The organism is Bradyrhizobium sp. Ai1a-2 (assembly GCF_000426245.1).
In the GTDB taxonomy this organism is placed as follows: Bacteria; Pseudomonadota; Alphaproteobacteria; order Rhizobiales; family Xanthobacteraceae; genus Bradyrhizobium.
Genome location: NZ_AUEZ01000051.1, coordinates 1 through 56,621 on the forward strand (window position 1 = coordinate 1; position 56,621 = coordinate 56,621).

52 protein-coding genes, 2 tRNA genes and 2 pseudogenes (1 of these 56 running past the window's edge) are annotated in these 56,621 nt (G+C 63.8%); 22 read left to right on the top strand and 34 right to left on the bottom strand.

Going from position 1 to position 56,621, the window contains the following annotated elements:
• Positions 1-280: 280 nt before the first annotated feature.
• The 5 genes from K288_RS0127675 to K288_RS0127695 form a co-directional block, all read right to left on the bottom strand.
• The gene (locus K288_RS0127675) at positions 281-1,900 is read right to left on the bottom strand and encodes an iron ABC transporter permease (RefSeq protein ID WP_027582483.1); all 1,620 of its coding nucleotides are present in this window, start codon (positions 1,898-1,900) and stop codon (positions 281-283) included.
• A gap of 280 nt (positions 1,901-2,180) precedes the next feature.
• Positions 2,181-3,209: a Fe(3+) ABC transporter substrate-binding protein gene (locus K288_RS0127680; RefSeq protein WP_027582484.1), complete on the bottom strand. Its 1,029-nt coding sequence runs from the start codon at positions 3,207-3,209 to the stop codon at positions 2,181-2,183.
• 169 nt (positions 3,210-3,378) lie between these two features.
• A complete protein-coding gene (locus tag K288_RS0127685; RefSeq protein ID WP_027582485.1) occupies positions 3,379-4,746 on the bottom strand; it encodes an MFS transporter in 1,368 nt (455 codons plus the stop codon).
• A gap of 298 nt (positions 4,747-5,044) precedes the next feature.
• The gene (locus tag K288_RS0127690; protein WP_027582486.1) at positions 5,045-6,574 is read right to left on the bottom strand and encodes an aldehyde dehydrogenase; all 1,530 of its coding nucleotides are present in this window, start codon (positions 6,572-6,574) and stop codon (positions 5,045-5,047) included.
• A 2-nt stretch (positions 6,575-6,576) separates the two neighbouring features.
• A complete protein-coding gene (locus tag K288_RS0127695) occupies positions 6,577-7,224 on the bottom strand; it encodes a GntR family transcriptional regulator (protein WP_027582487.1) in 648 nt (215 codons plus the stop codon).
• A 160-nt stretch (positions 7,225-7,384) separates the two neighbouring features.
• On the opposite strand from K288_RS0127695, the gene K288_RS0127700 reads away from it, so the two are divergent.
• The gene (locus tag K288_RS0127700) at positions 7,385-8,179 is read left to right on the top strand and encodes an alpha/beta fold hydrolase (RefSeq protein WP_027582488.1); all 795 of its coding nucleotides are present in this window, start codon (positions 7,385-7,387) and stop codon (positions 8,177-8,179) included.
• Between the two features lie 92 nt (positions 8,180-8,271).
• A complete protein-coding gene (locus tag K288_RS0127705) occupies positions 8,272-8,757 on the top strand; it encodes a cyclic nucleotide-binding domain-containing protein (RefSeq protein WP_027582489.1) in 486 nt (161 codons plus the stop codon).
• On the opposite strand, the gene K288_RS0127710 is transcribed toward K288_RS0127705, so the two are convergent.
• Positions 8,696-9,520 carry a metallophosphoesterase family protein gene (locus K288_RS0127710; protein WP_027582490.1) on the bottom strand — a complete coding sequence of 275 codons (825 nt, stop codon included), beginning with the start codon at positions 9,518-9,520 and terminating at the stop codon, positions 8,696-8,698. The two genes, K288_RS0127705 and K288_RS0127710, sit on opposite strands and share 62 nt — an antisense overlap.
• A gap of 227 nt (positions 9,521-9,747) precedes the next feature.
• Complete coding sequence (locus K288_RS0127715; protein ID WP_027582491.1) at positions 9,748-13,110, bottom strand: PAS domain S-box protein; 3,363 nt, start codon at positions 13,108-13,110, stop codon at positions 9,748-9,750.
• Between the two features lie 336 nt (positions 13,111-13,446).
• Between K288_RS0127715 and K288_RS0127720 the strand changes: the two genes are divergently transcribed.
• The 3 genes from K288_RS0127720 to K288_RS0127730 all read left to right on the top strand — a co-directional run bounded on the left by K288_RS0127720 (position 13,447) and on the right by K288_RS0127730 (position 14,839).
• Positions 13,447-13,830: a phasin family protein gene (locus K288_RS0127720; protein ID WP_027582492.1), complete on the top strand. Its 384-nt coding sequence runs from the start codon at positions 13,447-13,449 to the stop codon at positions 13,828-13,830.
• A gap of 245 nt (positions 13,831-14,075) precedes the next feature.
• A complete protein-coding gene (locus tag K288_RS0127725; RefSeq protein ID WP_027582493.1) occupies positions 14,076-14,510 on the top strand; it encodes a phasin in 435 nt (144 codons plus the stop codon).
• A gap of 252 nt (positions 14,511-14,762) precedes the next feature.
• A tRNA-His gene (locus tag K288_RS0127730) sits at positions 14,763-14,839 on the top strand.
• A gap of 110 nt (positions 14,840-14,949) precedes the next feature.
• Here K288_RS0127730 and K288_RS50900 read toward each other — a convergent pair.
• Positions 14,950-15,354 carry a hypothetical protein gene (locus tag K288_RS50900; protein WP_084799754.1) on the bottom strand — a complete coding sequence of 135 codons (405 nt, stop codon included), beginning with the start codon at positions 15,352-15,354 and terminating at the stop codon, positions 14,950-14,952.
• A 453-nt stretch (positions 15,355-15,807) separates the two neighbouring features.
• Between K288_RS50900 and K288_RS0127740 the strand changes: the two genes are divergently transcribed.
• A complete protein-coding gene (locus tag K288_RS0127740; protein ID WP_027582495.1) occupies positions 15,808-16,080 on the top strand; it encodes a hypothetical protein in 273 nt (90 codons plus the stop codon).
• A gap of 97 nt (positions 16,081-16,177) precedes the next feature.
• Here the strand turns inward: K288_RS0127740 and K288_RS0127745 are convergent, their stop codons facing one another.
• Complete coding sequence (locus tag K288_RS0127745; RefSeq protein WP_244443276.1) at positions 16,178-16,582, bottom strand: MarR family transcriptional regulator; 405 nt, start codon at positions 16,580-16,582, stop codon at positions 16,178-16,180.
• Positions 16,583-16,913: 331 nt separating this feature from the next.
• On the opposite strand from K288_RS0127745, the gene K288_RS46755 reads away from it, so the two are divergent.
• From K288_RS46755 to K288_RS0127765, 4 genes are all read left to right on the top strand, one after another.
• Positions 16,914-17,798 carry an isocitrate lyase/PEP mutase family protein gene (locus K288_RS46755; protein WP_043160873.1) on the top strand — a complete coding sequence of 295 codons (885 nt, stop codon included), beginning with the start codon at positions 16,914-16,916 and terminating at the stop codon, positions 17,796-17,798.
• Positions 17,799-18,317: 519 nt separating this feature from the next.
• Entirely contained in the window at positions 18,318-18,608 is a 291-nt protein-coding gene (locus tag K288_RS0127755; protein ID WP_051334772.1) for a hypothetical protein, read from the top strand.
• A gap of 239 nt (positions 18,609-18,847) precedes the next feature.
• Positions 18,848-19,159 carry a hypothetical protein gene (locus K288_RS0127760; protein ID WP_027582498.1) on the top strand — a complete coding sequence of 104 codons (312 nt, stop codon included), beginning with the start codon at positions 18,848-18,850 and terminating at the stop codon, positions 19,157-19,159.
• Positions 19,160-19,339: 180 nt separating this feature from the next.
• A complete protein-coding gene (locus K288_RS0127765; protein WP_027582499.1) occupies positions 19,340-20,020 on the top strand; it encodes a ParA family protein in 681 nt (226 codons plus the stop codon).
• A gap of 302 nt (positions 20,021-20,322) precedes the next feature.
• Here the strand turns inward: K288_RS0127765 and K288_RS55530 are convergent, their stop codons facing one another.
• Together K288_RS55530 and K288_RS0127775 are read right to left on the bottom strand one after the other, a co-directional pair.
• Entirely contained in the window at positions 20,323-20,457 is a 135-nt protein-coding gene (locus K288_RS55530; protein WP_256378849.1) for a hypothetical protein, read from the bottom strand.
• Positions 20,458-20,754: 297 nt separating this feature from the next.
• Positions 20,755-21,030 carry a metal-sensitive transcriptional regulator gene (locus tag K288_RS0127775; protein WP_027582500.1) on the bottom strand — a complete coding sequence of 92 codons (276 nt, stop codon included), beginning with the start codon at positions 21,028-21,030 and terminating at the stop codon, positions 20,755-20,757.
• 63 nt (positions 21,031-21,093) lie between these two features.
• Between K288_RS0127775 and K288_RS0127780 the strand changes: the two genes are divergently transcribed.
• Positions 21,094-23,481, top strand: coding sequence for a heavy metal translocating P-type ATPase (locus K288_RS0127780; RefSeq protein ID WP_027582501.1), 2,388 nt, complete (start codon positions 21,094-21,096; stop codon positions 23,479-23,481).
• A 181-nt stretch (positions 23,482-23,662) separates the two neighbouring features.
• On the opposite strand, the gene K288_RS0127785 is transcribed toward K288_RS0127780, so the two are convergent.
• The 3 genes from K288_RS0127785 to trxB form a co-directional block, all read right to left on the bottom strand.
• Positions 23,663-24,580, bottom strand: coding sequence for a 4-hydroxy-tetrahydrodipicolinate synthase (locus tag K288_RS0127785; protein ID WP_027582502.1), 918 nt, complete (start codon positions 24,578-24,580; stop codon positions 23,663-23,665).
• A 466-nt stretch (positions 24,581-25,046) separates the two neighbouring features.
• Positions 25,047-25,970: a LysR family transcriptional regulator gene (locus tag K288_RS0127790; RefSeq protein ID WP_027582503.1), complete on the bottom strand. Its 924-nt coding sequence runs from the start codon at positions 25,968-25,970 to the stop codon at positions 25,047-25,049.
• 2 nt (positions 25,971-25,972) lie between these two features.
• A complete protein-coding gene (trxB, locus tag K288_RS0127795) occupies positions 25,973-26,938 on the bottom strand; it encodes a thioredoxin-disulfide reductase (RefSeq protein ID WP_027582504.1) in 966 nt (321 codons plus the stop codon).
• A 269-nt stretch (positions 26,939-27,207) separates the two neighbouring features.
• On the opposite strand from trxB, the gene K288_RS0127800 reads away from it, so the two are divergent.
• Complete coding sequence (locus tag K288_RS0127800) at positions 27,208-27,684, top strand: Lrp/AsnC family transcriptional regulator (protein ID WP_027582505.1); 477 nt, start codon at positions 27,208-27,210, stop codon at positions 27,682-27,684.
• A 148-nt stretch (positions 27,685-27,832) separates the two neighbouring features.
• Here the strand turns inward: K288_RS0127800 and K288_RS0127805 are convergent, their stop codons facing one another.
• The 5 genes from K288_RS0127805 to K288_RS0127820 form a co-directional block, all read right to left on the bottom strand.
• On the bottom strand, positions 27,833-28,234 hold the full coding sequence (locus tag K288_RS0127805) for a DoxX family protein (protein ID WP_027582506.1): 402 nt from the start codon (positions 28,232-28,234) through the stop codon (positions 27,833-27,835).
• Positions 28,235-28,636: 402 nt separating this feature from the next.
• On the bottom strand, positions 28,637-29,110 hold the full coding sequence (gene greA / locus K288_RS0127810; protein WP_152535706.1) for a transcription elongation factor GreA: 474 nt from the start codon (positions 29,108-29,110) through the stop codon (positions 28,637-28,639).
• A 233-nt stretch (positions 29,111-29,343) separates the two neighbouring features.
• Entirely contained in the window at positions 29,344-32,673 is a 3,330-nt protein-coding gene (carB, locus tag K288_RS0127815; protein ID WP_027582508.1) for a carbamoyl-phosphate synthase large subunit, read from the bottom strand.
• Between the two features lie 422 nt (positions 32,674-33,095).
• Positions 33,096-33,173: transfer RNA gene (locus K288_RS52695), tRNA-His, on the bottom strand.
• A 54-nt stretch (positions 33,174-33,227) separates the two neighbouring features.
• Entirely contained in the window at positions 33,228-33,932 is a 705-nt protein-coding gene (locus K288_RS0127820) for a class I SAM-dependent methyltransferase (protein WP_027582509.1), read from the bottom strand.
• 125 nt (positions 33,933-34,057) lie between these two features.
• On the opposite strand from K288_RS0127820, the gene K288_RS0127825 reads away from it, so the two are divergent.
• Positions 34,058-34,549 (top strand): DNA starvation/stationary phase protection protein, encoded by a 492-nt coding sequence (locus K288_RS0127825; protein WP_027582510.1) that lies wholly within the window; start codon positions 34,058-34,060, stop codon positions 34,547-34,549.
• 75 nt (positions 34,550-34,624) lie between these two features.
• Here the strand turns inward: K288_RS0127825 and K288_RS0127830 are convergent, their stop codons facing one another.
• From K288_RS0127830 to K288_RS0127845, 4 genes are all read right to left on the bottom strand, one after another.
• On the bottom strand, positions 34,625-35,422 hold the full coding sequence (locus K288_RS0127830; RefSeq protein WP_043160876.1) for a sulfite exporter TauE/SafE family protein: 798 nt from the start codon (positions 35,420-35,422) through the stop codon (positions 34,625-34,627).
• A gap of 91 nt (positions 35,423-35,513) precedes the next feature.
• Positions 35,514-36,407, bottom strand: coding sequence for an MBL fold metallo-hydrolase (locus K288_RS0127835; RefSeq protein ID WP_043160878.1), 894 nt, complete (start codon positions 36,405-36,407; stop codon positions 35,514-35,516).
• Between the two features lie 11 nt (positions 36,408-36,418).
• Entirely contained in the window at positions 36,419-36,871 is a 453-nt protein-coding gene (locus K288_RS0127840) for a DUF6691 family protein (protein WP_027582513.1), read from the bottom strand.
• Between the two features lie 8 nt (positions 36,872-36,879).
• Complete coding sequence (locus tag K288_RS0127845; protein ID WP_027582514.1) at positions 36,880-37,305, bottom strand: YeeE/YedE thiosulfate transporter family protein; 426 nt, start codon at positions 37,303-37,305, stop codon at positions 36,880-36,882.
• Between the two features lie 127 nt (positions 37,306-37,432).
• Here K288_RS0127845 and K288_RS0127850 point away from each other — a divergent pair, with 127 nt between their 5' ends.
• Positions 37,433-37,768 (top strand): metalloregulator ArsR/SmtB family transcription factor, encoded by a 336-nt coding sequence (locus tag K288_RS0127850; protein WP_027582515.1) that lies wholly within the window; start codon positions 37,433-37,435, stop codon positions 37,766-37,768.
• Positions 37,769-37,811: 43 nt separating this feature from the next.
• On the opposite strand, the gene K288_RS0127855 is transcribed toward K288_RS0127850, so the two are convergent.
• From K288_RS0127855 to carA, 3 genes are all read right to left on the bottom strand, one after another.
• Positions 37,812-39,269: a DUF1254 domain-containing protein gene (locus K288_RS0127855; protein WP_027582516.1), complete on the bottom strand. Its 1,458-nt coding sequence runs from the start codon at positions 39,267-39,269 to the stop codon at positions 37,812-37,814.
• Positions 39,270-39,530: 261 nt separating this feature from the next.
• Entirely contained in the window at positions 39,531-40,058 is a 528-nt protein-coding gene (locus tag K288_RS0127860; RefSeq protein ID WP_027582517.1) for a cupin domain-containing protein, read from the bottom strand.
• Positions 40,059-40,174: 116 nt separating this feature from the next.
• Positions 40,175-41,365 carry a glutamine-hydrolyzing carbamoyl-phosphate synthase small subunit gene (gene carA / locus K288_RS0127865; RefSeq protein ID WP_027582518.1) on the bottom strand — a complete coding sequence of 397 codons (1,191 nt, stop codon included), beginning with the start codon at positions 41,363-41,365 and terminating at the stop codon, positions 40,175-40,177.
• Positions 41,366-41,522: 157 nt separating this feature from the next.
• Here carA and K288_RS0127870 point away from each other — a divergent pair, with 157 nt between their 5' ends.
• The 3 genes from K288_RS0127870 (at position 41,523) to K288_RS0127880 (ending at position 44,397) form a co-directional block, all read left to right on the top strand.
• Positions 41,523-42,224 (top strand): alpha/beta fold hydrolase, encoded by a 702-nt coding sequence (locus tag K288_RS0127870; protein WP_027582519.1) that lies wholly within the window; start codon positions 41,523-41,525, stop codon positions 42,222-42,224.
• A 156-nt stretch (positions 42,225-42,380) separates the two neighbouring features.
• Entirely contained in the window at positions 42,381-42,836 is a 456-nt protein-coding gene (locus K288_RS0127875) for a GatB/YqeY domain-containing protein (protein ID WP_027582520.1), read from the top strand.
• Between the two features lie 31 nt (positions 42,837-42,867).
• Positions 42,868-44,397 (top strand): FAD-dependent oxidoreductase, encoded by a 1,530-nt coding sequence (locus K288_RS0127880; protein WP_027582521.1) that lies wholly within the window; start codon positions 42,868-42,870, stop codon positions 44,395-44,397.
• Positions 44,398-44,492: 95 nt separating this feature from the next.
• On the opposite strand, the gene msrB is transcribed toward K288_RS0127880, so the two are convergent.
• The 8 genes and pseudogenes from msrB to napE all read right to left on the bottom strand — a co-directional run bounded on the left by msrB (position 44,493) and on the right by napE (position 51,401).
• On the bottom strand, positions 44,493-44,903 hold the full coding sequence (gene msrB / locus K288_RS0127885) for a peptide-methionine (R)-S-oxide reductase MsrB (RefSeq protein WP_027582522.1): 411 nt from the start codon (positions 44,901-44,903) through the stop codon (positions 44,493-44,495).
• Between the two features lie 118 nt (positions 44,904-45,021).
• A complete protein-coding gene (gene msrA / locus K288_RS0127890) occupies positions 45,022-45,741 on the bottom strand; it encodes a peptide-methionine (S)-S-oxide reductase MsrA (protein ID WP_027582523.1) in 720 nt (239 codons plus the stop codon).
• 241 nt (positions 45,742-45,982) lie between these two features.
• The gene (locus K288_RS0127895; RefSeq protein ID WP_027582524.1) at positions 45,983-47,092 is read right to left on the bottom strand and encodes an ATP-dependent RecD-like DNA helicase; all 1,110 of its coding nucleotides are present in this window, start codon (positions 47,090-47,092) and stop codon (positions 45,983-45,985) included.
• Between the two features lie 113 nt (positions 47,093-47,205).
• Positions 47,206-47,841: a NapC/NirT family cytochrome c gene (locus K288_RS0127900; RefSeq protein WP_027582525.1), complete on the bottom strand. Its 636-nt coding sequence runs from the start codon at positions 47,839-47,841 to the stop codon at positions 47,206-47,208.
• Positions 47,838-48,341, bottom strand: a complete 504-nt coding sequence (locus tag K288_RS0127905) for a nitrate reductase cytochrome c-type subunit (protein WP_152535707.1) — start codon at positions 48,339-48,341, stop codon at positions 47,838-47,840. The genes K288_RS0127900 and K288_RS0127905 overlap by 4 nt, the downstream gene beginning before the upstream one ends.
• A pseudogene (gene napA / locus K288_RS46760) lies at positions 48,305-50,817 on the bottom strand (periplasmic nitrate reductase subunit alpha). Before napA ends, K288_RS0127905 begins: the two are co-directional and overlap by 37 nt.
• A gap of 43 nt (positions 50,818-50,860) precedes the next feature.
• Positions 50,861-51,187, bottom strand: a complete 327-nt coding sequence (locus tag K288_RS0127915; RefSeq protein WP_027582527.1) for a chaperone NapD — start codon at positions 51,185-51,187, stop codon at positions 50,861-50,863.
• A 28-nt stretch (positions 51,188-51,215) separates the two neighbouring features.
• Positions 51,216-51,401 (bottom strand): periplasmic nitrate reductase, NapE protein, encoded by a 186-nt coding sequence (napE, locus tag K288_RS46765; RefSeq protein WP_028165371.1) that lies wholly within the window; start codon positions 51,399-51,401, stop codon positions 51,216-51,218.
• 267 nt (positions 51,402-51,668) lie between these two features.
• Between napE and K288_RS0127920 the strand changes: the two genes are divergently transcribed.
• From K288_RS0127920 to K288_RS0127940, 5 genes and pseudogenes are all read left to right on the top strand, one after another.
• Positions 51,669-52,883, top strand: a complete 1,215-nt coding sequence (locus K288_RS0127920; protein WP_027582528.1) for an LLM class flavin-dependent oxidoreductase — start codon at positions 51,669-51,671, stop codon at positions 52,881-52,883.
• Positions 52,884-53,228: 345 nt separating this feature from the next.
• Entirely contained in the window at positions 53,229-54,179 is a 951-nt protein-coding gene (locus K288_RS0127930) for a sulfonate ABC transporter substrate-binding protein (RefSeq protein ID WP_027582529.1), read from the top strand.
• Positions 54,180-54,223: 44 nt separating this feature from the next.
• Positions 54,224-55,178 (top strand): annotated as a pseudogene (locus K288_RS50905) (sulfonate ABC transporter substrate-binding protein).
• Positions 55,175-56,341 (top strand): FMNH2-dependent alkanesulfonate monooxygenase, encoded by a 1,167-nt coding sequence (gene ssuD, locus K288_RS0127935; protein ID WP_027582530.1) that lies wholly within the window; start codon positions 55,175-55,177, stop codon positions 56,339-56,341. The pseudogene K288_RS50905 and the gene ssuD overlap by 4 nt, the downstream one beginning before the upstream one ends.
• Positions 56,338-56,621 carry the 5' portion of an ABC transporter permease subunit gene (locus tag K288_RS0127940; protein ID WP_027582531.1) on the top strand. It continues 523 nt past the right edge of the window, so 284 of the gene's 807 nt are visible here — the first part of the coding sequence; the start codon lies at positions 56,338-56,340; its stop codon lies beyond the right edge, outside the window. The genes ssuD and K288_RS0127940 overlap by 4 nt, the downstream gene beginning before the upstream one ends.

Sequence of the window (56,621 nt, forward strand, 5' to 3'; positions counted from 1 at the left end):
CGTCCACCGCATCTCACCGCAACGTTCGTGACGATCGCGAGCCGCCCCTCATTCGGGTGAGACGCGCGGAGTCATAGTGCTGATTTGCCCGACGACGGAAGCGGAATGTTTTTTCTGTGAGGGCTGGACAGACTTTCGTCCTGATTTGCCCGACGGGTTGATTTGTCGCACTCACCGCCTCCACATCGTCATTGCGAGCGGAGCGAAGCAATCCATAGCGCCACATGCGGAGACATGGATTGCTTCGTCGCTACGCTCCTCGCAATGACGAGGATGGTTCTTACGCCGGTCCGTTCGGCACGTCGGAGAAGCGCGTCAGCCAGGCCACCGGGCCGATGCTGGCGGCGATGATGAGCAGCGCTGCGAGTGCGCCTTCCTCGAAACTGCCGCGGCTGGCGAATTGGTAGATCGAGGTCGACAGCGTCTCGACGTTCAGAGGGCGCAGCAGAAGCGTTGCGGGAAGCTCCTTCAGGCAATCGACGAAGACGATGATGGCGGCGCCGAACAGTGCGGGCTTCAGGAGCGGCAGGTGAATCCAGCGCAGGATCGTTGCCTGGCCGGCGCCGACGGCACGTGCGCTCTCGTCATAGTCGCGTGGGATCTGCTCGAAGCCGGCCTTGATCAGGCCGGTCGGCACCGCCAGGAAGCGGATCGCGTAGGCCATCACCACGGCCGAGCCCGAGCCCATCAGGATCAATCCCGGCAGCGATCGTCCAGTCCACGTCGCGAGCGCATTCAGCCCGTTGTCGACGGCAAGCACCGGCGCGAGCAGGCCGAGCGCGATCACGAGGCCGGGCAGTGCGTAGCCCGCCTGCGAGATGTTCATCGCGATATGCTGCAACGGACTTGGCCGCCAGCGATGGGCGATGATGGTGGAGAACCCGAGCAGCAGCGCCAGCAGCGTGGCCAGGCTTGCGAACGCGACCGAGTGGAACGCGTGGCGCCAGAGCGACGCATCGAAATTGGCGAGCAGCCCGCGTTTGACGCTTTGATGCACGAGATAGAGCAGCGGCACGATAAAGCCGATCAGCACCGGCAGCAGGCACGCCGCGAACACCGACCACGCTTTTGCACCCACCAGCGGCGTGCGCGGCGTCAGCCGCGGGCTCTCGGCGGCGAGTTCGGCATTGGTGTTGCGGCGGCCGTAGCGCTCCATGATGACCAGGCCGGCGACGATGGCGAGCATCAGGCAGGCGAGCTGCGAAGCACCGGCGAGGCTGCCGCGATTGAGCCAGGTCGTGAAGATCGAGACGGTCAGCGTGCGGATGCCGAGATATTCGCTGGCACCGATATCGTTCAAGGTCTCCAGCGACACCAGCGCCACGCCGACCGCGAGCGCCGGCCGCGCCATCGGCAGCGAGACGCGCCAGAACACGGTCCATTTGCCGGCGCCGAGCGTCTTTGCGGCCTCGGCAAATTCGGCGGTTTGAAACTGGAACATCGCCCGCGCCGACAGATAGACGTAGGGGTAGAGCACCAGTCCGATCACGACAATCGCGCCGGGCAGGGAGCGGAGATTGGGCAGCAAGCCCACGGCGTCACGGAGCGGCAGCCAGATCGCGAGCGTGCGATGGACGAGCCCGAGCGGCTCGAACAAATCGGCATAGACGTAAGCCGCGAGATAGGTCGGGACCGCAAGCGGCAGCGGCATCAGCCATAGCAGCGTGCGGCGGCCACGGAAATCATAGCGCGAGATCAGCCACGCGGTGCCGGCGCCGAGCAGGAGCGTCAGCGCAGCGACGCCGGCGAGCAGGAGCGCGGTGTCGACGATCGCCGCCGGCAGCACGTAGTTGATCAGGTCGTGCCACACCTCCGGCGCCGGCTGCATGGCCAGCGACAGGATCGAGATGACGGGAGCGGCGACAAGCGCCGCAGTCGCCACTGCGATCGCCGCAGCGATCCGCCCGGCGTAGACGCGTCGCGTCGTGCTTGGTCGGGACGATTGGCCGGACTGACTGTTCACCTTCACCTCTCCCGCTTGCGGGAGAGGTCGGCGCGCAGCGCCGGGTGAGGGCTCTCTCCACACGAAGAGTCCCGCGATGGAGAGAGCCCTCGCCCCAACCCTCTCCCGCAAGCGGGAGAGGGAGAATCGGCACCTCACGTTCGCCAACATCGCCGCGGAGCGGCCCTTGGAGTCACCTCTCCCGCTTGCAGTCGGGGGAGGGGGCGAAGCGGAGAGGTCAGTTGTCAAAGCCGACCTTGTCCACCAGCGTTGCCGCCGCCTTGCGGTTCGCCGCGATCTTCGAGATTGGCAGGCTGTCGGCATTCAGCGTGCCGTAGCCGGCGATGGTGGGATTGACGGCGACGCCGGCACGAACCGGATACTCGTAGTTCTGGTCGGCATACATCTGCTGCGCCTGTTCGCCGGCGAGCCATTCGATCAGCTTCACGGCGTTGGCCTTGTTGGGCGCATGCTTGGCGAGTAGCACGCCGGAAAGATTGACGTGGGTGCCGCCGCCCTCGAAGGTCGGCAGCACGACGCGGGTCGCCTCCGCCCACGGCTTCTTATCGGGATCATTGTTCATCATCAGCGCCCAGTAATAGGTGTTGCCGATGCCGATGTCGCATTTGCCCGCGGCGACGTCGCGCGCGGCCTCGCGATCGCCGCCTGACGGCTTCTGGGCGAGATTGGCCTTGACCCCGCGCAGCCATTCCTCGGCCTTGGCCTCGCCGTACTTGGCCGTGTAGGCCGCGAACAGCGCGTTGTTGTAGATGTGCTGGCCGGATCGGATGCAGATCTTGCCTTTCCACTTGGGGTCGGCGAGCTCTTCATAGGTGATCTTGTCCTGCTTGACCCGGTCCTTGGAGGCATAGATCACGCGTGCGCGCATGGAAATGCCGGCCCAATGCCCGTCAGGATCGCGATATTGCGCGGGCACGGTCTTGTCGATCACCTCCGACTTGATCGGCTGGGTGACGCCGGCCTGCACGGCTTCGTCGATGCGGCCGATATCAACCGTGAGCAGCACATCGGCCGGGCTGTTGGCGCCTTCCGCCTTGATGCGCTGCTCAAGTCCCGAACTCGCCGAGACGACATTGACCTTGATGCCGGTGTCCTTGGTGAAGGCATCGAACAGCGGCTGGATCAGCTTGGTCTCACGATAGGTGTAAACATTGACTTCGCCATTGTCGGCCGATGCGGTCGAGATGGCGGGCAAGGTCAGGCACAGCACCGCCGCTGACGCGGCGAGGACGCGAAGATTGATCATGAGGCTGCTCCGGCAGGATGTCACGCGGTACCGGAGTGCCTAGCGCAGGCGACGGCGAGATGTCCGCGACCCGATGTCGCGAACGGCGTGATTTAGAGTGATTCCAGCTTATGCGCAGGCGTGATTCCGGGGCGATGCAATGCATCGCACCCGGAGTGACAGCCTTCTCTCACGTCACCTGCTTCACCAGAGCCGGAGCGGTCTCGTCCTTCTTCAGCTCTTCGAGGCTGCGATGCCGCGGCTCGATGCCAAGTCCCCACACCGTGATGATCTGCACGACCAGGAGCCCGATCATCAGCGCCATCACGCCGGCGACGCCGCGCGCCTCGAACAGCGTCACCACCAGGAAGGGAGTGACGATGGTGGCGCCGCGCCCGAGCGTGTTGACGATCCCGGAGGCACGCAGGCGCACTTCGGTCGGGAACAGTTCGGGGATGTAGATGCCGAACAAGAGCGCCACCAGCACGTAGATCGGAACGGTGAGCGCAAAGCCCACGGCGGGGAGCAGGAAGGGGTCGGAGATCAAGGGATAGATGATCCCGAGCACGACCGAGATCATCGACGCGCCGATGATGGTTGGCTTGCGGCCCCAGCGGTCCGCGGTCAATGCACCGATGGCCGAGCCGACCGGCGCGCCCAGCGCCATCAGCAGCGAATAGCCGAAGGACGTCGCGATCGAAAGTCCCTGCTTGATGAAGAACACCGGCAGCCATGTCACGAAGCCGTAGAGCAGGGTGTTGATGGTGATGAGGCAGACCGCGCCGACGATCATGCGCGACAGCAGCGGCGGGGTGAACAGCGTGCCAAGGTCAGGCGAGGCAGGCACCGTCGCGGCAGCCGCCGGCGCAGGCAGCGGCTGGCCTTGCGCGGCCTCCTTCTCGATTGCCTGCATCAATGCTTCCGCCTCCGCGGTGCGGCCGACGGCTTCCAGCCAGCGCGGCGATTCCGGCAGCGACTTGCGCAGATACCAGACGATGAGTGCGCCGACGCCGCCGAGCACGAACATCGCGCGCCAGCCAAAGATCGGCACGACGACGGAGGCGACCAGCAGAGCCACCGGCAGGCCGGTCACCACGCAGACCGCGGTGAAGCCGAGCCACTTGCCGCGCGTGCGGGCCGGCACGAACTCGGTCATCGTCGAATAGCCGACGACGTTTTCGGCGCCGAGGCCCACGCCCATCACGAAGCGGCAGGCGATCAGGAACATCATGTTCGGCGCGAACGCCGCCGCGAGCGAGGCGATACCGAAAAGCAGCAAATTGAACTGGTAGGTGAAGCGGCGACCGTAGCGGTCACCGAGAAAGCCGGTGCCGAACGATCCGAGCATCATGCCGACGAATGTCGCCGAGATGAATGCGGCGTTTTCCGCCAGGGTCGAAAACCCGGTCTTCAAGGTGACGCCGAGCACCGTGCCGGCGATATAGATATCAAATCCGTCGAAGAACATTCCGATGCCGATCAGCAGCATGATCCGGCGGTGGAATGGGCCGATCGGCAACCGATCGAGACGGCTGCCCGCGTTGACCGAAGTCGACATATACGCTTCCTCCTTACTGTTGTTCTTGATGCGGCCGCCTTCTGTTGGGCGATGGCCGCGAGAAATTGCTAATGCGTGATGATGCGACTCCGCATGCCGAAGCGAACTCCGGTCCACGTCGGCCCGCTTGCGGGGAGAACTCCGCTGTCATCGTCCGCGAAGGCGGACGATCCAGTACACACCGGCGTCTCGGTCGAACCACAACTGCCGGCGTTTACTGGATCCCCCGCCTGCGCGGGGGATGACGACGAAGAATGGCGAGGGAGATCGTCGTCGCTTCTGCTCAAAATCATCATGATCAGTTCAGGCGGCGCTGGTTTGCCGTGTCGCGGTACCAGTCGAACGGCTGGTCGTGGGTGGCGACCATCACGCTCTTGGTGTTGAAATGATCGTCGAAACTCTCGGTGCCGCATTCGCGGCCGATGCCGGAATCGTCGACGCCGCCCCAGGGCGAGGCCGGATCGAGGCGGTGATGGTCGTTGATCCAGACGATGCCGGCCTTCACCGCGGCGGCCACGCGGTGCGCGCGGGCGACGTCGCGGGTGCGGATCGCAGCCGCAAGGCCGAACGGGGAATCATTGGCGAGCCGCAGCGCGTCCGCTTCGTCCTTGAACGGCGTCACCGAGGTGAAGGGACCGAACACCTCCTCCTGGAAGATGCGCATGTCCGACCTGACGTCGGCAAACACGGTCGGCTCGACGAAGTAGCCGTTCTCATGGCCCGGCACCTTGGCCGCGACGCCGCCGGTGACGAGCCGCGCGCCGTCCTCGTGGCCGTAGCGCGAATAAGTCAGCACGCGGTCGCGCTGCCGCGCCGAGATCACCGGGCCGAGCTGGGTCGCCGGATCGAAGGGATCGCCGATGCGGATGGTGCGGGTCTTGGCCTGCAGCTTCGCGACGAACTCGTCATAGATCGAGGCCTGCACCAGATGGCGCGAGGCGCAGACGCAGGTCTGGCCGGCGCCGATGAAGGCTCCGAATGCGGCATAGTTGACGGCGCGGTCGACGTCGAAATCGTCGAACACCATCACCGGCGTCTTGCCGCCGAGCTCCATGGTCTGATGCGCGAACACCTTCGCTGCGGCGCTGCCGGCGATGCGGCCGGCTTCAGTACCGCCGGTCAGCACCAGCTTGTTGATATCGGGATGCTCCGCCAGCATCTTGCCGGCGCTCTGGCCGAGGCCGAGCACGATGTTGAAGACGCCGGGCGGCAGGCCGGCCTCGGTGAAGATCTGCGCCAGCTTCAGCGTCGTCAGCGGCGTGTATTCCGACGGCTTGACCACGGTGACGCATCCGGTCGCCAGCACCACCGACAGCGACTTGCACAGGATCATCAGCGGATGGTTGAACGGCGTGCAATTGGCGACGACGCCGATCGGCGTGCGCAGCGTGTAGTTGAGGTAGGAGCCCTCGACGGGGATCACGGAGTCGCGGCGCGATAGCGCAAGGCCCGCAAAGTAGCGGAAGAAATCCGGCAGGCGCGAGAGCTGCGCGCGGGTCTCGTTGACCGGGCGGCCGTTGTTGAGGGTTTCGAGGCGATAGAGCGAATCGAGATTGGCCTCGAACGCGTCGGCCAGCCGGTTGATCAGCTTCGCCCGCGAACGCGTGTCCATGCCGCCCCACGCCTTGCCCTCGAAGGCGGCGCGCGCGCTCTTCATGGCGCGGTCGATGTCTTCGGCGGTCGAGTTCGGAATGCGGGCGATGACGTCGCCGGTCGCGGGATTGCGGACGTCGAGCATCTCGCCACTGCCGGCCTCGATCTCGCGGCCGTCGACGAAGTTGCCGTGGATTTCGACGTCGATCGACGCCGGCTTGGATGGAATGTTCATGGCTACCTCTCTTCGACGACGATGACGGCGTTACGCTTGAGCGCCGGCAGCACGCGCTTTTCGGTTTGGACGATGTGGGCCTTGATGATGCGGACGGCGGTGCGCGTCTCGCGCCGCTGCATCGCCCCGATCAGCGCGGCGTGCTCGGCGACCAGCCGGGTCGGGTCATGGTCCTTCACATTGGCGACGCTGACGCGGACCAGACGGTCGGCCTGTCCGATCAGGTCGCACAGCGCTGCCGCCATCCGCCGGTTGCCGGAGGCATGGGCCAGCGCGGAATGGAAGGCGCGGTTGTAGGTGATGAAGTCTTCATGGCTGCCGGAGAATTCGCGGAACTGGTCCAGCGCCTTCAGCGTGGCGTCGGATGCGCCTTCGATCGCTTCCGCCACGCAGGCCGGCTCCAGCGCCAGACGGAAGCGCAGCAGGTCGCGCGCGTCCGAGAGCGAGATCGGATTGACCCGGTAGCCCTGGCGCGGCTGCACCGTGACCAGATGCTCGCGCTCGAGCCGCAGCAGCGCCTCCCGGACCGGCTGGCGGCTCACGGCGTAGCGCTCGGCCAGATCCTGCTCACGCATATCATCGCCGGGTGCAAGATGGCATGCTAAAATATCAGAGCGCAGGCGCTCGTAGATATTATCGCGCAGTAGGATGGATTTCGGCTCGTTCATGGTCCTAATCTTGCCATTGTGAAATATCACGTCAAGTCCCAAAGGCTTGAAATATATGAAATCTGATTTATCCATGGGGCTGGTATTGGCGTCCCGCCGGGGCGCCGGAATCGCGAAACGCGGCTTAGGAAAGAGAGCGGGAATGGATCGGCTTCTTGCCAACGGCACCGTCAACGCAGCGCAGGCAGGCGAAGGGCCGCCGCTGGTCCTGCTCCACTCGCTGTTGTCGGATCGCGCGAGCTTCGATGCGATCGTGCCTGAGCTGTCGAAGGCGTTTCGGGTGATCGTGCCGGAATTGCCGGGCTTCGGCCGGTCGCGCGCGGTTGACGGCGGGCTTGCCGCGGTGGCCGACCGCATGGCGGAGGCGCTGCAGGAGGCCGCCGACGGTGTGGCGCCGATCGTGCTCGGCAATGGCTATGGCGGCTTCGTCGCGCTGCAGATGGCGATCCGGCATCCGGCGATCGCAAGCCGGCTGATCCTAGCCGATTGCGGCGCGGCTTTCTCGGAGCCGGGGCGCGAGGCGTTCCGTGCCATGGCCGCCGTCTCCAAAGAGAAAGGGGTGGCGGCCATCACCGATGTCGCGATGCGCCGGCTGTTCGCGCCGGAGTTTCAGGCGCAGCATCCGGAATTGATGCGGGACCGCCGCGAGGCCTTCCTGCGCACAGACCCGGACGTCTTCCGCGCCGCCTGCGAGGCGTTGGCGGGTCTCGATCTGCGTCCGCAGCTTCAAGGCGTGAAGCTGCCGGTGCTGGTGCTGGTCGGCGAGCACGACGAGGCGACGCCGCCGCCGATGTCGCATGAACTGACAGCCGGCCTGCCGGATGCGCGGCTCAAGATCATCCCGGGTTGCGCGCATGTCCCGCAACTGCAGGCGCCAGAGGTCTTCCTCGATACGATCGGCGATTTCCTGCCGGCGGTCAGCTCGACGCCGGCGTGACCTTGCCGACAATTTGGGCAGCGCGCCCAGCTAATGCATTTCCCCTTCGCGCGCTCCGCGCCTAGTCTTTGTTGCGGAGAGGTGACCATCGGATGCGCGCGATCCTGGATTATTGCGGTGGAGGCGTTCGGCGGCAGGCGCCGGCCGGCACGGTTCTGATGCATGAGGGCGGCAAGACCGGGCATCTGTTCGTGCTGATCGAAGGGCGGCTCGAAGTGATCAAGGGCGACAGCGTGGTCGCGATGCTCTCCGAGCCCGGCGCTGTGCTCGGCGAGATGAGCGTGCTGCTCGATCAGCCACACACCGCGACCGTGCGTGCGGCCTCCGACTCGCTGCTCTATGAATTCGATGATGCGGCGGCTTTCCTGCGCGAGCAGCCGGAAGTCGCGCTGCTATTGGCCCGGCTGCTCGCGCAGCGGCTCAACGTCGCCACCACCTATCTCGCCGACCTCATGCACCAATATGCCGACCATGGCACGCATCTGGCGATGGTCGGCGAGATCCTGCAGAGCATGATCAACCTGCCGCCGATGCAGGTCGCGCCAGGATCGGATCGGCAATCAGACCCAAGGATGTGAGCCAGGGCGGCGGGTTCTCGATCCGCGCGGCCGGCTGCAGCGAGCCGTTGAGGTCGATGGTCTGCTCCGCGCCCGGCGCCAGCCAGAATGCAGTGCCTTCGTCGATATCGAGCACGATGTAGGTCGGCGGGCGGCCCGGCATGCGGCCGGTGTTGAACACCCAGGTCGCGCCGAGACGGTCGAACCACGAGCCATCAGGAATGAACGGCGACTGGTGCACATGGCCTGATATCACCATCGATGGCCGATGGCGCTCGATCCATTGCACCAGCTCGACGTCGCCGAAGAAGCGCTTGCCGCCCCAGCTCGTGGACGAATTCGCCGGCGGCGCGTGATGCACCCAGATCCATTTGGCCGGCCGGTTGACGGCGGCGTCGCGAAGCTGCGCGTCGAGCCGCTGTTTCACGAGCGGGCCGTCCCACCACGGGCATACCGTGAACAGCGTGTCGCCGATGGTCAGGCTGTCGCCGTCGCAGGCGATGCCGAACTCCCTGACGTCGCCGACCCAGCGCGCGATCTTCTCGCCGTCCGGATTGCGCTCGTCGAGATCGTGGTTGCCGGAGCAGAGGATGACGCGGGTGCGGCTCGCGAGCAGCGCGAGATATTTCTTCACCACGACGATCTGGGCGCGGAAGTCGACGATCGATGCGATGTCCAGCGCATCGCCGGCGAAGATCACGAGATCGAATTGCGGCGCGGCCGCCAGCAGCCAGTCGAACTGCGGCAATGAATAATGCAGATCGGCGACAACCAGGCAGCGCATGGGACCAATCGACAATAATGATGCTTAGAAATTAGGCGTGAAGAGCACCACTGCATTCAAGTCCGGGAAAAACGAGCAATAATTGTGCCGCAGGACGTTGACCGGACGCGACACATCCCCGCAGCGCCGTAGCCCGGGTGGAGCGAAGCGTAACCCGGGGCATTCGCGAACGCGGGCGCAGGCGTCCCCGGGTTGCGCTTCGCTCCACCCGGGCTACAGGGGTGTGCTTACGCCCTTGCAGCCGCGTGGGGAAAGGCGACTTCGATCAGGGTGCCGGAGCGGCCGCCGGTCTTGATGTGGAATTTGGCGCGGTTGGCCTCGACGAGGGCCTTCGTCAGCGACAGGCTGACCGCGGCGCCTTCGGTGGTCTGGTCGGACGGCGCCGGCGTGCGGAACGGTTCGAGGGCGGCGGCGACCTCGTTGTCGTTGAGGCCCTGTCCGGTATCGCGGACACGCAGCATCACCTCGCCGAAATCGGACAACGCGGTCGAGACGATGACCTGGCCGCCGGCATTGGCGAGATGGATCGAATTGCCGATCAGATTGAGCGTGATCTGGCGCAGCGCGCGTGCATCCGCCAGCACCGGCGGCAGCATATGCGCAAGCGAGGTGCGGATGATGATGCGCTCGCGGTTGGCCTGCGGCTGCATGACTGCGACGCAGCTTTCGACCATTTCATTCAGGTTCTGGTCGGTGAGGGCGAGATCGAGCCTGCCGGTCTCGATCCGCGACAGATCGAGCAGATCGTTGATGATCGCCAGCACGTGCTCGCCGGAGGCGCGGATGTCCTTCATGTATTCGAGATAGCGCTCGTTGCCGAGCGTGCCGAAACGCTCGCCGATCATCACTTCGGCAAAGCCGATGATGGCATTCAGCGGCGTGCGCACTTCGTGGCTGATCCGTGCCAGCATATCGGCCTTCGCGGTCGACGCGCGCTCGGCGAGGCGCTTGGCTTCGCGCAACTCGCTCTCGGTCTTCTTGGCCTGCGACAAATCGCGGAACACCGCAAAGAAGTTCGGCCCGTCGGCGCGGGTTCGGCCCATGGTAATCGACAGCGGCACCAGGCCGCCCTGGCGCACGCGCCCGAGCCCTTCGCGGCCGTGGTCGAGCAGGCTCGCGACGCCTTCGCCCTTGATGCTCTCGAGATAATCGCGCATGGCGCGCTGGCTTTCGGCCGCGAACAGGTCGGCGAGGTTGCGCTGCACGAGCTCGTCGCCGTCATAGCCGAACAGCGCCTCCGCGCTGCGGTTGCAGGAATTGATGTTGCCCTCGGCATCAATCATCACGACGCCCTCGGCCGCAGTGTCGAGGATGGCGCCGAGCTCTTCGGCATCGGCGAGGCCAGCTCCCGGCGGCACAGGCGGCGGTAGCGCGTCCGCGATCGCCGCGGCGATGGCCGCGCCCTCGTCGCGCCGCTCGGAGAAGATCAAAGCGAGCGCGGACTCACCGTCCCAGGAAATCGTGTGGAGGCGGGCCTCCGCGCTCGGATGGTCGACATCGCCATGCGGCGGGGCCGCCGCGATCCTCACCGGCGTGCCGGTGTCGGAGGTGCTGCTCGCGGCCGGGACACCGGCCTCGACGTAGAGCGCATCGAGTCCGCCGGCATCCTCCAGCGCCCGCACGCTCTCATATCCCATCCGCTCCAGGAACGCGCGGTTGGCATAGAGCAGGCGGTCGAGCCGGTAGATCAGGACACCGACCGGCATGAGGTCGAGCAGCACGCGATCGCGCCCGGCTTCTCCGCTCGGCGGCGGCGCGGGCTCGGTCAGCCATTCCGGCGCGGCGGTGACGGGCTCCTCCACGCTCGGCGCCTCCAAGATTGGCGCCTCGAAGGCTGGTTCGGACGCTTCCGCACGCGGTGGTGGAGCTTCGGACACCGGCTCGTCGGTGGCGGATGGCGTCGGGCTTGCGGAGAGCTGGCTTTCGAGCCGTGCCGATAATTGCCGCGCCAGTTCGTTGAAGGCGTTGTTCTCGACCGGCGTCAACGACGGCGGCCTCGGTTCGCCGGGCGGACGGAATGGCAGCACGTTGCCGGGCGCCTCGACCGGCGTTTCCGTTGGCATGTCGTCGGGCGTATCCAAAGTCGTTTCCAAATCGGTCTGTTGTGAAGTCTCGGACGCTTTCGGCTCGGGCACTTCCGCCTCAGTCACAGATGCCGCGGCAGGCTCCATCGACGATGCCGCGCCGGAGACCTCGGGGCGCGGCGCCTCTCGCACCTCCAATCGCTCAGGCTCGGCCGGAATCGTGTCGGCGGACAGTGGCTGGGCCGGCGGTCCACTGAAAAATTCGTAGCGGCGCCACGCCTCCAGCCGCGCCAGCGCGTCGAAATCGCGGCAGATGCCGAAGCCGCGATAGCCGGCGAAATTGTGTGCGCTGTCGAAGATCGGCAGGCCGGACAATTCGACCGGCAACCGGCCGTCGCCATCGACCGGCCAGTTCAGCGTGATGCCGCTCCAGGTATCCTGGCTGGCAAAGGCCTTCATCACCCGGCCTTCGGGATCGAGGCCGAACCTCTCCGCGATGTCGTTCCACAGCCGGCCGAAGCCGGTCGCCGCCTGCACGCCGATCAGCCGGGTGAATTCGTCCGAGCCGAGCGAGAAGCGGCCTTCACGGTCCATCTGCCACATGAAGCGCAGCGGGTAGCGGCGCGTCTTCGGGATCGGTTCGTCATGCCATGACGGCGCTTTCTCGGACGCACCGGCCGGCGCGCGTCCGTCCGGCGTCGTGTAGGACAACGGCGTCGCGAGCAGCGCCGGCGGCTCGTCGGCGACCACCTCGACAAAGGGCGATGGTTCGCCTTCCTCAGGCTCTGGATCCAGCGCGTCGAACAGCGCGAATTCGGCCGGCGCTTCTCCTGACAGCGCGGGCTGCTCGTAGAACGGCTGTCTGGCCGCCGAGGCGGGCGCGGTTTCCGGCGGGGAAGGCTCCGGCTCTGCGGCCGCGGGCACGATCATCGCGATGAGGCCGACATCCGCGCCGCTGCCGACACGCTGCCACACCATGTGGCCGATGCTGACGGAGGTTTCGACCCGGCCGTGCCGGAGCGCGTCCTCGCGCGCGGCATCAAAGCCGGCCTCGATGAGATTGCGGAAGCCGGGCAGCGCCCGCGCAGCGTCGTTGACGCCGACGAACATGCCGTCGCGCGTGAATGCGGCCGTCGGTATCTCGACGCCCCGGACCAGGCGCGCGAGCCGCTCGAGCAGCGGCATCGTTCGATTGATCGCGTTGCTCGCGGCAGCGATCAAGACGGCATGCCGGCCATCGGCGAATTCGAGCCGCGAACAGGCGCAGGTCGCGAGCATTCCGGGCGGCGCGGCAAAGCCGCGCAGCCGCTCCAGCCTTACCGCGCCGTTTTGCGGCAGGCGGCCGGCGAGCCTCGCGATCTGCCGCCGATGCTGGTCGGCCGGCCCGAACATCTTCGTCGAAAGCGAAACGCCGGTCTCGGCGCCAAACGCCTGCGCGCCGACCGGATTGGCCCACAATATCCGCTTGCCGTCGATCGACCACAGCCATGTGGGCAGGGCGCTCGTCGCATGCACGGCCAGCCGCGGATCGCCGAGGCCCTGCAACTGGAATTCCGCACTATTCATCGCGACCACTTGACCGCACGCTTTCGCTTCTCGCTCGCCGATGGCTGGAAGAAATCGGCGGCCAAACGATGACAGCCTTAACAGACCGTTAGTATCGCAAGTGCGACGCGGCAGGTCCACAGCCTCGCCAAAGTCCCACGATCCAACGCCGCGATAACGTTAACTTGGCCGAACGATCAAGCCTGCTTCAGCGTTATACCTTGCAAACCTGCGTCAAAAGTTCACGACGACAAAAAAGCTTACGTCATTCGGGCGAGGTCTTTTGACGGTAGGCTGATGCGATCCGAACGGGAGGAAAGGGCCACAAAGGCCCGACAGAGAAACAAGGAGTGGACCATGAGCAACGATGCGCGGGACCGTTTCGAGATTCCAAAGGACGTGCGATCGATGGCGGAGGCGAGCGTCGAGCAGGCTCGCAAGACACTCGAGAAGTTTCTGACCAGCGCACAGGACGCAGCCGGCTCGCTGGAGGAACACAGCGCCACGGTTCGCGCCGGCGCCAAGGATATTTCAAGCAAGGCGTTCACTTACGCCGAAAACAACGTCAAGGCGTCGCTGGATTATGCGGAGTCCCTCGTGAAGGCCAAGGACGTCAGCGAAGTGATGCGGCTGCACAGCGAATATGTGCAGGGCCAGATGCGCGCGCTGGCGCAGCAGGCGAGCGAAATGGGCCAGATCGTCGGCCGTGCCGCTATGGACGCGATCAAGCCGAAATCGTGAGGTTTTGCGCCGCATTTACCGCCAGTCGGAAACCTAGGCCGAGAAATGCGGCGTCGCACCGATTTAACGTTGCGTTGCACAAAATTGACATGATAAGGAGGTTTACTTGTCCTGCCCAGGGACAGGGCATTCCGTGAACTAGGAACTAGGCAGCGTGATCCAATTTCGACCGTTCTCGGTCCTCACGGGCCGGCGGCGTTCGCGATGGGGTCACCGACTTTACCCCGTTGCGAAGGATGCATGCGATGACCAGTTCGACTGATCCATTTTCTGCTTCGATCGTTCCGTTCGAAGTTCCCGAGCAGATGCGCGCGTTCGCCGAAAAGGGCGTTTCCCAGGCACGCGACAACTACGCGAAGTTCAAGGACGCCGCCGAGGCCCATAACGGCACCATCGAGGCAGTCTTCACCAGCGCCAGCAAGGGCGCGAGCGAATACACCTCGAAGGTGATGGAGTTCGTGAAGGCCAACACCACCTCGGCGCTCGATTTCGCCCAGGAACTGCTCGGAGCCAAGACGCCCTCCGAGGCGCTGGAATTGTGGACCGCACAGACCCGCAAGACCCTTGAGACCTTCAGCGCCCAGGCCAAGGAACTGACCGAACTCAGCCAGCGGGTCGCAAACCAGACCGCCGAGCCGATCAAGGCCAACGCCTCCAAGTATTACAAGCCGGCTGCCTGATCGAGACAAAATCATCGAAAGGCCCGGGCAACCGAGCCCGGGCCTTTTGTTTTGGTGACGTAGCCCGGATGAAGCGAAGCGTAATCCGGGGTCTTTCCAAACGTCACGCCGTTCCCGGATTGCGCTTCGCTTCATCCGGGCTACGGGTATTCGGAAGCGGGAAACCGCCTTGTTCGGCCTTGCCAAAGCGGGGCGTTGCACCTAGTTTCCGGCCCATTCGCGAGGCCCATTTGCGTGGCCTCGCCCTAGGATGCAGTTGTAGCTCAGTTGGTTAGAGCGCCTGTCTGTGGAACAGGAGGTCGGTGGTTCGAGCCCACCCAACTGTACCAGGGACTACTTCCACGACGACATCCCTGACAGCCTCCGGCGTTCGCCAGCGGCCACGCCGCGGCGTTGTCATGAGCAGGAAGTTCGTCGTTGATCCGCTACGTCGCGGTACTTAGCACCAGCGGCATCGGCCCCAGCGTGCGCAGCAGCCGCCGCAACCGCCGCAACCTCCGCAGGCACGCCAACCCCCGCAGCCACGGCATGCGCGGCATCCACGGCAACCGCCGCAACCTCGGCAGCCGCGAACAACAACGGCGGCCAGCTGCATGTCGCTGCCAACGTTTTCCTTATCGAAGAGATAGAAGGTGGCGAGGCTGACGTCGGCCATTTCCTCGTCGCCGAGCACGAGGCGCTGATTGGGCGACATGTCATCGGATCGCGGGATATCAGCGGCGGGTATCGTGGATGCGGATGCGCTCCCCGTCAGCGAAAGACCCAGTCCGGCCGCACTCAGTGCCGTCACGGCGGAGGCTTTGGTTGTGCGCGCCTGCTTTGCAGCTTGCTTCACCCGTGGCATGGTCGCTTCCTTCGAAGTTTTTTGTGAAAGGGTCAACTTGACGTACCAAGTGGCCCGTATGTCTAGAAATGCAGCCAGTGGCACCCGGTTCCTTCTCGCGCAAGGCCTTTTTTGAGTTGAAACTTGCGAGGTGCAGAGGGCGGCAGATATTAGACAGCAACGCTGTCCAAACGAGGTCGCCGGCTAGATGTCGGCATGAGACCGTGACCATTTCCGCCCCGCACAGCGGAAACTTGCAGCACCTCGGCATGCGCCCGCACGTCTTCGTTGAAAAACAAATTGCGGGGTTAAGGGGAAGCGCGAAAAGCCAGGGGCGCAACTGGGCCTGCCGTTCCATGTCGGTAGACGTTGGCGCCAGCGTACCAAGTTGGTTCACACATCATCTGAATCTGAGGTGTGCCTGTGAGTCGCGAGACCTCCTACTTGAACGCCTTGCACTCGGTAACGCCCGACTTGACTGTGGATCTGTATCTCTATCCGGTCGCGGCAGGTGGTCGGACTGGGCCGGTCAGGCTTGGCTGGGGCTGCCAATGCGCCAAGGACAAGAGCGTTGACGAGGGCTGGAATGGCTATCCGCTACTCGAACGCGCCATGATGCCGGGCGAACGCAGACGTCTGGGTTTCGTGTTCTTGTGTCGCGAAGAGGCAGTTCTGGCGCTCGGATCGAATGATCGCTTCTATCTCTGGGAAGAGCGCTGGATCGGCGAGGCGACCCTCGTTCGATAGCCGTGCGCGGCATCGCAACGGATTGATTCGCTCGCAAGATACCGTTTTGGAGCCACGGCCCGACGCAATCTGGATACAGATCGGGTAGCGAAGACGATCACTTTCCGGAATCGGTCCCGCCAAATGAGGCGATGCGATCCAGGAGTTCTCCTGCCTTGAACAGCAAAGCACGTTCTTCCCTGGTCAGGCATCGCTCGATCGCGGCCGCGAGCCACTGCTCGCGACGGGCGACGTTCTTATGAAGCGCTTCCCGGCCGGCTCGGCTCAAGCGGACTCTCACCTTGCGACCGTCCTCGGCGTCGGGCATCCGGATGATCAGTCCTTCCGCGTTGAGCTCGCGAAGCGCGGCCGCCAGGTTCGAGGATCGCATGTTCTCGGATTCGCCGAGCATGGTCGGCGTGGCCGCATTTCCGGCCCGCTCAATGGCCCCAAGCAACTGCAACCGCACCCAGGAGCGGTCGTCAGCGTGTGCTTCGCGGCGCAGCCGGCGCGAGAGATTCATGAACTGGTTGCGGAACGTCGCGGTCTCTCGGTGAGGAACTCGGCTTTTCATATAGCTATAATAGTATAGCTATCTTCGGTATCACAAGCCGCGGTTGGGTCCGCGCCGTGTCTGACGCCGCACTGGAACGATTCCGCGCTGCCCTGCGTAGAGCTATCCCAGCCGCAGATCTCGCGCGAGCCGACGCACGGCATCGTGATGGTGGTGGCTACTTTAATATAGCTATTACAATATAGATATTATCCCGCAGGTGAGATGGCGCGCCTCGCGCTCGAGCTGTCAGCCCAGCTCGTCCCAAGCATCAGCGCGAGCGGCCGCATGGGAGATCAACATGGCTAAGAAAACGATCAGGGAAATGCTGCACGGGCGAGAGTTCATTGCTGCGCCCGGCATCTTCGATCTGGTGTCCGCGAAAATCGCGGCCCAGACAAATGCGAAGGCGCTGTACATGACGGGCTTCGGCACCGTCGCATCCTATCTGGGATATCCGGACGCCGGCCTCGCGACCTATACCGACATGCTCGACCGGGCGACGGCGATCGCTCAGGTCGTTGATAAGCCAGTCATTGCGGATGGCGACACCGGCTATGGCGGCCTGCTGAACGTCCATCATACCGTGCGCGGTTACGAGAAAGCCGGCGTGGCGATGATCCAGATCGAGGATCAGCAGATTCCAAAAAAGTGCGGGCACACTCCCAATCGTCACATCATCTCGACCGAAGAGATGGTGAACAAGATCAAGGTGGCCTGCGATGCGCGTTCCTCGAAGGAATTCCTGATCCTGGCGCGAACGGACGCAAGGACGGCGGTATCGCTGGACGAAGCGATACGGCGCGCGGTCGCATACTCTAAGGCCGGTGCGGACGCGATCTTCATCGAGGCACCGGAATCCGTGGAGGAGATGAAGAAGATCGGTGCCTCCGTCGACGCGCCGCTGGTCTCCAACCAGCTTCACGGCGGCAAAACCCCGATACTTCCTCAAGGCCAGCTCGAGGAGATCGGCTTCAGCGCCGCGATCTACCCCACGGCGGGACTGTTTGCGGCTGCCAAAGCGCTTCAAGACGTCTACGAAGCTCACGCCGAGGGAAGGTTGGTCGAGACGCCGCTATGGGCCTTCCAGGACTTCGTGAAGATGATCGGCTTCCAGAAAATCTGGGATTTCGAAAAGAAATACGCGGATCTGCTGGCAGTGGAGAACGCGTCGGCGCAGGGCTGAGCCATGGCGCGAGGCGGATCGGGTGGCGGAGCGGCGGCGTCCGCCATCATCCGACGCCGCGACGCGAGCGGTGTTGCGCGTCGTCGTGCGCGTCAGAGCGTCCAGTTCGCTTCCAACCTTTGTCGCGTGTTTACCTGCGAAATTGCAAAGCGCATTTCGGCGCCAACACTTGTGATGAATGGTGAACGCAGTCTCGCGTTTTTCACCTTATCATCAATCGACTCACACCGTTTCCGGCGAAATGCTGCAGCCTCTGATGGCGCGGTTATCGCCTTCGTCACAAGTCACGAGATGCTTCGACAAAAAATGGGCGACGCGAAGCATCCTCCGCGAAAATAAGTGAACAATTTCAATGCGCGTCAAAACTGGGGACACTCACCATGGCCATCGTCCTTCCTTGATCCGGCCATCTTGCTGCTGACGCTGTGCCGTGCTTCAGCTGTGATGTTCCCGTCCCCTTGGCTTGCCAAGCCAACAGCCTTCACCGACTATTCCCGCGAACGCGATGCGAGAGGAACAATGACGATTGTCGGCTCCACTTATTTCAGGTTCGGTTTGCTGTTGGCCGCGACGGTATTCGTCGCGATGTGGCCGCGACCCGGCGCCGCTTATACGCCCGAGCAGCAGCAGGCTTGCTCGCCGGATGCGATGCGACTGTGCGGCGCATTTATTCCTGACGTCGACATGATCACTGCCTGCATGGTCCGCAACAAGGCGCAGCTCTCGCCGCCGTGCCGGGTGTTCTTCGGTGCCGACCCGGAAGAGGAACGACGGGCTCGCAGGGAACGGCGACGCGCCAGGCCTGAATAGAGCTTAGGTTCTGATTGTTTCGGCACCGAAGCACTTGATTTTGTTTTGACGCGTTCTCTTCACACGAATGGATGGCCGTTTCGGTCGAAAACGCTCTGGAGCGCCACATCGCCAGCCGCGGAGCAACGCGATTCCGCGGCGCGAGTCGGACGAACGTCGTTTCAAGCCCTGCGCGCGCGACAGACTGACGCCTTGCAGCGCCCTCGCTCGTCAACATCTTCTCGCACGAGGAGAATCCGGTGAGCGAACGTTACAGAATGGAAATAGACCGGCACTTTGCCTGGTTCGAAGGCAAGCTGCCGCCGCGGCCCGCGCGGTTTTTCGCGTGGCTGCGCAGGCCGTCGTCGCGCTACGCGCGGATGCCGCTCGCCATTCTCTTGATGCTCGGCGGTGTCTTCAGCTTCCTGCCGGTGCTCGGGCTCTGGATGCTGCCGCTTGGACTCGTTTTGTTCGCGCAGGACGTGCCAGTGTTACAAAAGCCGACCGCGCGGACTCTCGGGTGGGTTGAGCGCAAGTGGACCGAGCGTCAGCGCGCAAAAAACGCGCCGTGATTCGCTGAAAAAACGCGCGTTCGCTTCTATTGTCGGTTGTGTGCATCGCAAGGTGTGACTCAAACAACAACGTTTTCCGGCAATTTGCGGTTACCGCCGTATTATTCGCAAATTTCTGCTTTCGCGAATCATCGTGCTGATTCATTTTCGAGGCCTGGGGTCAATCTGGAGGCCAACGTAATGAACGTGATTGTTTTTGCTTCGCGTAAGGGGGGCTCGGGCAAAAGCACCCTGGCTGCTCACCTGGCTGCCCATGTACACAAATCGACCAAGCCCTGTCTGCTGATCGACGCGGATCCGCAGGGCTCGCTGACGCTGTGGCACAAGCTGCGCGGCACCAACGAACCGCCGATCAAGACTGCCGTCAATTCCGTGAGCGGCATCGTGGCTGCGGCCAAGCGCGAGGGGATCGAGTGGGTGTTCATCGACACGCCGCCGAACCTGTCGGCCGTCGTCGACGATGCCATCAAGAATGCGACCATGGTGATCATTCCGGCGCGGCCTGGCGTGTTCGACGTCAACGCGGTGCAGGAAACGATCCAGAACTGCCGTTCATCGCGCAAGCCCTATGCGGTCGTGATCAACGGCGCGCCGGCCCAGCGCGATAGCGTCGAAAGCCCGATCGTCACGATCGCGCGCGAGTCGCTGGCGAAATTCCGCGCACCGGTGTGGAGCGGACAGATCACCAATCGCGCTGATCTGCTGATGGCGCTGAGCCATGGTGAAGGCGCCCGCGAGTACGATGCCGAGGGGCGCGCGGCGGCCGAGGTCGGCCGGCTGTGGGCCGCGATAGAACGTTCGATCAAGGCAATCCGCGGCGCGGCATCGGCAAGCGGCGCGATGCACAAGCAGGCGGCCTAGAGCATTTTCGGTTCTGATTGAATCAGAACCGAAGCTCTAGATTCTTGTTTTGACGCGTTTTCTTCACGCGAACCGGTGTCCACTTCGCTCGAAAACGCTCTAGTCGCGAATAGGCCCTCCAGACTGACAAAATCGCGCGGCCCTCCGCGCGTTTTTGTTGGTGGATGGCGCGTCATTGCAAGCCACCGGGTCGGCGCGTAGCGCCGTCCGATGACAGGCTCCGCGAAGCAATCCATAATCGCCGCGAGTGGCATAGTGGATTGCTTCGCTGCGCTCGCAATGACGGAGTGCGCGATGGACGTTCATCCCACCATCAGCACGTAGAAGATGATGACGGGCGAGAGGGTGAGGATCACCGACCAGATGCCGAGCGCCCAGAGGATGTCTTCGGTCGTAAATTGCTGTTGCTCTGAAATTTGATCAAATTCTTTGTGCACGATGTGCCCCATATTCTTTGGCGGGGCGATCGATACGCGAATGCTTTTAAGTTCCTGCTCGCAATTTCGCTCGCATTTGACCACAGGTGCTACCGCGGATTAACCACGGCGCGGCGGGCTCTTCTTCGCCTGCGGAGAGAGCTGATCCCCACCCGGTTTGCGCTGACGCGCAAACCGACCTCTCCTTTTCAAGGGGAGGTGACTGCGCTGCCGCTTACCCGCTGCGCTCCTTCCCTCTGAAAGGGGGAAGGCTGGGATGGTCCCGCGATTCTCGCTGTTCGAGGGGAAGCGAGAGCATCACCGATCGGCGCGGCCGATCACGTCCATCAACTCGGTGATCTTGCGGCGCTGGTCGGCCTTGTCGCCGGAGGAGATCGCGTGCTCGACGCAATGGGCGACATGGTCGCGCAGGACTTCCTCCTCGACCCGCCGCAGCGCGGCGCGTGCGGCGCCGATCTGGGTCACCACGTCGATGCAGTAGCGGTCGTCCTCGACCATCTTGGCGAGGCCGCGGATCTGACCTTCGATCCGTTTGAGCCGTTTCAGGCAGGAACTCTTGATCTCGTGGCGCATAGCGTCCATATACCCCCATAGGGTATAGACTTCAAGGGCCGCTCCGGCCGGAAAGAATTCGCCATGGCACAGGCAGGTCACGCGCATGAGGAGCACGCGCATCATCACCACGGCGCGCAGGCGGCTGGCTGCTGCGGCGGCAAGCATGGTGGTGCAGACGACAATGGTGCGCTCGCGACCGACCCCGTCTGCGGCATGAAGGTCGATCCCGCCACGGCCAAGCATCGCTTCAGCCACAAGGGACAGGATTACTTCTTCTGCAGCGCGCGCTGCCGCGAACGGTTCGTGGCCGAGCCGGAGAAATTCTTGAAGCCCCGCGAGAGCGAGCCGGCGCTGCCGGCCGGCACGATCTACACCTGCCCGATGCATCCGCAGATCCGCCAGGTCGGCCCCGGCAGCTGCCCGATCTGCGGCATGGCGCTCGAACCGGAAGAGGTGACGCTCGATGACAGGCCCGATCCGGAGCTTGTCGACATGACGCGCCGATTCTGGATCGCGCTGGTGCTGACGCTGCCGGTGTTCGCGATCGAAATGGCCGGCCACGCCTTGGGTATCGAACTGGTGCCGATGGGATGGGCGAACTGGATCTCGTTCGTGCTGGCGACGCCGGTGGTGCTGTGGGCCGGCGCGCCGTTTTTCGTACGCGGCTGGCAGTCGCTGGTGACGCGCAACCTCAACATGTTCACGCTGATCGCGATGGGTGTCGGTGTCGCCTATGTCTACAGCGTGGTCGGCACACTGGCGCCGCATCTGTTCCCGCCGGCCTTCCGCGACATGCACGGCCAGGTCGCGGTCTATTTCGAAGCGGCCGCCGTGATCACGGTCTTGGTGCTGCTCGGGCAGGTGCTCGAATTGCGGGCGCGCGCGCAGACCTCGGGCGCGATCCGCGCGCTGCTCGGATTGGCGCCGAAGACGGCGCGGCGCATCACCGAGCATGGCGATGAAGACGTCGCCATCGAGGCGATCGCAGTCGGCGATCGCCTGCGCGTGCGTCCCGGCGAAAAGGTGCCGGTCGACGGCGTCGTCATCGAAGGCCGCGCCGTGCTCGACGAATCCATGGTCACCGGCGAGTCGATGCCGGTTTCCAAGAACGAGGGCGACCGGGTGATCGGCGGCACCGTCAACCAGAGCGGCGGCTTCGTCATGCGCGCCGAGAAGATCGGTCGCGACACCATGCTGGCGCGGATCGTCGACATGGTCGCGAAGGCGCAGCGCTCGCGCGCGCCGATCCAGCGGCTCGCCGATCGCGTCGCCGGCTGGTTCGTGCCCGCGGTGATCGCGGTCGCGGTGCTGGCGTTCGCCGCCTGGGCGGTGTTCGGGCCCGAGCCGCGCTTCACCTTCGGCCTGGTCGCCGCCGTCACCGTGTTGATCATCGCCTGTCCCTGCGCGCTCGGCCTCGCCACGCCGATGTCGATCATGGTCGGCGTCGGGCGCGGCGCGCATTCGGGCATCCTGATCCGCGATGCGCAGGCGCTGGAGCGGATGGAGAGCATCGACACGCTGGTGCTCGACAAGACCGGCACGCTCACCGAGGGCAAGCCGAAGGTGGTCGGCGTGCTCGCATCAACGGAGTTCGACGAGGCCGAGCTTCTGCGCCTTGCCGCAAGCGTCGAGCGCGGCAGCGAGCATCCGCTGGCGCTTGCAATCCTGAACGCCGCCAAGGAGCGCCAGCTTGCGCTTGCCGAGGTCAGCGCCTTCACCTCGCCGTCCGGCAAGGGCGCGACCGGCACGATCGAAGGCAAGCAGGTCGCACTCGGCAATGCCATGCTGATGGGCGAATTGAAGATCGCGACATCAGCACTCGATGCGGCGGCGGAGACCGCGCGGCAGGACGGCGCGACCGCGATCTATGTCGCGGTCGATGGGCGCGCGGCCGGCGTGATCGCGATCGCCGATCCGGTCAAGCCGTCGGCCAGGGACGCGCTGGCGGCGCTGCGCGGCGACGGTCTGCGCGTCGTGATGCTGACCGGCGACAATGCGACCACCGCGCGTGCGGTGGCGAAAAGGCTCGGCATCGACGAGGTCGAGGCAGGCGTGCTGCCGGACCGCAAGAGCGAAGTGGTGCAGCGGCTGCGCGGCGAGGGCCGTGTCGTCGCGATGGTCGGCGACGGCGTCAACGACGCGCCGGCGCTGGCTGCCGCCGATGTCGGCGTCGCCATGGGCGGCGGCACCGACGTCGCGATCGAGAGCGCCGGCGTGACGCTGCTCACCGGCGATCTCCGCGGCCTGGTGCGGGCGCGGCGGCTGTCGGTCGCGACCATGCGCAACATTCGCCAGAACCTGATGTTCGCCTTCGTCTACAACGCCGCCGGCGTGCCGATCGCGGCCGGTGTGCTCTATCCGGTGTTCGGCATCCTGCTGTCGCCGATCATCGGCGCCGCAGCGATGGCGCTGTCCTCCGTCAGCGTCATCGGCAACGCACTCCGCCTCGCAAGGGCGAAGCTGGATTGACGGCGCGCCTTTCCTTCACCTCTCCCGCTTGCGGGAGAGGTCGGCGCGCAGCGCCGGGTGAGGGCTCTCTCCCCACGCAAAGTCCCATCGCGGAAGCACCCCCACCCCGGCCCTCCCCCGCAAGCGGGAGAGGGAGCGCAGCGCGCATCGCGGAAGCAATTTGAGCTTGTCTCATAGTGCTCTACGCGCTTGCCAGCAAGGCTGGTGCGCGACGCTCGATCTCGCGATCAAGACGCGCCGCAAGCTCCGCGCTTACCTCCACCATCGGCAGGCGCACTTCCGCGCTGTCGATCAAGCCCGTGCGCCACAGCCAATGCTTGGCCGGCGCGGGGCTCGGCTCGACGAACAACAGGCGCGTCAGCTCGGCGATGCTCTGCCACGCCGCCGATGCGGCATCGCGCTTGCCCTGCTTCAACAGCGAACGCACTGAGGCGAACGCTTCGGTCTCGACATGCGCGGACAACAGGATCGCGCCGTCGGCGCCGTCGCTGAGTGCGTCGAAATATTGCGCGTCCTCGCCGGTCAGCACGCGGAAGCCGGCAGGCCGCCGCTTCAGGAAGTCGATCGATTGCGCGCGGTCGGCGCAGCAATCCTTCATGCCGACGATGTTCGGATGCTCGGCGAGTGCGAGCAACGTCTCGTTGGTGATGTTGACCGCGGTCCGGTACGGAATGTTGTAGATCAGGAGCGGCCACGAGGCATGATCGGCCAGCGCGGTGAAGTGCTGCAGCAGCCCGCGCTGCGACGGCCTGATGTAATAGGGGCTCGGGATCAAATAGAAGTCGATCGGCCAGGCGGCCGTCTCGTCCAGCACATCCTTGATCCTGGCGGTGCTGGCGCCGGAGAGGCCGAGACAGATCGGCAGATAACGCCTGTTATCGTTGATCTCCTCCCGCACCAGCGCCACGAGCCGTTCGAGCTCGCTGATGTCGAGCGACATGCCTTCGCCCGATGTGGCGCCGAGGATCAACCCGTCGACCGGGCCGCTCGCGTAGTGCCGCACCAGACGGCGCAGCGATGGCTCGTCGAGCCTGCCGTCGCGAAATGGCGTGATCAGGGGCAGCCACAGGCCCTGTAGTGGGTCGGATAGATCAGTCATGGTCCTTCTCCTTGGGGTGCGTGAAACGCCGGAGACGGGACCAATAAAAAACCCCGTCCAGGCGGCGGGGTCTTCGGGATCGGTTCGGTCGATTTAACTCTATCGCGCGCGTCGATCTCGGCTCCCCGCATGGGGAGCTTTTTTCGACGACGAAGCTGCGCACGAATTCGTGATCGTGTTGCGATACTGCTGGGACAGCCAGAGGTTGTCAAATGCACGGTTGAGGGCAAAACACGAAAAGAAGCCGGGCTCGATCGAGCCCGGCTTAAGGTATTGGCCACGTGAGGCCGACACAATCACCTTCCAAGAGGGATTACTGAGCTTCCGCACCACTGGAGGAGGGGGACATAAGCGTGGCGCGACCGCTCAGCGCACGAGTACTATGATCCCCATCGGCACCATGCAGCAACCGTCCGAGCCGCATGTCAGACATGCGGAGTCCGGGGCCTCTATGAAAACAAGCGATTTACGAAGGCCAGCGCTGCGCTTTGCTGACAACGAAGTCGCGGAAGACCTGCACGCGCGCCACCGTCTTCAGCTCTTCTGGATAGACGAAGTAGGTGTCGAGCTGAATCGAGTCGGACTCGCCGAACAACTGCACCAGGCGGCTGTCTTCCTCGACCAGGTAATCCGGCAGCGCAGCGATGCCGAGGCCCTGCTGACAAGCGCGCACCAACCCAAGGATGTTGTTGACCTTGAAGTAGGGCTCGCGCGGACCGGAGCCGTTGCGGCCGGCATCGATCAGCCAGGCCCGGTTCTGCAGATGTGTCGGAACCTGGGAGTCGCCGAGCATGATGATGCGGTGCGAGTCGAGATCGTCGAGCGTGCGCGGCGTGCCGAAGCGCTTGATATATTCCGGCGAGCAATAGGCGTGGAAGCCGATCGAGAACAGCTTGCGCTGGATCAGGTCCGGCTGCGTCGGCTTGCGGGTGCGGATCGCGACGTCGGCTTCACGCATCGACAGATCGAGATCCTCGTCGGTGACGATCAGCGAGATCCGGATGTCCGGATACAGCGCAGTAAATTCGTCGAGCCGCGGGATCAGCCAGTTGATGCCGAGCGCCGGCGGCGTCGTGATCTTGAGGTCGCCGCTCGGCCGCTCGCGACTGTCGGTGAGCTTTGCCCGCGCCGCCTGCAATTGCATGAAGACGTCATGGGCGGTGCGGAACAACAGGTCGCCCTGCTCGGTGAGGATCAGGCCGCGGGCGTGGCGGTGGAACAGCGAGACCGATAGCTCCTGCTCCAGCGCGCTGACTTGCCTCGAGACCGCCGACTGCGAGAGGCCAAGCTGCTCGCCGGCATGCGTGAAGCTTCCCGCTTCCGCCGCTGCGTGAAACACCTTCAGCTTGTCCCAGTCCATGTCCGTAAATCCATCGCGTGTTCTAGCCATGATCATTCTGCCGCCGCGCGATCGCTCGCGCGCAAAGCCAGGAAGCGTTCGGCCTCGAGCGCTGCCATGCAGCCGAGGCCGGCGGCGGTGACCGCCTGGCGATAGGTTTCGTCCGCCACGTCGCCGGCGGCAAACAGCCCGGGCACGGAAGTCGCAGTCGAATTCGGCGCGACCTCGACATAGCCGGAGGGTTTGAGTTTGATCTGGCCCTTGACGAGGTCTGTCGCAGGCGCATGACCGATGGCGATGAAGACGCCGTCGGCCGGCACTTCGGTCAGTGCACCGGTCTTGACGTTCTTCAAGCGTACATGGGTGACCTTGGTCGGGTTCTCGGCGCCGCGGATCTCGTCGATGGCGCTGTCCCAGACCACCTTGATCTTCGGATGCTTGAACAGGCGATCCTGCAGGATGCGCTCGGCGCGGAAATGATCGCGGCGATGCACGATGGTGACCTGCGAGGCGAAGTTGGTGAGGAACAGCGCCTCCTCGACCGCGGTGTTGCCGCCGCCGACCACCACGACTTCCTTGCCGCGATAGAAGAAGCCATCGCAGGTCGCGCAGGCCGAGACGCCGAAACCCTTGTATTTCTCTTCCGACGGCAGCCCGAGCCAGCGCGCCTGTGCGCCGGTGGCAAGCACGACGGTCTCGGCGAGATAGACATCGCCGCTATCGCAGGTCAGGCGGAACGGCCGCTGCGACAGCTCAAGTTTGCTCACGAGATCGGTGACGATCTTGGTGTCGACATGGGCGGCCTGCTTCTCCATCTGTTCCATGAGCCAGGGGCCCTGGATCACGTCGGCGAAGCCCGGATAATTCTCGACATCGGTGGTGATGGTGAGCTGCCCGCCCGGCTGGATGCCCTGGATCAGCACCGGCTCCAGCATCGCCCGTGCCGCATAGATCGCCGCGGTGTAGCCGGCCGGACCGGACCCGATGATGACGACCTTGGCATGGATTGGAGCAGGCATAGGCGAATCCCTTCGCAGGGGAGTTTTTGTCAGGACTTGTGCAGAAAGCGCCTGGAAAGGCAGTGCGGCGGCGCCGCCAGAGTCAAATCCAACTCTAATATATCTGGGTAGCTATGCAAGAATTGCAATCCATATCAGCTATTTTTCCCCGGAACCGCATCAAATCCTGCACTGCACGCGCAATAAAATTGCGCATGTTGAGCCGACTGGGCTATGAGAGTTGCCGTCAGAACCACCAAATCCTCCAAGCTCTTGGGAACCGGACCCGCGTGTCTAAGAATCTTGACGAGATTGACCTTAAGATTCTCGCCGAAATCCAGGCCGATGGCCGAATCACAAATGTGGAATTGGCGAAGCGCGTCGGCATTTCGCCGCCGCCCTGCCTGCGCCGCGTCAGGGCGCTGGAGGAAGCGGGCTATATCCTGGGCTATCGCGGATTGCTCGACCCGCAGCGACTCGGCTTCGACGTGACGGTGTTTGCCGCGGTGCACCTGTCGAGCCAGGCGGACGCGGATCTGCGCGCGTTCGAGGATTTCGTGCGCAAGGAACCGCTGGTGCGGGAATGCTGGATGCTGTCGGGCGAGGTGGATTTCATCCTGAAATGCGTCGCCCCTGACATGGCGACGTTCCAGAATTTCGTCACCCAACTCACCGCCGCGCCTCACGTGCGCAATGTCAGGACATCGTTGGTGCTGCATAATTCGAAATATGAGGCTGCCGTGCCGCTGGATGCGAAGGCGGGGTGAGGTTTCTTCTCCCTCCCCCTGAAAGGGGGAAGGTCGGGATGGGGGGTAGCCACGGGCACCGGCGCTCGTGGAGAGAGATGATCCCCACCCGGTTTGCGCGTTGCACGCGCAAACCGACCTCCCCTTTTCAAGGGGAGGTGAGGGAAGGCTACTTCTTCCTTGTTGCGTCGACGCTGATCGGGCCGCCGCCGGCGGTTGCGAGGTAGAGGCAGGCGAAGCAGAACAGGATTGCCGCGGTGCCGTTGTTGAGCAGCGGGAGAAACACCGGCGCGGACGGGTTCTTGAACATGTGCCCGAGGAAATAGGCGAAGGCCATCTCGCCTGACAGGATGAACGCGGACAGCCGCGTGAACAGGCCGATCATCAGCAGCGCGCCGAGCACGAGTTCGAGGAGACCGGCAGCCATGATCAGTGGCGGGATGTCGGCGAAATAGGGAATGGCCGGATATTTGAAGATCTTGGCGATGCCGTACTGAAACAGCAGAAGCCCGGTGATGAAGCGAAACAGGCTGAGCGCGAGCGGCTGCCATTTCGAGAAAATCTGGTCCATGTGTTCTACCCCCTCTGGTGAATTGCCGCGCACATTGTCCGCGGCGAATGCTCCTCTCGCGAGCGAGCGTCGCTGCCCACAGCCAGTCAGCACGATACGCAGAACTGCGCACGCAGTTCCTGTGTCGAACCAAAGCCGGCGCCGTTACCGGAATGTCCCCTCGCGATAGTTATGAAGCATAATCAACCTCAGGTGCCGGAGACGAGGGCATGCGACAGCGGTTCCACTCACAATCCTGTTAACGGTAACGGGTAGCCCGGGTGGAGCGTCAGCGTAACCCGGGTCCGCTCGCAAATGCTCACGCTGGTGTCCCGGGTTGCGCTTCGCTCCACCCGGGCTACAGCAACAAAAAAGCCGCGTCGGGAGACGCGGCCTCTTTGGAATGCGCGAAGCGGAATAGATCTAGCGCCACTCGACCTTGGTGATCTCGTAGGCCTTGGCGCCGCCGGGCGCCATCACTTCCACGGTCGTGCCCTTGGTCTTGCCGATCAGCGCGCGCGCCAGCGGCGAGGTGATGGAGATGCGGCCCTTCTTGGCGTCGGCCTCGACTTCGCCCACGAGCTGCCACACCGCCTTCTTCTCGGTGTCCTCATCGATCAGCGTGACGGTGGCACCGAACTTGATGGTGTCGCCGGAGAGCTTGGTGATGTCGATGACGTCGGCGCGCGCGAGCTTGTCCTCGAGCTCCGCAATGCGGCCTTCGTTATGGGACTGCTCTTCCTTCGCGGCGTGATATTCCGCGTTTTCCGAGAGGTCGCCATGCGATCGCGCCTCGGCAATGTGCTCGATGATTCGCGGACGATCCACCGACTGACGGTGCTTCAATTCGTCCGTGAGAGCCGCATATCCGGACGCGGTCATCGGAACCTTTTCCATCATCTCTCATCCTTCAAATCGGGGCGAACCGCAGCGGCGCGCGGGCTGGCGTTGCTACGATTGCGCTGACCTCCGGCCATCACGGCTCAAAACGCCAGTCCGTCCGCTTAGCCATTCTCGGCCCCTGAGGGGCCGGGAGAACATCCAAACGGGCGGTGAGTTCCAGCCGTATCGGCTTCATTACCAACCGTTTAGCGGGCCCTTGGGAGTGAATCTTGGGCCGAGGCTGACGGTCAGTTCTCGGAAAAGTAACTCTGCAGCGTCCGGACCTCAAGGTCCCCGTCCCGGTAGGCGCGGATGCCCTGGGCGGCCGCCACAGCCCCTGAAAGAGTGGTGTAATACGGCACTTTATGCAAGAGGGCAGCGCGCCGCAGCGAACGGCTGTCGGCGAGTGCCTGCGGACCCTCGGTGGTATTGAACACCAACTGGACGTCGCCATTGGTGATGGCGTCGACAATGTGCGGCCGGCCCTCCAGCACCTTGTTAACCTTCTCCGCCGGCACGCCCTTGTCGGTCAGGAAGCGCTGGGTGCCCGACGTCGCCATCACCTTGAAGCCGAGCCCATGCAGCAGACTGACCGCATCGGTGATGCGGTTCTTGTCCGTCTCGCGCACCGAGACGAACACCGTGCCCTTGCGCGGTACGCGCGTGCCGCCGCCGAGCTGGCTCTTGGCGAACGCAACTTCGAAAGAGCGGTCGATGCCCATGACCTCGCCGGTCGAACGCATCTCCGGTCCGAGCACGGTGTCGACGCCGGGGAAGCGCGCGAAGGGAAACACTGATTCCTTCACGCCGACGTGCTCGAGCTTCTTCTTCTTGAGATTGAAATCGGCGAGCTTCTCGCCGGCCATGATGCGCGCCGCGATCTTGGCGACCGGCGTGCCGATCACCTTGGCGACGAACGGCACCGTGCGCGAGGCGCGCGGATTGACCTCGAGCACGTAGATATCGCCGTTCTTGATCGCATATTGCACGTTCATCAAGCCGACCACGTCGAGGCCGAGCGCGAGCTCGCGCGTCTGCCGCTCGAGCTCTTCAAGCGTCTTGGCATCGAGCGAGTGCGGCGGCAGCGAGCAGGCGGAATCGCCGGAGTGGATGCCGGCCTCCTCGATATGCTCCATGATGCCGACGATGAAGACTTCCTTGCCGTCGCAGAGGCAGTCGACATCGACCTCGGTCGCATCGGAAAGATAGCGGTCGAACAGCAGCGGGTTCTTGCCGAGCACGGTGTTGATCTGCCCGGTCTTGTCGTTCGGGTAGCGCGCCTTGACGTCGCCCGGCACGAGCTCGGGCAGGGTGCCGAGCAGGTAGTCGGCGAGCTGGTTCTCGTCGCGGATGATCTGCATCGCGCGGCCGCCGAGCACGTAGGACGGTCGCACCACGAGCGGCATGCCGAGATCGGCCGACACCAGGCGCGCCTGCTCGACCGAATAGGCGATCCCGTTCTTCGGCTGCTTGAGGCGGAGCTTGTCGAGCACGCGCTTGAAGCGATCGCGGTCCTCGGCGAGATCGATCGCATCGGGCGAGGTGCCGAGGATCGGCACCTCGGCAGCCTCGAGCGCGCGAGCGAGCTTCAGCGGGGTCTGGCCGCCGAATTGCACGATCACGCCGTGCAGCGTGCCGTTCTTGCGTTCGGTCGCGATGATCTCGAGCACGTCCTCGGCCGTGAGCGGCTCGAAATAGAGCCGGTCGGCGGTGTCGTAGTCGGTCGATACCGTCTCCGGATTGCAGTTGACCATGATGGTCTCGTAACCGGCGTCGTCGAGCGCGAAGCAGGCATGGCAGCAGCAATAGTCGAACTCGATGCCCTGGCCGATGCGGTTCGGCCCGCCACCGAGGATGACGACCTTCTTCTTGTCCGACGGATCGCTCTCATCGGCGGCAAGACCTGCGAACGGCGCCTCATAGGTCGAATACATATAGGCCGTGGGCGAGGCGAATTCGGCGGCGCAGGTGTCGATGCGCTTGAACACCGGGCGGACGCCGAGCGCGTGGCGCTTGGCGGTGATCTCGGCTTCCGTGGTTTCGGTCAGCACGGCGAGGCGCGCATCCGAAAATCCCATCGCCTTCAGCATGCGCATGCCGTAGCCGTTCGGCGGCAGGCCGTGGGTGCGGACCTTGGCTTCCATTTCGACGATGCCGCGCAGCTCGGTGAGGAACCAGGGATCGATCTTGCAGGAGTTGAAAATCTCCTCGTTCGACCAGCCGAGCCGCATCGCCTGCGCCACCTGCAGCAAGCGGTTCGGCGTCGGCGTGCCGAGCGCGGCGCGGATCGCGTTCTTGTCGTCGCCCTGGCCGAGGCCCTCGATCTCGATCTCGTCGAGGCCGGTCAGGCCGGTCTCCAGTCCCCGCACCGCCTTCTGCAGGCTCTCCTGGAAGGTGCGGCCGATCGCCATCACCTCGCCGACCGATTTCATCGAGGTGGTCAGCGTGTTGGAGGCGCCCGGGAACTTCTCGAACGCGAAACGCGGGATCTTGGTCACGACATAGTCGATCGTCGGCTCGAACGAGGCCGGTGTCGCGCCGCCGGTGATGTCGTTGGCGATCTCGTCCAGCGTGTAGCCGACCGCGAGCTTGGCCGCGACCTTTGCGATCGGAAAGCCGGTCGCCTTCGAGGCGAGCGCGGAGGAGCGCGACACGCGCGGGTTCATTTCGATCACGACCATGCGGCCGTCGGCGGGGTTGATGCCGAACTGCACGTTGGAGCCGCCGGTCTCCACCCCGATCTCGCGCAGCACCGCGAGCGAGGCGTCGCGCATGATCTGGTATTCCTTGTCCGTCAGCGTCAGCGCCGGGGCGATGGTGATGGAGTCGCCGGTGTGCACGCCCATCGGATCGAGGTTTTCGATCGAGCAGATGATGATGCAATTGTCTTTCTTGTCGCGCACCACCTCCATCTCGAATTCCTTCCAGCCGAGGACGCTTTCCTCGATCAGGACTTCGTCGGTGGGGGAGGCGTCGATGCCGCGCTCGACGATCTCGATGAACTCGGCCTTGGTGTAGGCGATGCCGCCGCCGGTGCCGCCCATGGTGAAGGACGGGCGGATGATGGCGGGCAGGCCGATATGGTCGAGCGCACGCAGCGCGTCCGGCAGGGTCTTGGTCTGGGTCGAGCGCGGCGTCTCCAGGCCGATCTTGGTCATCGCCTCGCGGAAGCGGCCGCGGTCCTCCGCCTTGTCGATGGCGTCAGCCGTGGCGCCGATCATCTCGACGTCGAATTTCTCCAGCGTGCCCTGTTTGCGCAAGGACAGCGCGCAGTTCAGTGCAGTCTGGCCGCCCATCGTCGGCAACAGCGCAAAGCCGCCGGGAACGACATGGCGCTCCTTTTCGATGATCTTGGCGACGATTTCGGGCGTGATGGGCTCGATATAGGTGGCGTCCGCGAGTTCCGGATCGGTCATGATCGTCGCCGGATTGGAGTTGACCAGGACGATGCGGTAGCCCTCTTCCTTCAGCGTCTTCACCGCCTGAGTGCCGGAATAATCGAATTCGCAGGCCTGGCCGATCACGATGGGACCGGCGCCGATGATCAGGATCGTGGAGATGTCGGTTCGTTTGGGCATCAGCTCTCGCGGGAACAGCAATTTCGGCACAAAAAAAGGGCGCGCTGCCGCGCGTCCCTATAGCCACAGCGTGAGGGATGCCCTCGCGCGCGGGTGGTCTTTAGACCAGATTTTTGCCCTGCGAAACCCCGAAAAAGGCCCCGTCAACCGGCAATTTTACCGCAAGGCTGTCGCCTGCCGGCGCAAGGCTCGTCCGCGTCCACCTCCCCTTGAAAAGGGGAGGTCGGTTTGCGCTGCAAGCGCAAACCGGGTGGGGATCACTCCACTAGCGCCTGCGCCCGTGGCTTGACCCCCATCCCGACCTTCCCCCTTTCAGGGGGAAGGGGAAGTTCGAGCGGAGCCAGGGTCACGCCGGCGCTCCACTCGGTCTACGTTGCTTGGATAAAGGGCTTGCCGAGCCGAAGCCGTGGAGCGGCGAAGGCTGGAGGCCCGGCCTGGATTTGAACCAGGATAAAGAGCGATGCACCGCTCCCGCGTCGACGCTGTTCCGCCACCGGGCCAAGGCGATCATTGCCCATTTCGCGGGCGCGAGCCACGCTTACCCGGGGTTAACCCTAACGCGGCGGATGGGCATGCTGTGCCACGAACGTCAGCCGCCACGGATTGTGGCCGATATTGCGGGGCGCGCGGGAGGCGATGAAGCCCGCGACCGCGAGCTTCTTCAGCATCTCCTCCTCGCCGTAACGCTGAAGGCCAATCCGCGTGCGCAATTGCCGATAGTCCGACAGCGCCGTGCTGATCAGCCCGAGCATGGCATCCCTGAGGAAGCCGTGCCGGGCGCCGAAGCGCACGAGCGCGAGAACGTCCCTGCCCATGCCGACTTCGGGTCGCAGGACATCGCCAAGCACGAATCGCCCGGAGGGTTTGAGCAGGCGGCGAACGACGGCGAATGCGGCGTCCAGCTCTTCCGCCGTCATATATTGCGCGACCGAGTTCATGACGACGAGATCGACCGAGCCTTCGGCCATCTGCGGCACGTCATCCAGCGAGCGCACCTTGATCTTGGCGTTGGGCGCAAACCGCGCGGTCAGCCGCCCGCGTACGCCCGGCGCGGGCTCCGCCAGATAAAGCGTGGCGCAGGCATCCGCCACCTGGCCCGCGGACAGCGCTTCGCCGCAGGCATAGTCCAGCACGACGGCGTCGTGCGAGGGGATATAGGCAATGATATCCCGCGCAATGATCTGAAAATGCAGGTCGCGATGCAGCTTGCTGACATAAATCGTATGCGTGGAATCGTAATAGTCGATCCATTCGTCCATCGGCTGGGTGCCCGGCAAAACTTGGGGTTCCGGCATAGGAACCGGCATCTGTATGATGCGTTAGAGGGGCCGGCGACCAGGAGTTCGGGCCGCCGGTGTCCGGTGTCCTAACAGGAAGGTTCAACGTGAGCAAAGCCAAGCCTGATCCAAAATCCGACAAAATTTCTCCCGACCTCGATACTCCGACCGATCTGCCCAACGAGGCGGTCGAGAAGGTCTCGGCGGCGCTCAATACGCTGCTGGCGGATGCTTTCGCGCTCTACCTGAAGACCAAGAATTTCCACTGGCATGTCAGCGGCCGGCATTTCCACGATTATCACCTGATGCTGGACGAGCAGTCGGACGCGATCTTCGCCACCACCGATCAGCTCGCCGAGCGGGTGCGCAAGATCGGCGGAGCCACGCTGAAATCGATCAGCCAGGTCTCCAAGCTGCAGACCATCAAGGACAACAACGAGGATTACGTGCCGCCGCGCGAGATGCTGCGCGAATTGATGGAAGACAACAAGCACATCGCTACCGCAATGCGGAAGGCGCGCAATCTCGTCGATGAGACCGAGCGACGCACCTGGTTCCTGTTCGAGGCCAGCCGCCAGGAAGGCAGCAACGCGGCGTAACGGCATGCAAGCTGGTCGTCGTCCCGATCCTGACCGGTCGGGCGCGGCCACGCGGCGGGATTGGCGGCAGCCGGCTTAACCTTGAAAGCTTAGCGCCATCCAGTTTCGATACAACATATAGACCGCAACGGCGAAGATCAGCGCGGCGAAGAGGTTGTTGAGCACACCTCGTTTGTCGGAGAGCCGCTTGGCGAGTTGCCCCCCGATCAGGCCTCCGATAACGCCACCCGCCAGGAAAACGATGACAAGCCCCCAGTCGACCAGGCCGGACAGGGCGTAGTTGAACGCGGTCGTGAGTCCGAACGCCGTGACCGCGACCAGCGAAGAACCGATCGCGTTGAGGATCGGCATTCCGGTCGCCAGCATCAGGGCAGGGACGATCAGGAAACCGCCGCCGATTCCAAAGAAGCCCGACAGGGCACCTGTCGCGAGGCCAAAGCCCACGAGAGCTGGAAAGTTGTCATGGCCGAGCTTCACGGCAAAGTCGCCCTCATCTGCGCGCCTGCGCAACATAAGCGCGCCCACGACGAGCATCAGCAGCGCGAAAATGAGCAGCAGTTTCTGGCCATCCAGCATCTTGCCGAGCGTTGAGCCGCCAAACGCACCTGCAACGCCCGCCACGCTAAAGACTGTCGCGCAGGGCCATTTCACATGGCCCGCTCTCGCGTGGTTGGCCAGATTGACCGCGGCGTTCGCGGCCACGGCGACCGCGCTGGTGCCGATTGCAACATGCGGATTCGGAACGCCGACGAGATAGATGACCAGAGGGACCGCCAGAATCGATCCGCCGCCACCGACCAGCCCTAGTGAAAGGCCGACCAGCGAGCCGGAAATCGAGCCAAGCGCCATTTGCGCCGCCGATAGCGCAGCCATGTCAATGCTCCAGGGGGCTCCCGCGTTGCCGACGACGGGAGCAATGAGTGCCAACGGCGGCGAATACGCAGCCGCGCTGTCGTCAAGCCTGCTACAGCAGATTCAGCGGCACCTTCAGGTATCGCTTGCCGTCGGCCTCCGGTGGCGGAAGCTTGCCGGCCTTCATGTTGATCTGCAGTGAGGGGATGATCAGCTTGGGCATCTGCAGCGTCCGGTCGCGCGCTTCGCGCGTCGCCACGAACTCGTCTTCCGTGATTCCGTCGTGGACGTGGATGTTGTGGGCGTGCTGCTCCGCGACCGTCGTCTCCCAGCGGATCTCGCGGCCGTTCGGGCCGTAATCGTGGCACATGAACAGGCGGGTCTCGCTCGGCAGCGACAGAATCCGCTGGATCGAGCGGTAGAGATCGCGGGCGTTGCCGCCCGGAAAGTCCGCGCGCGCCGAGCCGCCGTCCGGCATGAACAATGTGTCGCCGACGAAGGCCGCGTCACCGATCACATGCGTCATGCAGGCGGGCGTATGGCCGGGCGTATAGAGCGCGAAAGCCTTCATCGCGCCGACCTGGTAGGTGTCGCCATCCTTGAACAGGCGGTCGAACTGGCTGCCGTCGCGCTGGAATTCGGTGCCTTCGTTGAAGATCTTGCCGAACGTCTCCTGCACGACCGTGATCTTCTCGCCGATGCCGATCTTGCCGCCGAGCCTGCCCTGGATGTAGGGCGCGCCAGACAAATGGTCGGCATGCACATGGGTCTCGATCAGCCATTCCAGCTTGAGGCCGTTTTGCGTGATGTAGTCGATGATCTTGTCGGCGGATTGGTAGGCGATGCGGCCGGCGGCGTAATCGATGTCCATCACGGAATCGATCACGGCGCAGGCCTTCGAGCCGGGGTCCTTGACCACGTAGCTGACGGTGTTGGTCGCCGGATCGAAGAACGCGGTGACCTCGGGCTTCACGGAGAGGTCGACGGTGTGCGGAATGTCGGACATGGGCTGCTCCTCTACTCGTAAAGTGATCCGGCAAGCGCCGGCTGCCGGTCGGCGAGCGCGCGGGCGCCGGCCATTCCGACCAGCATGGCGATCACGAACTGGATCGACGCCGCCGATCCATAACCAAGTGCCACGAAGGCGGGACCGGGACAGAAGCCCGCGATACCCCAGCCTACCCCGAAAATCGCTGGTCCGACGATCACGCGCAAATCGAAATCGGTTTTGCTCGGCAGATGGAATGTACGCGCAAGAATGGGGCGCGGCCACTTCAGCACGAGCCTGAAGCCGATAAACGTGACGATGACGGCGCCCAGCATCACGAATGCGAGACTGGGATCCCACGATCCCGTCCGAATCGCTGCGAGGTCGAGGAAGTTCAGGACCTTCGCCGGATTGGACATGCCGGAGATCAAGAGCCCGAGTCCGAATGTCAGGCCGATGACGAACTGGATCAGGACAGTCATGGCGGGCCTCATGCGAGATGCCGGACGATGAAGGTAGTCGCAAATCCGGTCGCCATGAAGATCAGCGTGGCGAGAATGGATCGAAGCGAGAGCCGTGATACGCCGCAAATGCCGTGGCCGGACGTGCAGCCGCTGCCCCATACCGAACCGAAGCCGACCAAAAGGCCTGCGACGGCCAAAAGAATGCCGCCGGTCTCGATGGCTTGCGGCGGAAGGCTGCCGGTCGCGACACGCACCACGACGGGCGCGGCGACGAGCCCGGCAATGAAGGCGAGGCGGCCGCGCCAGTCCTGATCGCTGAACGGCGGAAGCAGGTGGGCGGCGATGCCGCTCACTCCCGCGATCCGACCGGCGAACGCCATCAACGCCACGGCGGAAAGGCCGATCAAGGCTCCGCCGAGCAGCGCGGTGATCGGCGTGAAGGTGGTCTGCATCTTGTCTTGCTCCTTCGATGGGCCGCCATGGAGACGGGACGGCGTCCGAAAGTGCGGTGGCTGCGAACCGGATCCGTCAGCCTAATTTCAGTTGCTTATTATATTCGAATATTCTAATATTTCAAGCATGAAGAATCAAGCCAAACGCAAGATCCCGGATACGGCCATCGTCGACCTCGAAGAGAAGGCCGAGGAGGCGTCGCGCCTGCTGACCGCGATGGCGAACGCAAAACGATTGATGGTGCTCTGCAATCTGCTCGACGGCGAAAGATCGGTCGGTGAGCTGGCCGAGATCGTGGGGCTGTCCTCGGCTGCGCTGTCGCAACACCTCGGCAAGATGCGTGCCCTCGACCTGGTCACGACGCGGCGGGATGGGCAGACGATCTATTACCGATTGGCGAGCGGGGAGGTCCGCGAAATCCTTCAGACGCTTTATCGGCTGTATTGCGCGCCAGCCGCCTGATCAGCTCGCCCAATCGGTTGGGCGAGCCGATCTAGAGCAAGATTTACTGTGCCGACAATCCCAAACTTGCCTGCGTCTTCACGATGGGCGGCGGATTCCATTTTCCGGTCAGCGCCTCGGACTTCGGACTGTAGAGGCGCATGGTCAGGTTGAAGGGGCCCTTCGGCGCCGGAAGCCAATTGGCTTCCTTGTCCTTGCCCGGGCTTTCGTTCTGGAAGTAAAGATCGAGCGAGCCATCTGGGTTGTACTTGAACGGCATCCAGCTGCTGACCGCGAAGCGGTTCAGTACATTGCCGACCTGGAAGCCTTCCGGATCGTAGAGAGTGATCGACCAGAACGCATTGACCGGCGGCGCCGCGCCCTTCTCGAACGTGATGGTGTACTTGCTTGCGCCATCGAGCGGCTTGCCGGTTTCATCGCCGAGATTGAGCGGATAGATGGCGTCCTCGGGCAGATTCGCACCGAGCCCCAATTGCGCGACGATGGCACGCTTGAGATAGTAGTTGCCATAAACACCCATCGTATCGGTGTTCATCGACCAGCCATTCGCAACCCTTGCCAGCGTCGGCACCTTCCAGGCCATCAGCCTCTGCGCATCCTGCGGGGCGGTCTCGAAGGCGCGCTGCAGGACAGGATCGATCCGGCCGATGTCGAAGTTCTTTCCGGGCTCGATACCGATCTTCTTCATCTGCGCGATGATCGGCTGATCGGTGATATGGGGCGGGTGAAGCTTGAGCAGATCGGCTGCATAGGCGAAATACACGCCGGCCGTCATGGTATCAACCTGGACCTTCGGCGGCGTCTTCATGTCGACGCTCGGGTCGGGCTTGAATTCGATGGGCTTGGGCGTCTTGCCGAATTCGGAGAGTGGCGCGACCTTGTAGCCCGCCTGGATCTTGTGGACCGCATCGTAGTCCGCCGGGCCGTCCGTCTTGGTACGGCCGATCACCCAGACATAGGGCGTCGGCGCTTCGATCCGTTGCGTGTCCTTTGGAAGCTTGAACTCGTCGACAAATCTGTCGCGCAGATCCGGCCGCCAGCCGGGCGGCGTCAGCAGGAAGGTGCCGGCCTTGGTGCCCGTCGTTCGCCAGCCCGGCGATGCAAAGACATTGCTCCACATATCCAGCATCGGCAGCAGGTAGTAGCGCCCATCGGTATCGGGGACCGAGATCACCACCGGCTCCTTGGTCATGTCGAGCCATGAGACGGAATAGAGCGTGTCGAAGTTGGAGCGCACTACGCCTTTGAAGTTCGCCGGCGGATATTCGGGCACGTTGACGAAGGTGTTCATCGGCCCCTTGAAATCGGTGGTGCCGTTGGTGAATTGCTTCCGCGTCAGATCCATCGATAGCATGGGGTAGAAGTAGATGTAGGCGTCCACCGCGATGGCGTGGGCTTCCTGCTCGGTGATTGCAGGCGCCGCCTGTTGCGCCAGTGCCGCAGGCGCAGCCGCCGCGCCCAGGCCGAGAGACAAAGTCAGCGTCAGAATTCCTCGAAACATATCGACTACTCCTCAACTGATAATATGCTGTCGTGATTTGTGGGCCCGCTTTGGCTCAGCTCCAGAGGTTGGATGCTTCGACTTCGAAGTGCGTATGCAAGAGCGCGTACGGTGCGTGCTGCACGAAACGCCTGACGGCGTCTGCGGGCAGATTATTGAATCAAATGCTATCGAGCTGGCTGTTGAATGATGGCTTTATTGTCTACTCCCACGCGCATGTATGTAGCACAAGCGCAGAATGGGAACCAGTCTGCCGCACCATCAGCCTCGCTTCCACAAGCTGACCAGCGGCCCGTTTTCGCCCATCACCGGATCGGTCCTGGGTGTCGCGACCTGCGGGATCGTCTTCAGCGCCTTGGCGTGATTTTCAGGCGTCGGACGCGTGATCTCCATCGGCGGTCCCGGCGGATAGGCGCCGACCACGCAGAAATCATCGCTCGAGGAAATCAGCTTGTGCCCGGTGCCGGCGGGCAGAATCGCGACATCGCCGGCGGAGATCTCCAGCACCTTGCCGCGCTCGCCGCCGAATTGCACACGCGCATTCCCGCGGGAGACGCCGAGCGCCTCGTGCATGGTCGAATGATAATGCAGGTAGTCGTAGACGCCGTTGCGCCACATCGCGCCCCAGCCATTGGCGCCGAACAATCCTTCGATGGTCTTCTCCGGGTGGTCGTTGTCGACGTCGACGCTAGCCTTGTAGACCAGGAACGGCAGCGGGTTGTTCGGCACCAGGCCGTCATCCTCGAAGACGATCGTGAGCGGCTTTGCATCGGCCTTGACGACGGACATGGGAGGCTCCCGTAGGATGGGTAGAGCGAAGCGAAACCCATCACTTTTGCCGCAAGCAGTCAGATGATGGGTTTCGCTTCGCTCTACCTACAACCCGGTTTCGGCCGCCTACGTTCCTATGCGCGCTTCTTGTCGCGCATCAGGTCGGCGAAGCGCTTGAAGAGATAATGCGAGTCGCGCGGACCCGGCGAGGCTTCCGGGTGATACTGCACGGAGAACACCGGCTTGCCGTCGAGCTGGATGCCGCAATTGGAGCCGTCGAACAGCGAGATGTGGGTCTGCGTTGCGCCTGCGGGCAATGTCGCCTGGTCCACGGCAAAGCCGTGGTTCATCGAGGTGATCTCGACCTTGCCGGTGGTCTCGTCCTTCACCGGATGGTTGGCGCCATGATGGCCCTGGTGCATCTTCCTGGTCTTGGCGCCGACGGCGAGCCCGAGCATCTGGTGGCCCAGGCAGATACCGAAGGTCGGCGTGCCCGAATCGATGACCTTCTGGATGACGGGCACGGCATATTTGCCGGTCGCGGCGGGATCGCCTGGACCGTTGCTCAAGAACACGCCGTCCGGGTTCATCGCCAGGATGTCTTCGGCCGAAGTGGTCGCCGGAACCACCGTGACCTTGCAGCCGACGCCGGCGAGCAGGCGCAGGATGTTGCGCTTGATGCCGTAGTCGATCGCGACCACGTTGAATTCAGGATTGGTCTGCCGGCCGTAGCCCTTGTCCCATTCCCAGGGCGTCTCGTCCCAGGTGAAGCGCTGGCCGGAAGTCACCATCGGCACCAGGTCCATGCCTTCGAGGCCGGGCCATTCCCGCGCTTCTTCCTTGAGGCCGTGCAGGTCGAACCTGCCGTCCTTCGAATGCGCGATGACGGCGTTCGGCATGCCCTTGTTGCGGATCAGCGCCGTGAGCGCGCGGGTGTCGATACCCGACAGGCCGATGATGCCGCGCGCCTTCAGCCATTGATCGAGATGGCGGGTGGCGCGGTAGTTCGAGGGATCAGATATCGCGGTGCGGAGGATGACCCCGCGCGCGCCTGGCGTTGCCGCCATGTTCACCGTCTCGATGTCTTCGTCGTTGGTGCCGACGTTGCCGATATGGGGGAAGGTGAAGGTGATGATCTGCCCGGCATAGGAGGGATCGGTCAAAATCTCCTCATAGCCGGTCATGGCGGTGTTGAAGCAGACTTCGCCGACGGCCTGGCCTTCCGCGCCGAGGCCAAAGCCTTCCAGCACGGTGCCATCGGCGAGCACGAGGAGCGCGGTCGGTTTGTGGTCCGGCCAGGCTGAAGCGTTTTCGGATGTGGTCATGAGCCCCTTACATAGTTCCCACATCCTGCCGCGTCAAAGCGAAAGGGCATCCATTCACACGGGTTTTGCGGCTATTTGACTGGCGGTTCCGGGGTTTTAAGCTAGGGTTCCCGCCGCAACCTCGTTTCCTGCCAAATTGCCCGGTTCGGAGCCCTGCATGGACAACACGATGCCTATCCTGCTCGTCCCGGGCCTCGTTTGTTCGCCGCGGATCTTTGCCCCTGTCGTGCCGGCGTTGTGGCGATTCGGGCCGGTCACCGTCGCCAACCACATCCGCGACGACCATATGGGGGCAATCGCGCGCCGGATCCTGGCGGAAGCGCCGCCGCGCTTCGCATTGGCCGGGCATTCGATGGGTGGCTACATCGCCTTCGAGATCATGCGCCAGGCCCCGGACCGGGTGGCAAAGCTGGCTTTGATCAACACCCAGGCCCGTCCCGATACGCCAGAGGCCTCCGAGCGCCGCCGCGGCATGATGGCCCGCGCCAAAGGCGACGATTTCTGCGGCGTATTGGATGAGCTGTTTCCGGGCTTCGTGCATCCGTCGCGGCGCGAGGATGTGAGCCTGCGCCAGCTCGTCCATGACATGGGCGAGGATGTCGGGGTCGAGGGGTTCATCCGCCAGCAGACGGCGCTGATCAGCCGGCCCGACTCGCGGCCGACGCTCGCCTGGATTAAGTGTCCGACCCTCGTGCTGACGGGCGACGAGGACCATACCATCCCGAATTCGCTCTCGGTCGAGATGGCGAACGGCATTCCAGGCGCCAGGCTCGTGATCCTGCCCGATTGCGGGCACCTGCCGCAGCCGGAACAACCCGAAGCGACCGCAAACGCGCTAATCGAGTGGCTGCGGAGCTAGCTGCGTAGCCCGGGTGAAGCGAAGCGCAACCCGGGATGCCTCATCGACGTTTGACAGTGTCCCGGGTTACGCTTCGCTCCACCCGGGCTACGAAGCTGGTTGTTCTGGCGGTGCAAACTGCCTAGATGGAAGGTTTGACCATTCAAGGATAAGGCCATGCTGCGCGACGACATCAACAACGCGGTCAAGGACGCCATGAAGGCGAAGGAGGAGCGCAAGCTCTCCACGCTGCGCATGGTCAATTCGACCATCAAGAACGCCGACATCGACGCGCGCGGCCAGGGCAAGCCGCCGCTTTCGGATGCCGAGTTGCTCGGCGTGCTGCAGAAGATGATCAAGCAGCGCCAGGAAGCGGTCGAGCTCTACAACAAGGGCGGCCGCGCCGAGCTTGCCGCGCAGGAGCGCGAGGAGATCGCGGTGATCTCGGCCTACTTGCCGAAGCAGATGTCGGAGGATGAGGTGAAGGCCGCGATATCGGCCGCGATCGCCGAGACCAGCGCTGTCGGCGTCAAGGACATGGGCAAGGTGATCGGCACGTTGAAGGCGAAGTACACCGGTCAGATGGATTTCGCCAAGGCCAGCGGCCTCGTGAAGGCGGCACTCGCGGGATAGGCTTCACGTCTCAAACCAAGCGGAGGACATCATGGCCGACCAGCAAGCCCAACCCTCCGGTCCCGATCTGTCGCAAGGCGTGGCGCCCTCCGATTTTGAAGGCACCACCCTGCTCGGCCATGTCGGCGATGAAGACGTGCTGCTGGTGCGTTCGGGGGCGGATATCTTCGCGATCGACGCCCATTGCAGTCATTATCACGGGCCGCTCGCGGAAGGCCTCGTCGTCGACGAAAGCGTCCGCTGTCCCTGGCATCACGCGTGTTTCGACTTGCGGACCGGCGAGGCGTCGCGCGCTCCGGCGTTGAACGCGCTCGCGGTCTGGAAGGTCGAGCACGAGGGCGAGCGCATTTTCGTCCGTGAGAAGCGCGAACAGCCCAAGCCCAGCGTGAAAGGCGTGATCGATGCGCCCAACCGCATCGTGATCGTGGGTGGCGGCGCCGCGGGATTTGCCGCCGCCGAGATGCTGCGACGACAGGATTATCGCGGCAGCATCGTGATGCTGAGCGGCGAGGCGGCAGCGCCGGTCGATCGGCCGAACCTGTCGAAGGACTATCTTGCCGGCAGCGCGCCGGAGGATTGGCTGCCGCTGCGCCCGGACGATTTCTATTCCGACGCCGCGATCGATCTCCGGCTCAAGACCAAAGTTGCGTCGATCGAGCCCGCCGCGCGCCAGGTGGTGCTCGCCGACGGCAAGGCCATGCCCTACGACCGGCTCCTATTGGCGACTGGCGCGGAGCCGGTGCGTCTCCTGATTCCGGGCGCGGACCAGCCCCATGTCCATCTCTTGCGCTCGCTGGATGACTGCCGCGCGATCATCGCGTCCGCGAGCGGCGCGCGCCGCGCGGTTGTGATCGGTGCAAGTTTCATTGGGCTCGAGGTCGCGGCATCGTTGCTGGCGAGGGATATCGAGGTCCACGTCGTCGGGCTGGAGCAGCGGCCGATGGAGCGCGTGCTCGGGCCCGACATGGGCGACTTCGTCCGCAGCCTGCATGAAGAGCACGGCGTTGTCTTTCATCTCGGCGACACCGTCACCGCGATCGACGGCAAGCGCGCGAGCCTGCAGAGCGGCGGTGTACTCGACGCCGATCTCGTCGTGATAGGCGTCGGCGTGCGGCCGCGCCTCGTGCTGGCCGAAAAGGCAGGACTTGCGATCGATCGCGGCGTCACCGTCAATGCCTATCTCGAAACCAGCAGCCCAGGCATTTACGCGGCGGGCGACATCGCCCGCTGGCCGGATCCGCATTCCGGCGAGAACATCCGTGTCGAGCACTGGGTGGTGGCAGAGCGCCAGGGCCAGGCCGCCGCGCGCAACATGCTGGGCCAACGCGAAGTGTTCGACGCGGTGCCGTTCTTCTGGAGCCAGCACTACGACGTGCCGATCAACTATGTGGGCCACGCCGAGAAGTGGGACGAGATCGAAGTCGATGGCGATATCGCCGCGCGGGATTGCGTGGTGCGCTACAAGAGAAGCGGCCGCGTGCTCGCGGTGGCCTCGATCTATCGGGATATTGCCAGCTTGGAGGCCGAGCTGGCGATGGAGCGCGGCAAGCTCGCGGCGTAGCCCGGGTGGAGCGAAGCGTAACCCGGGACACGTCTATCAGCATAACGAGCGGTCCCGGGTTACGCTTCGCTCCACCCGGGCTACGGAGTGGTGAGCTACTTCGGCTCCAGCTTCAGCGCGGCCGAGTTGATGCAATAGCGCAGACCGGTCGGGCCGGGGCCGTCGGGGAAGACGTGGCCGAGATGGCCGCTGCATTTCGAGCAGAGCACTTCCGTGCGGACCATGCCGTGGCTCAAGTCGGTCTCCTCGTCGACATGGCTCTCCGCGGACGGCTGCGTGAAGCTCGGCCAGCCGCAGCCGGAATCGAACTTGGCATCGGACTCGAACAAGGTCTGGCCGCAGCCGGCGCAGACATACGTGCCCTTGCGCTGATCATGCTCGTATTCGCCGGTGAAGGGACGCTCGGTCGCCTTCTCGCGCAGCACCGCATATTGCATCGGCGTCAATTCCTTGCGCCATTCGGTGTCGCTCTTGACGACCTTGTCTGGGGTCTTGGTGTCGGACATGAAAACTCCCATGGTTAAATCGTCATTGCGAGCGGAGCGAAGCAAGCCATCCGTCCACTCGCGGAGGCAATGGATTGCTTCGTCGCTTCGCTCCTCGCAATGACGGCCACTGTGTCGCTCAATTCGTGACCTTGGTGTTGCCGACCAGTGTCGGCTTCTCGATGTAGTTCTCCGCGAAGATCTTCTTCAGGTTCTGGACCTTCGGGATGTCGTTATACGCAATATAGGGTTGGTTGGGGTGCAGCGTCAGGTAGTCCTGGTGATAGGCCTCCGCCGGATAGAAGCCCTGCAGCGTGCCGACCTTGGTCACGATCGGCTTCTTATAGACTTTGGCGGCGTTGAGCTGGGCGATATAGGCCTCCGCCACCTTCTTCTGGTCGTCGTTGGTGACGAAGATCGCCGAGCGGTATTGCGTGCCGGTGTCCGGACCCTGGCGGTTCAACTGCGTCGGGTCGTGCGCGACCGAGAAGTAGATCTGGAGGAGCTTGCCGTAGGAGACCTGCTTCGGGTCGTACTTGATCTCGACCGATTCCGCGTGCCCGGTCGTGCCGCTGGAGACCGTGTTGTAGTCTGCGGTGGCCTTGGTGCCGCCAGCATAGCCGGAAACCGCGCTGACGACGCCGGCGGTGTGCTGGAACACGCCCTGCACGCCCCAGAAGCAGCCGCCCGCGAGCACCGCGGTCTGGATGCCATCGGCGGATTTGGCATCGACCGTCGGAGCGGGAATGATCACGGCGTCCTCAGCGGCGCGCGAGGGGACCGCGGCGAAGGAGGCGATGGCCAGCGCGCCGAGGGCGGCAGCGCCGAGCGACAGACGGCGGAACGGGCGAGGGGACATGGTTTCCTCTTTGGATGGGAGGGCGGGGCCAGTCTAGAACGGAAGCCGGGTTTCGGAAATCGGGCGGTCTTCCCCCTGGATGCCGAAGATACGGGCAGGGGACGGGTTTGTTACAGCCGGACGGACACGAGTCTGTGAACCCAGCTGTCATTGCGAGGAGCGAAAGCGACGAAGCAATCCATGCCTCCGCAAGCGGTGAAATGGATTGCTTCGCTGCACTCGCAATGACGGAGGAGAGGGGTCACACCACCACGGAGAGCCGCTTCGCCGCGCGGGTGATGCCGGTGTACAGCCACCTCGCGCGGCTGTCCTGGAACGCAAAGCTTTCGTCGAACAGCACGACGTCGTCCCATTGCGAGCCCTGCGACTTGTGCACGGTGAGCACATAGCCGTAGTCGAATTCGTCGTAGGGCTTGCGCTGTTCCCACGGGATGGTCTCGATCGCGCCGCCGAAGCATTCGCCGCGCACCGAGACCTTGGTGACCTTGTGGCCGAAATCCTCGTCCGGCATCACGCGCATGGTGATGATCTTGGATTTCGATTGCGCGCGCGCTTTCACCCGCCACAGACCTCCGTTGAACAGGCCTTTCTTGCGGTTGTTGCGCAGGCAGACCAGCTTGTCGCCGGCGACCGGCAGGGGATCCTCGATGTTCTGCCGCTGCCGCATCCGCATGTTGTAGGCGCGGCGGGTGTTGTTGCGGCCGACCAGCACCTGGTCGGCGTTCATGACGCGCTCGGGATCGAGCTCGTTGCGCGGCACCACCTCGCTCTCGCCGTGGCGGCCGATCTCGAGCTCGCGACCTTCGCGGATGTCCATCGACATCCGCACGATCGGATCGTCCTGCGCCTGCCGGTGCACCTCGGTCAGCATCGCGTCGGGCTCGGCATTGGTGAAGAAGCCGGCGCCCTGGATCGGCGGAAGCTGCGCGGGATCGCCGAGCACCAGCAGCGGACAGTCGAACGACATCAGGTCGCGGCCGAGCTCGGCGTCCACCATCGAGCACTCGTCGATCACGATCAGTTTTGCCTTTGATGCCGGCGCGTCGTCCCACAATTCGAAGGTCGGCTGCTCGACGCCGGACTCGCGGGCGCGGTAGATCAGGGAATGGATGGTGGAGGCGCTCTCGCAACCCTTGTTGCGCATCACCAGCGCGGCCTTGCCGGTGAACGCCGCGAATTTGACCTCGCCGTCGACGCCTTCAGCGATGTGGCGCGCCAGCGTGGTCTTACCGGTGCCGGCATAGCCGAACAGGCGGAAGATCGGCGGCGTGCCGTTCCTGCCGGGTTTTGCCTTGAGCCAGTCGGCGACGGCTTGGAGCGCGGAATCCTGATGCGGCGTAAAGGTGGTCATGGGTCTCGGCGGAGGAGAGGACGGGCGGGCGACGCCCGCCACGACTCGGTCTCTCAACCTAGCCATTCACGCCGCCGGCGCAAGGTGCCGGCTGGCGCCCCGGGATACCCAGACTACTGCCAGCCGGGAACGCCGCGCATGTCCGGGAGATGGTGCGCGATGCCCTTGTGGCAATCGATACAGGTCTTCTCGCCCGTGAACAGGAAGCGCTGATGCGCCACGCTCGCCCGCGGCGACTGCTTGGTGATGTCCATCGATTGCGCGCTGTGGCAGTTGCGGCATTCGAGCGAATCATTGGCCTTGAACCGCGCCCATTCGTGCAGCGCGAGCTCGAGGCGGTTGTCGACGAACTTGTCGCGGGTGTCGATGCTACCGAAGATGTGGCCCCAGACTTCCTTGGAGGCCTGCATCTTGCGAGCGATCTTGTCGGTCCAATTGTGCGGGACATGGCAGTCCGGGCAGCTTGCGCGCACGCCGGAGCGGTTGGTGAAGTGAATCGTGGACTTCAGTTCGGCAAAGACGTTGTCACGCATCTCGTGACAGCCAGTGCAGAATTTTTCGGTGTTGGTCAGTTCCAGCGCGGTGTTGAAGCCGCCCCAGAAGATCACGCCGGCGACGAAGCCGGCGAGCACCAGCACGCCGAGCCCGAACACCGAGCTCGGCCGGATCAGCACGTCCCATAATTCGAGAGCAAAGCTCCACGCCCGCGCAAACCAGCCTTGGCGGGGCGCCTTGTCGACGTCGCTCATCGGTGGCCACCCGGCGCTGGGCGGTTCAGGATGCTGTCGATGTCGACGAAATCATTGGTCACCGGCGGCGTCGTGACATTCTGCGGGACGTGACACTCCGTGCAGAAGTAGCGTCGCGGCGACACCGAGGCGAGGAACTGGCCGTCGCGATCCATGAAATGGGTGATGCTCACCATCGGCGCCTGCGATTCGCCGGTGCGGGCGCGGGCGTGGCAGGACAGGCATTTGTTGCCGTTCATGTCGACCTGGTAGCCGTCGATCGAGTGCGGGATCACCGGCGGCTGCTCCGGGTAGTTGCGGATCTCCCGTTCCGCGGTGTTGCGCATCGGCGTCATCGGCGGCGCCGGTCCCTCCTCGTTGAGCGGAGTGGGACCGCGCAGGCTGGACGTGACGCCTTGTGCGAGCAACGTGCTCGAGGCGGCGACAAGCGCAACGGCGAGAACAACGATAGCGGACTTTCCGGTCATGTCGTCGTCACCTTCTCGATGCGCACGGCGCATTTCTTGTAGTCGGTCTGCAGCGACAGCGGATCGGTCGCGTCCAGCGTCACCTTGTTGATGAGCTTGGATTCATCGAACCAAGGCACGAACACCAGGCCACGCGGCGGCCGGTCGCGGCCGCGCGTCTCCAGCCGGACTCGGATGAAGCCGCGGCGGGACTCCACCTTGACCTCGTCGCCGCGGCGCAGCTTCAGGTCAGTGGCATCGTCGGGGTGCATGAAGCAGACCGCTTCAGGGAAAGCCCGGTAAAGCTCGGGGACGCGGCGGGTCATGGTGCCGGAGTGCCAATGCTCCAGCACGCGGCCGGTCGAGAGCCAGAACGGAAAGTCCTTGTCGGGCGATTCCGCCGCCGGCTCGTAGGGCAGCGCGAAGATCCGCGCCTTGCCGTCCGGAAAGCCGTAGAACTGCACACCGCTGCCCTGCTGGACATAGGGGTCGAGCCCCTCGCGGAAGCGCCAGCGGGTCTCCTGGCCGTTGACCACCGGCCAGCGCAATCCGCGGACCTGATGATAGGTGTCGTACGGCGCGAGGTCGTGGCCGTGACCGCGTCCGAACGAGGCATACTCCTCGAACAGGCCTTTCTGGACATAGAAGCCGTAGGCCTTGGCCTCCTGATTAACGTAGCCGGCCTCGATGTCGGTGACCGGGAATTTGTCGACCTGGCCGTTGCGGTAGAGGATGTCGAACAGCGTCTTGCCGCGATACTCCGGCATCTTCGCGATCAGTTCTTCCGGCCACACTTCCTCGACCTTGAAGCGTTTGGAGAATTCCATGAGCTGCCAGAGGTCGGAGCGCGCCTCGCCCGGCGCCGAGACCAGTTGGTGCCAGGTGTGGGTGCGGCGCTCGGCGTTGCCATAGGCGCCTTCCTTCTCGACCCACATCGCGGCCGGCAGGATGAGGTCGGCGGCGAGCGCCGTCACGGTCGGATAGGCGTCCGACACCACGATGAAGTTCTCGGGATTGCGATAGCCGGGATAGGTCTCCTCGTTGCCGTTGGCGGCGGCCTGCAGGTTGTTGTTGACCTGGATCCAGTAGGCGTTGAGCAGCCCGTCCTTCAGCATCCGGTTCTGCAGCACGGCGTGATAGCCGGGCTTGTCGGGGATGGTGCCTTCCGGAAGCTTCCAGATGTGCTCGGCCTTCGCGCGATGCTCCTTGTTGGTCACGACCATGTCTGCCGGCAGGCGGTGCGAGAAGGTGCCGACCTCGCGCGCGGTGCCGCAGGCCGATGGCTGCCCGGTCAGCGAGAACGGGCTGTTGCCGGCTCGGAGATTTTTCCGGTGAGAAGGTGGATGTTGTAGACGAGGTTGTTGCACCAGACGCCACGGGTGTGCTGGTTGAAGCCCATGGTCCAGAAGCTCGTGACCTTGACCTTCGGATCCGCATAGAGCTCGGCCAGGGCTTGCAGCCGGTTGAGCGGGACGTCGGCCATCTCGGCCGCCTTCTCCAGCGTGTAATCCGAGAGGAACTTGACGTATTCGTCATAGCTGATGTCCTGGGCATCGTTGGCCTTGGCGCGGCCGGTCGCCTTCTTCTCCAGCGGATGGTCGGGCCGCAGGCCGTAACCGATATCGGTCTGGCCGCGCTTGAACAGCGTGTGCTTGTTGACGAAATCCTTGTTGACCCGCCCGGTCTTGACGATGTGGTTGGCGATCGCGTTGAGCAGATAGAGATCGGTCTGCGGCTTGAACACCAGCCCGATGTCGGCGAGATCGAACGAGCGGTGCTCGAACGTGGAAAGCACGGCGACGCGCACATGCGGCGCGGAGAGGCGTCGGTCGGCGACCCGAGTCCACAGGATCGGGTGCATCTCAGCCATGTTCGAGCCCCACAGCACGAAGGCGTCGGCGGCCTCGATGTCGTCATAGCAGCCCATTGGCTCGTCGATGCCGAACGTGCGCATGAAGCCGACCGCGGCGGAGGCCATGCAATGCCGCGCATTGGGATCGATGTTGTTGGAGCGGAAGCCGGCCTTGAACAGCTTCGATGCGGCGTAGCCTTCGAAGATCGTCCATTGGCCGGAGCCGAACATGCCGATGCCGCTCGGTCCGCGCTTCTTCAGCGCCGCTTTGAACTTCTCCGCCATCACGTCGAAGGCCTCGTCCCACGAGACTTCGGTGAAGTCGCCGTCCTTGTCGTACTTGCCGTCCTTCTTGCGCAGCAAAGGCTTGGTCAGGCGATCATGGCCGTACATGATCTTGGAGAGGAAGTAGCCCTTGACGCAATTCAGACCGCGATTGACTTCCGATTTGATGTCGCCATGGGTGGCGACGACGCGGTTGTCCTTGGTCGCGACCATCACGCTGCAGCCGGTGCCGCAGAAGCGGCACGGCGCCTTGTCCCACTTCAATTCGCTCTCGGCGCGCTCGGTGACGAGGTTGGCGGCACCTGCCGCAACCGGCATGCCTCCGGCGAGCGCCGCCATCGCGGCGGCTTCCAGCTTCAGGACCTGGCGGCGATCCAGTTTGGGGGCAGTCATGGCGTTTCCTTCCCTTCATCAAGGGGCGTCCGATCACGTGTCATCACACGGTATCGGCGTCGACGGCGTGGAACACGAGCGAGGCGGAATAGACGTTGGGCAGCGCGGAAATCGCATTGAGGGTCGCGCCGAGCGAGCCCACATCGGGCGCATCCACGACGACCACGAGCTTGCCTTTCTCATCGCGGCCGTAAATCTCGCAGCCGCGCAGTGCCGTGATCGCGGCCTCGGTGGCATCGAGCCGGTCAGGCCGGGTCTGCACCAGGATGCTGGCGATCTCGCCACCGGGCGGCGGCACGACAGGGTCGGTTTGCAGGACGCGGCCCGTGATGAGTGCTCGGCGATCGATGTTGGTTTGAGCTCTGATCATGTCGGGTGTTCCTTGAGAGGTCGGCTGGTCAATGTGGCGGGGGAGGGCCCGGCGGGCCCGCGATCATCTGGTAGATCCACACAGCAAGGCCATAGCTGCCCACTGTGGCCACGGCCAAAGCAGGCATCACAACTGCCGTCAGAAAAAGAAACGCAAAGATCTCCATGCGCCTGCGGCGTGGTCTCGCGCTCGCATCGTCGCTGGTTGCCGACATACGTCGTCTCGCTTCAATTCAGATTGTGCGGGGGAAGGCCTCGTTGCCTTCCTTAGAAGTAACGGTGCTGCAATATTTTAGCACTGATCCAGATCAATGCGCGCCAACATTGTATACGCGCGGAGCGGATTCGGCGGCTCCGCAACCGGCAAGGTTACCGTTTGGTTGCAGTGCGCATGTTCCGCCACCCGGAATTGGCAAAGGCTGGACTTCGCGTGCCCCGGCAATACACTGAGGCAAACAAACAATAAGTACGGGAGCGACGCCATGAAATTCGGCATCTTCTACGAGCTGCAACTGCCGCGTCCATGGAACGAGGCCGACGAGCTCAGGCTCTACCAGGACGCATTGACGCAGCTCGGGACCGCCGACCGGCTCGGGTACGACTATGCCTGGGTCGTGGAACACCACTTCCTTGAAGAATACTCGCACTCGCCGGCACCGGAATCGTTCCTGGCTGCGGCAAGCCAGCGCACCCGGAACATCCGGCTCGGGCACGGCATCCTGCAACTCACGACCAACCATCCCGCGCGCGTCGCCGAGCGGGTCGCAGTCCTCGATCTCCTCAGCAACGGCCGTTGCGAGTTCGGCATGGGCGAGAGCGCCTCGATCACCGAGCTGACGCCGTTCGGCCGTGACATGGAGACCAAGCGCGAGGTGTTCGAAGAGGCGGTCTCGGCGATCTTCCCGATGTTCACCAAGGTCGGCACCGAGCATCACGGCAAATATTTCGACATCCCCTTGCGCAACGTGGTGCCGAAGCCGGTGCAGAAGCCGCATCCGCCGCTCTGGATGGCGTGCTCGCAATTGCCGACCATCGAGCGCGCCGGGCAGCACGGCTTCGGCGCGCTCGGCTTTCAGTTCGTCAGCGCGGACGCGGCGCATGCCTGGGTGCATGCCTATTACAACGCGATCACGAAGCGGCTGAAGAAGCTCGCCGACTACCAGATCAATCCGAACATGGCGCTGGTGTCGTTCTTCATGTGCGCCAAGACGGACGAGGAAGCGCGCGCCCGCGCCGACGGCGCCACCTTCTTTCAGTTCGCGCTGCGCTACTATGGCGCGTCGCAGAACCGGCAGCGGCCTGCGCCGGGCACCGTCAACATGTGGGACGAGTACAACAGGTGGAAGCGCGACAATCCCGAAGCGCAGGAAGCTGCGTTGCGCGGCGGTCTGATCGGATCGCCTGAAACCATCCGCAAGAAGCTGCGCCGTTTCCGTACTTCCCACATCGACCAGGTGATCCTGCTCAACCAGGCCGGCAAGAACACGCACGAGCATATCTGCGAGTCGCTCGAATTGTTCGCAAGCGAAGTGATGCCGGAGTTCCAGCATGATCCGGAACACGATGCGTGGAAGCAGGGTGTGATGAGCGGCGAGATCAAGCTCGAGGAAATCGACACCGACGCGTTCAAGGACCGGTATGGCAAGCTGTCGATTAACCCCGGTTCGCCGGCGCAGAAAGCAGCAGCGACCGGCTGACGAGATTCTAGGCAGCGCCACACTACACCGTCATGCCCGCGAAGGCGGGCATCCAGTACGCCGCGGCGCCTCGGCTCACGCTCCGGCGGTGGTGGTTACTGGATCGTCCGCCTTCGCGGACGATGACAGCGGAGAGCTGCTGCTGCATCCCGATTTTGTGAAGGAAAAATTTCGCTACGCACAATCCGCGCCTTGAAAGAAACCGCGCGTCCGGTGCCTGCATGGCAGTGCGCGCATCGCTATTTTTTTCGGGTGCTCGACAGCTTCATTCGCGCCCCCCATCATTCCCGAACGTCGCATTGATTGTGCGCCGATAACGCGCTCGATCGTCGGGAGAATTTTGTAATGAAGCGCCGTGAGTTCCTCAAGCTGTCGCTCGGCTCTGCAGCCGTCGCTGCGCTGCCCTTGCGCGCACGGGCCGAAGCGGCGGTGAAGGAAATTCGTATCGGCTACCAGAAGAGCGGCGTGCTGGTTATCGCGCGACAGCGCGCGACCTTGGAAGATCATTTCAAGTCGGTCGGCATCGAGGTGAAATGGGTCGAGTTCTCGTCGGGCCCGCCGATGATGGAAGCCATGAACGTCGGCAGCGTCGATTTCGGTGCGGTCGGCGACTCGCCGCCTGTCTTTGCGCAAGCTGCCGGCGCGGCCATCGTTTACGCGGCTGGCCAGCCCATCACCAATGGCCAGGGCATTCTGGTCCCGCAGAATTCGGCGATCCGTGCGATCGCCGATCTCAAGGGCAAGCGCGTCGGCTTCACCAAGGGTTCCAGCGCGCACAACATCGTGGTGCAGACGCTGGAAAAGGCCAGCCTCACCTATAGCGACATTACCCCGGTCTATCTGACGCCGCCCGACGCGGGACCTGCGTTCGCCAATGGCAGCATCGACGCCTGGGCGATCTGGGATCCCTATTTCGCGATCGGCGAGACCAAGCAGAACGGCCGCATCCTGGTCAACGCCCATGAGATCACCAAGACCAACTCGTTCTTCATCGCCAACCGTGACTTCGCGAGGAATCACGGACCTGTTCTGCAACAGGTTATCGACGTCCTCGCGTCAACGGCGAATTGGGCCGAGGCGCATCGCGACGAGGTCGCGAAATCGCTGAGTGCCGTCACCGGAATCCCACTGGATATCCAGATCATCGCCGCCAAGCGGGCCGCGTTCAGGATCGGCCCCGTCACCGACGATATCGTCGCGACGCAGCAGGGCGTGGCCGACCGCTTCTTCAAGCTCGGCCTGATCCCGAGAGAGATCACGATCCGCGACATTGTTTGGCGCAACACACAGACCTGATTCTCATTCGAACCCAATTCCATTCGAACCAAGGGAACGTCAGCATGAGGCGTTTAATCCAACGCTGGATCGCCAGCGCGGTGCTTTCAGTCAGCATCGTCGCCGCCGCCGTCAGCGCGTCGTACGGACAGGAGAAAACCGTCCGCATCGGTTTCCAGAAATACGGCAAGCTGGTGCTGCTCAAGAGCAAGGGCACGCTCGAGGAGAAGCTGAAGGCGGTTGGCTACAAGGTGGTGTGGACCGAATTCCCGTCCGGACCGCCGCTCCTCGAGGCGCTTAATGTCGGCGCAATCGATTTCGGCAACACCGGTGAAGCGCCGCCGATCTTCGCGCAGGCCGCCGGTGCGCCCATCCAATATGTCGCCTATGAGCCGCCTGCGCCGAAGGGCGAGGCGATCCTGGTGCCGAAGGACAGCCCGCTGAAGTCGGTCGCCGACCTCAGGGGCAAGAAGGTCGCGCTGAACAAGGGTTCGAACGTCCACTACCTGCTGGTGAAGGCACTGGAAAAGGCCGGCGTCAAATATTCCGACATCGAACCGGTGTTTCTCGCGCCTGCCGACGCACGCGCCGCCTTCGAGCGCGGCGCGGTCGATGCCTGGGTGATCTGGGATCCGTTCCAGGCCGCGGCGGAAGCTGCGACCGGCGCGCGCACGCTCGCCGACGGCACCGGCATCGTCTCGAATTACCAGTTCTATTTCTCCTCGAAGAAGTTCCTGGAGAGCGATGCGAAGATCGTCGATCTCGTGCTCGCGCAATTGAGCGAGGTCGACGACTGGGCCAAGGGCGACATCCATGCAGTCGCCGAGCAGCTCGCGCCGTCGATCGGCCTCTCGGTGCCGGTGGTCGAGGTGGCGCTGAAGCGCCAGTCCTACGGCATCAAGCCCCTTACCCGATTCCGTGATCGCCGACCAGCAGCAGGTGGCGGACACGTTCTTTGCCCTCGGCCTGTTGCCGAAACCCATCAAGATTTCAGACGTCGCGCGGAGGTCCGGATCGTGACCAAGCAACCCAACGCCAACATCCTCTGGTTCCTGCCGACCCATGGTGACGGCCGTTATCTCGGCACCTCGATCGGCGGCCGTGAGGTGAACTTCAACTATCTGCGCCAGATCGCGCAGGCCGCCGACCAGCTCGGCTATTACGGCGTGCTGCTGCCGACCGGGCGAAGCTGCGAGGACTCCTGGGTGGTCGCCTCCGCGGTCGCGCCGCAGACTGAGCGGCTGCGCTATCTGGTGGCAGTGCGGCCCGGCCTGCAGTCGCCCGCCGTCGCCGCCCGCATGACCGCGACGCTGGACCGGCTCTCGAACGGACGGCTCTTGATCAACGTCGTCACCGGCGGCGATCCCGTCGAGAACAAGGGCGACGGCATCTTCCTGGCGCATGACGAGCGTTACGAGGTGACGCGCGAGTTCCTCAACGTCTATAGCGACCTGCTCGCCGGCAAGACCGTCAATGTCGAGGGCAAGCACATCCGCATCGAGGATGGCCGTCTGTTGTTCCAGCCGGTCCAGTCGCCGCGGCCGCCGCTCTATTTCGGCGGCTCCTCGGATGCCGGCATCGATGTCGCGGTGGATAGTGTCGATAAGTACCTCACCTGGGGCGAGCCGCCGGCAGAGGTGGCGGAGAAGATTGCGCGCGTGAAGGCGGTTGCCGACAAGCGCGGCCGCAAGATCTCCTTCGGCATTCGCCTGCACGTGATCGTGCGCGAGACCAATGCGGAAGCCTGGAAGGCCGCCGACGAATTGATCCAGTACGTCACCGACGACACGGTGGCTGCGGCACAGAAGATCTTCTCGCGCATGGATTCGGTTGGCCAGCAGCGCATGGCGCAACTGCATGGCGGCCGCCGCGACAAGCTCGAGATCAGCCCGAACCTGTGGGCCGGCGTCGGCCTGGTGCGTGGCGGCGCGGGCACCGCGCTGGTCGGCGATGCCCAGACGGTGGCGGCGCGGATCAGGGAGTATCAGGATCTCGGCATCGATACTTTCATCATGTCGGGCTACCCGCACCTCGAAGAAGCCTATCGTTTCGCCGAACTGGTGTTCCCGCTGCTCTCGCTGGAGCGGCCGGACAATGTGACGCCGATCCGCGTCAACACCGGGCCGTTCGGCGAGACCATCGGCAACGACTATCGGCCGCAAAAGCAGGTATCGGAATCATGAGCCTCATCGACAGCCTCCCGCGCGTCCGCGCGCCCAGATTGCCGCGGGCCGACGGCCTGATCCCCTGGATCGTGCCGCTCGCCATCATCGTCATCTGGCAGCTTGCCTGCATCACCGGTTTTGTGCCCGCGCGTGTGCTGCCGGCTCCGACGGACGTCGCACTGGCGGGATGGAAGCTCCTGTTGTCGGGTGAGTTGATCCGCAACATCTGGGTCAGCTTCTGGCGCGCCAGCATCGGCTTTCTGATCGGCGGCGCCATCGGCTTCGCTTTCGGCCTCGC

Excerpts from the sequence above, each read along its gene's own strand:
- K288_RS0127680 (WP_027582484.1), bottom strand. The coding sequence starts at position 3,209 with ATGATCAATCTTCGCGTCCTCGCCGCGTCAGCGGCGGTGCTGTGCCTG.
- K288_RS0127685 (WP_027582485.1), bottom strand. The coding sequence starts at position 4,746 with ATGTCGACTTCGGTCAACGCGGGCAGCCGTCTCGATCGGTTGCCGATC.
- K288_RS0127690 (WP_027582486.1), bottom strand. The coding sequence starts at position 6,574 with ATGAACATTCCATCCAAGCCGGCGTCGATCGACGTCGAAATCCACGGC.
- K288_RS0127700 (WP_027582488.1), top strand. The coding sequence starts at position 7,385 with ATGGATCGGCTTCTTGCCAACGGCACCGTCAACGCAGCGCAGGCAGGC.
- K288_RS0127705 (WP_027582489.1), top strand. The coding sequence starts at position 8,272 with ATGCGCGCGATCCTGGATTATTGCGGTGGAGGCGTTCGGCGGCAGGCG.
- K288_RS0127710 (WP_027582490.1), bottom strand. The coding sequence starts at position 9,520 with ATGCGCTGCCTGGTTGTCGCCGATCTGCATTATTCATTGCCGCAGTTC.
- K288_RS0127715 (WP_027582491.1), bottom strand. The coding sequence starts at position 13,110 with ATGAATAGTGCGGAATTCCAGTTGCAGGGCCTCGGCGATCCGCGGCTG.
- K288_RS0127720 (WP_027582492.1), top strand. The coding sequence starts at position 13,447 with ATGAGCAACGATGCGCGGGACCGTTTCGAGATTCCAAAGGACGTGCGA.
- K288_RS0127725 (WP_027582493.1), top strand. The coding sequence starts at position 14,076 with ATGACCAGTTCGACTGATCCATTTTCTGCTTCGATCGTTCCGTTCGAA.
- K288_RS50900 (WP_084799754.1), bottom strand. The coding sequence starts at position 15,354 with ATGCCACGGGTGAAGCAAGCTGCAAAGCAGGCGCGCACAACCAAAGCC.
- K288_RS0127745 (WP_244443276.1), bottom strand. The coding sequence starts at position 16,582 with ATGAATCTCTCGCGCCGGCTGCGCCGCGAAGCACACGCTGACGACCGC.
- K288_RS46755 (WP_043160873.1), top strand. The coding sequence starts at position 16,914 with ATGGCTAAGAAAACGATCAGGGAAATGCTGCACGGGCGAGAGTTCATT.
- K288_RS0127755 (WP_051334772.1), top strand. The coding sequence starts at position 18,318 with ATGACGATTGTCGGCTCCACTTATTTCAGGTTCGGTTTGCTGTTGGCC.
- K288_RS0127765 (WP_027582499.1), top strand. The coding sequence starts at position 19,340 with ATGAACGTGATTGTTTTTGCTTCGCGTAAGGGGGGCTCGGGCAAAAGC.
- K288_RS0127775 (WP_027582500.1), bottom strand. The coding sequence starts at position 21,030 with ATGCGCCACGAGATCAAGAGTTCCTGCCTGAAACGGCTCAAACGGATC.
- K288_RS0127780 (WP_027582501.1), top strand. The coding sequence starts at position 21,094 with ATGGCACAGGCAGGTCACGCGCATGAGGAGCACGCGCATCATCACCAC.
- K288_RS0127785 (WP_027582502.1), bottom strand. The coding sequence starts at position 24,580 with ATGACTGATCTATCCGACCCACTACAGGGCCTGTGGCTGCCCCTGATC.
- K288_RS0127790 (WP_027582503.1), bottom strand. The coding sequence starts at position 25,970 with ATGGCTAGAACACGCGATGGATTTACGGACATGGACTGGGACAAGCTG.
- trxB (WP_027582504.1), bottom strand. The coding sequence starts at position 26,938 with ATGCCTGCTCCAATCCATGCCAAGGTCGTCATCATCGGGTCCGGTCCG.
- K288_RS0127805 (WP_027582506.1), bottom strand. The coding sequence starts at position 28,234 with ATGGACCAGATTTTCTCGAAATGGCAGCCGCTCGCGCTCAGCCTGTTT.
- greA (WP_152535706.1), bottom strand. The coding sequence starts at position 29,110 with ATGGAAAAGGTTCCGATGACCGCGTCCGGATATGCGGCTCTCACGGAC.
- carB (WP_027582508.1), bottom strand. The coding sequence starts at position 32,673 with ATGCCCAAACGAACCGACATCTCCACGATCCTGATCATCGGCGCCGGT.
- K288_RS0127820 (WP_027582509.1), bottom strand. The coding sequence starts at position 33,932 with ATGGACGAATGGATCGACTATTACGATTCCACGCATACGATTTATGTC.
- K288_RS0127830 (WP_043160876.1), bottom strand. The coding sequence starts at position 35,422 with ATGGCTGCGCTATCGGCGGCGCAAATGGCGCTTGGCTCGATTTCCGGC.
- K288_RS0127835 (WP_043160878.1), bottom strand. The coding sequence starts at position 36,407 with ATGTCCGACATTCCGCACACCGTCGACCTCTCCGTGAAGCCCGAGGTC.
- K288_RS0127840 (WP_027582513.1), bottom strand. The coding sequence starts at position 36,871 with ATGACTGTCCTGATCCAGTTCGTCATCGGCCTGACATTCGGACTCGGG.
- K288_RS0127845 (WP_027582514.1), bottom strand. The coding sequence starts at position 37,305 with ATGCAGACCACCTTCACGCCGATCACCGCGCTGCTCGGCGGAGCCTTG.
- K288_RS0127850 (WP_027582515.1), top strand. The coding sequence starts at position 37,433 with ATGAAGAATCAAGCCAAACGCAAGATCCCGGATACGGCCATCGTCGAC.
- K288_RS0127855 (WP_027582516.1), bottom strand. The coding sequence starts at position 39,269 with ATGTTTCGAGGAATTCTGACGCTGACTTTGTCTCTCGGCCTGGGCGCG.
- K288_RS0127860 (WP_027582517.1), bottom strand. The coding sequence starts at position 40,058 with ATGTCCGTCGTCAAGGCCGATGCAAAGCCGCTCACGATCGTCTTCGAG.
- carA (WP_027582518.1), bottom strand. The coding sequence starts at position 41,365 with ATGACCACATCCGAAAACGCTTCAGCCTGGCCGGACCACAAACCGACC.
- K288_RS0127870 (WP_027582519.1), top strand. The coding sequence starts at position 41,523 with ATGGACAACACGATGCCTATCCTGCTCGTCCCGGGCCTCGTTTGTTCG.
- K288_RS0127875 (WP_027582520.1), top strand. The coding sequence starts at position 42,381 with ATGCTGCGCGACGACATCAACAACGCGGTCAAGGACGCCATGAAGGCG.
- K288_RS0127880 (WP_027582521.1), top strand. The coding sequence starts at position 42,868 with ATGGCCGACCAGCAAGCCCAACCCTCCGGTCCCGATCTGTCGCAAGGC.
- msrB (WP_027582522.1), bottom strand. The coding sequence starts at position 44,903 with ATGTCCGACACCAAGACCCCAGACAAGGTCGTCAAGAGCGACACCGAA.
- msrA (WP_027582523.1), bottom strand. The coding sequence starts at position 45,741 with ATGTCCCCTCGCCCGTTCCGCCGTCTGTCGCTCGGCGCTGCCGCCCTC.
- K288_RS0127895 (WP_027582524.1), bottom strand. The coding sequence starts at position 47,092 with ATGACCACCTTTACGCCGCATCAGGATTCCGCGCTCCAAGCCGTCGCC.
- K288_RS0127900 (WP_027582525.1), bottom strand. The coding sequence starts at position 47,841 with ATGAGCGACGTCGACAAGGCGCCCCGCCAAGGCTGGTTTGCGCGGGCG.
- K288_RS0127905 (WP_152535707.1), bottom strand. The coding sequence starts at position 48,341 with ATGCGCCGTGCGCATCGAGAAGGTGACGACGACATGACCGGAAAGTCC.
- K288_RS0127915 (WP_027582527.1), bottom strand. The coding sequence starts at position 51,187 with ATGATCAGAGCTCAAACCAACATCGATCGCCGAGCACTCATCACGGGC.
- napE (WP_028165371.1), bottom strand. The coding sequence starts at position 51,401 with ATGTCGGCAACCAGCGACGATGCGAGCGCGAGACCACGCCGCAGGCGC.
- K288_RS0127920 (WP_027582528.1), top strand. The coding sequence starts at position 51,669 with ATGAAATTCGGCATCTTCTACGAGCTGCAACTGCCGCGTCCATGGAAC.
- K288_RS0127930 (WP_027582529.1), top strand. The coding sequence starts at position 53,229 with ATGAAGCGCCGTGAGTTCCTCAAGCTGTCGCTCGGCTCTGCAGCCGTC.